The 57,671-nt window shown below is 40.4% G+C and carries 49 protein-coding genes and 1 tRNA gene (1 of these 50 cut by a window edge); 18 read left to right on the top strand and 32 right to left on the bottom strand.

Annotated elements, in window-relative coordinates; translation table 11 throughout:
• Positions 1–31: 31 nt before the first annotated feature.
• Positions 32–571, top strand: a complete 540-nt coding sequence (locus HPC41_RS20625; RefSeq protein WP_172395988.1) for a tetratricopeptide repeat protein — start codon at positions 32–34, stop codon at positions 569–571.
• Between the two features lie 86 nt (positions 572–657).
• Here HPC41_RS20625 and HPC41_RS20620 read toward each other — a convergent pair whose 3' ends face one another.
• Positions 658–1,125 carry a hypothetical protein gene (locus HPC41_RS20620; RefSeq protein WP_172395987.1) on the bottom strand — a complete coding sequence of 156 codons (468 nt, stop codon included), beginning with the start codon at positions 1,123–1,125 and terminating at the stop codon, positions 658–660.
• Between the two features lie 67 nt (positions 1,126–1,192).
• Positions 1,193–1,675 (bottom strand): DUF4293 domain-containing protein, encoded by a 483-nt coding sequence (locus tag HPC41_RS20615; protein ID WP_172395986.1) that lies wholly within the window; start codon positions 1,673–1,675, stop codon positions 1,193–1,195.
• A gap of 210 nt (positions 1,676–1,885) precedes the next feature.
• On the opposite strand from HPC41_RS20615, the gene HPC41_RS20610 reads away from it, so the two are divergent.
• On the top strand, positions 1,886–2,404 hold the full coding sequence (locus HPC41_RS20610; RefSeq protein WP_172395985.1) for a PglD-related sugar-binding protein: 519 nt from the start codon (positions 1,886–1,888) through the stop codon (positions 2,402–2,404).
• Between the two features lie 3 nt (positions 2,405–2,407).
• Here HPC41_RS20610 and HPC41_RS20605 read toward each other — a convergent pair whose 3' ends face one another.
• From HPC41_RS20605 to HPC41_RS20595, 3 genes are all read right to left on the bottom strand, one after another.
• Positions 2,408–4,171 carry an ABC transporter ATP-binding protein gene (locus tag HPC41_RS20605; protein WP_172395984.1) on the bottom strand — a complete coding sequence of 588 codons (1,764 nt, stop codon included), beginning with the start codon at positions 4,169–4,171 and terminating at the stop codon, positions 2,408–2,410.
• A 9-nt stretch (positions 4,172–4,180) separates the two neighbouring features.
• Positions 4,181–4,975, bottom strand: coding sequence for a tRNA pseudouridine(38-40) synthase TruA (gene truA / locus HPC41_RS20600; RefSeq protein ID WP_246250935.1), 795 nt, complete (start codon positions 4,973–4,975; stop codon positions 4,181–4,183).
• A gap of 250 nt (positions 4,976–5,225) precedes the next feature.
• Positions 5,226–6,527 (bottom strand): UDP-N-acetylmuramoyl-tripeptide--D-alanyl-D-alanine ligase, encoded by a 1,302-nt coding sequence (locus HPC41_RS20595; protein WP_172395983.1) that lies wholly within the window; start codon positions 6,525–6,527, stop codon positions 5,226–5,228.
• A 183-nt stretch (positions 6,528–6,710) separates the two neighbouring features.
• Here HPC41_RS20595 and HPC41_RS20590 point away from each other — a divergent pair, with 183 nt between their 5' ends.
• The 11 genes from HPC41_RS20590 (at position 6,711) to HPC41_RS20540 (ending at position 21,820) form a co-directional block, all read left to right on the top strand.
• Positions 6,711–7,676, top strand: coding sequence for a pectinesterase family protein (locus HPC41_RS20590; protein ID WP_172395982.1), 966 nt, complete (start codon positions 6,711–6,713; stop codon positions 7,674–7,676).
• A 102-nt stretch (positions 7,677–7,778) separates the two neighbouring features.
• A complete protein-coding gene (locus HPC41_RS20585) occupies positions 7,779–9,449 on the top strand; it encodes a glycoside hydrolase family 28 protein (protein ID WP_172395981.1) in 1,671 nt (556 codons plus the stop codon).
• Between the two features lie 7 nt (positions 9,450–9,456).
• Entirely contained in the window at positions 9,457–11,373 is a 1,917-nt protein-coding gene (locus HPC41_RS20580; RefSeq protein ID WP_172395980.1) for a glycoside hydrolase family 88 protein, read from the top strand.
• A gap of 5 nt (positions 11,374–11,378) precedes the next feature.
• The gene (gene pelA, locus HPC41_RS20575; RefSeq protein WP_172395979.1) at positions 11,379–12,416 is read left to right on the top strand and encodes a pectate lyase; all 1,038 of its coding nucleotides are present in this window, start codon (positions 11,379–11,381) and stop codon (positions 12,414–12,416) included.
• Complete coding sequence (locus HPC41_RS20570) at positions 12,389–13,939, top strand: tagaturonate reductase (RefSeq protein WP_246250933.1); 1,551 nt, start codon at positions 12,389–12,391, stop codon at positions 13,937–13,939. Before pelA ends, HPC41_RS20570 begins: the two co-directional genes overlap by 28 nt.
• Positions 13,929–15,575: a UxaA family hydrolase gene (locus HPC41_RS20565; protein ID WP_172395978.1), complete on the top strand. Its 1,647-nt coding sequence runs from the start codon at positions 13,929–13,931 to the stop codon at positions 15,573–15,575. The genes HPC41_RS20570 and HPC41_RS20565 overlap by 11 nt, the downstream gene beginning before the upstream one ends.
• A gap of 12 nt (positions 15,576–15,587) precedes the next feature.
• Positions 15,588–16,988 carry a glucuronate isomerase gene (gene uxaC, locus HPC41_RS20560; protein ID WP_172395977.1) on the top strand — a complete coding sequence of 467 codons (1,401 nt, stop codon included), beginning with the start codon at positions 15,588–15,590 and terminating at the stop codon, positions 16,986–16,988.
• Between the two features lie 5 nt (positions 16,989–16,993).
• Entirely contained in the window at positions 16,994–18,019 is a 1,026-nt protein-coding gene (locus HPC41_RS20555) for a sugar kinase (protein WP_172395976.1), read from the top strand.
• Positions 18,016–18,660 carry a beta/alpha barrel domain-containing protein gene (locus tag HPC41_RS20550; RefSeq protein WP_172395975.1) on the top strand — a complete coding sequence of 215 codons (645 nt, stop codon included), beginning with the start codon at positions 18,016–18,018 and terminating at the stop codon, positions 18,658–18,660. Before HPC41_RS20555 ends, HPC41_RS20550 begins: the two co-directional genes overlap by 4 nt.
• Before the next feature lie 29 nt (positions 18,661–18,689).
• Positions 18,690–20,129: an MFS transporter gene (locus tag HPC41_RS20545; protein ID WP_172396451.1), complete on the top strand. Its 1,440-nt coding sequence runs from the start codon at positions 18,690–18,692 to the stop codon at positions 20,127–20,129.
• Positions 20,130–20,200: 71 nt separating this feature from the next.
• The gene (locus HPC41_RS20540) at positions 20,201–21,820 is read left to right on the top strand and encodes an NADP-dependent glyceraldehyde-3-phosphate dehydrogenase (protein WP_172395974.1); all 1,620 of its coding nucleotides are present in this window, start codon (positions 20,201–20,203) and stop codon (positions 21,818–21,820) included.
• A gap of 105 nt (positions 21,821–21,925) precedes the next feature.
• Here HPC41_RS20540 and HPC41_RS20535 read toward each other — a convergent pair whose 3' ends face one another.
• On the bottom strand, positions 21,926–22,669 hold the full coding sequence (locus HPC41_RS20535) for a rhamnogalacturonan acetylesterase (RefSeq protein WP_172395973.1): 744 nt from the start codon (positions 22,667–22,669) through the stop codon (positions 21,926–21,928).
• Between the two features lie 385 nt (positions 22,670–23,054).
• Here HPC41_RS20535 and HPC41_RS20530 point away from each other — a divergent pair, with 385 nt between their 5' ends.
• A complete protein-coding gene (locus tag HPC41_RS20530; protein ID WP_172395972.1) occupies positions 23,055–24,065 on the top strand; it encodes a LacI family DNA-binding transcriptional regulator in 1,011 nt (336 codons plus the stop codon).
• A 65-nt stretch (positions 24,066–24,130) separates the two neighbouring features.
• On the opposite strand, the gene HPC41_RS20525 is transcribed toward HPC41_RS20530, so the two are convergent.
• The 3 genes from HPC41_RS20525 to HPC41_RS20515 form a co-directional block, all read right to left on the bottom strand.
• Positions 24,131–26,539: an outer membrane beta-barrel family protein gene (locus tag HPC41_RS20525; RefSeq protein WP_172395971.1), complete on the bottom strand. Its 2,409-nt coding sequence runs from the start codon at positions 26,537–26,539 to the stop codon at positions 24,131–24,133.
• A gap of 152 nt (positions 26,540–26,691) precedes the next feature.
• Complete coding sequence (locus HPC41_RS20520; RefSeq protein ID WP_172395970.1) at positions 26,692–28,347, bottom strand: PspC domain-containing protein; 1,656 nt, start codon at positions 28,345–28,347, stop codon at positions 26,692–26,694.
• A complete protein-coding gene (locus HPC41_RS20515) occupies positions 28,340–28,711 on the bottom strand; it encodes a PadR family transcriptional regulator (protein ID WP_172395969.1) in 372 nt (123 codons plus the stop codon). The genes HPC41_RS20520 and HPC41_RS20515 overlap by 8 nt, the downstream gene beginning before the upstream one ends.
• 155 nt (positions 28,712–28,866) lie before the next feature.
• On the opposite strand from HPC41_RS20515, the gene HPC41_RS20510 reads away from it, so the two are divergent.
• Positions 28,867–29,250, top strand: coding sequence for a VanZ family protein (locus tag HPC41_RS20510; protein ID WP_172395968.1), 384 nt, complete (start codon positions 28,867–28,869; stop codon positions 29,248–29,250).
• 47 nt (positions 29,251–29,297) lie between these two features.
• On the opposite strand, the gene HPC41_RS20505 is transcribed toward HPC41_RS20510, so the two are convergent.
• From HPC41_RS20505 to HPC41_RS20480, 6 genes are all read right to left on the bottom strand, one after another.
• Positions 29,298–29,999 carry a ComF family protein gene (locus tag HPC41_RS20505; protein ID WP_172395967.1) on the bottom strand — a complete coding sequence of 234 codons (702 nt, stop codon included), beginning with the start codon at positions 29,997–29,999 and terminating at the stop codon, positions 29,298–29,300.
• 42 nt (positions 30,000–30,041) lie between these two features.
• Positions 30,042–31,142, bottom strand: a complete 1,101-nt coding sequence (gene rlmN, locus HPC41_RS20500) for a dual-specificity RNA methyltransferase RlmN (protein ID WP_216660843.1) — start codon at positions 31,140–31,142, stop codon at positions 30,042–30,044.
• 75 nt (positions 31,143–31,217) lie between these two features.
• Complete coding sequence (locus HPC41_RS20495; RefSeq protein WP_172395966.1) at positions 31,218–31,799, bottom strand: MiaE family protein; 582 nt, start codon at positions 31,797–31,799, stop codon at positions 31,218–31,220.
• Positions 31,800–31,870: 71 nt separating this feature from the next.
• On the bottom strand, positions 31,871–32,911 hold the full coding sequence (locus HPC41_RS20490) for an Atu2307/SP_0267 family LLM class monooxygenase (RefSeq protein ID WP_172395965.1): 1,041 nt from the start codon (positions 32,909–32,911) through the stop codon (positions 31,871–31,873).
• Positions 32,912–32,982: 71 nt separating this feature from the next.
• Positions 32,983–33,651: an AcvB/VirJ family lysyl-phosphatidylglycerol hydrolase gene (locus HPC41_RS20485; RefSeq protein WP_172395964.1), complete on the bottom strand. Its 669-nt coding sequence runs from the start codon at positions 33,649–33,651 to the stop codon at positions 32,983–32,985.
• Positions 33,652–33,686: 35 nt separating this feature from the next.
• Positions 33,687–36,281, bottom strand: a complete 2,595-nt coding sequence (locus HPC41_RS20480) for a phosphatidylglycerol lysyltransferase domain-containing protein (RefSeq protein ID WP_172395963.1) — start codon at positions 36,279–36,281, stop codon at positions 33,687–33,689.
• A gap of 121 nt (positions 36,282–36,402) precedes the next feature.
• Between HPC41_RS20480 and HPC41_RS20475 the strand changes: the two genes are divergently transcribed.
• Positions 36,403–37,641 (top strand): glycosyltransferase, encoded by a 1,239-nt coding sequence (locus HPC41_RS20475; protein ID WP_172395962.1) that lies wholly within the window; start codon positions 36,403–36,405, stop codon positions 37,639–37,641.
• 1 nt (position 37,642) lies between these two features.
• Here the strand turns inward: HPC41_RS20475 and HPC41_RS20470 are convergent, their stop codons facing one another.
• Both HPC41_RS20470 and dcd read right to left on the bottom strand, forming a co-directional pair.
• Positions 37,643–38,752, bottom strand: coding sequence for an MBL fold metallo-hydrolase (locus HPC41_RS20470; protein ID WP_246250929.1), 1,110 nt, complete (start codon positions 38,750–38,752; stop codon positions 37,643–37,645).
• Positions 38,753–39,289, bottom strand: coding sequence for a dCTP deaminase (gene dcd / locus HPC41_RS20465; RefSeq protein WP_172395961.1), 537 nt, complete (start codon positions 39,287–39,289; stop codon positions 38,753–38,755). It lies immediately after the preceding gene.
• A gap of 219 nt (positions 39,290–39,508) precedes the next feature.
• Between dcd and HPC41_RS20460 the strand changes: the two genes are divergently transcribed.
• Both HPC41_RS20460 and HPC41_RS20455 read left to right on the top strand, forming a co-directional pair.
• Positions 39,509–40,150, top strand: coding sequence for a 4'-phosphopantetheinyl transferase family protein (locus HPC41_RS20460; RefSeq protein WP_172395960.1), 642 nt, complete (start codon positions 39,509–39,511; stop codon positions 40,148–40,150).
• Between the two features lie 110 nt (positions 40,151–40,260).
• A tRNA-Glu gene (locus tag HPC41_RS20455) sits at positions 40,261–40,335 on the top strand.
• A gap of 74 nt (positions 40,336–40,409) precedes the next feature.
• On the opposite strand, the gene HPC41_RS20450 is transcribed toward HPC41_RS20455, so the two are convergent.
• From HPC41_RS20450 to HPC41_RS20380, 15 genes are all read right to left on the bottom strand, one after another.
• Positions 40,410–41,753: an ankyrin repeat domain-containing protein gene (locus HPC41_RS20450; protein WP_172395959.1), complete on the bottom strand. Its 1,344-nt coding sequence runs from the start codon at positions 41,751–41,753 to the stop codon at positions 40,410–40,412.
• Between the two features lie 15 nt (positions 41,754–41,768).
• Complete coding sequence (locus HPC41_RS20445) at positions 41,769–42,965, bottom strand: ankyrin repeat domain-containing protein (protein WP_172395958.1); 1,197 nt, start codon at positions 42,963–42,965, stop codon at positions 41,769–41,771.
• 244 nt (positions 42,966–43,209) lie between these two features.
• Positions 43,210–43,992: an enoyl-CoA hydratase/isomerase family protein gene (locus HPC41_RS20440; protein ID WP_172395957.1), complete on the bottom strand. Its 783-nt coding sequence runs from the start codon at positions 43,990–43,992 to the stop codon at positions 43,210–43,212.
• Between the two features lie 4 nt (positions 43,993–43,996).
• Complete coding sequence (locus HPC41_RS20435; RefSeq protein WP_172395956.1) at positions 43,997–46,492, bottom strand: DUF5686 family protein; 2,496 nt, start codon at positions 46,490–46,492, stop codon at positions 43,997–43,999.
• Positions 46,493–46,666: 174 nt separating this feature from the next.
• On the bottom strand, positions 46,667–48,043 hold the full coding sequence (locus HPC41_RS20430) for an NADH-quinone oxidoreductase subunit N (RefSeq protein WP_172395955.1): 1,377 nt from the start codon (positions 48,041–48,043) through the stop codon (positions 46,667–46,669).
• 18 nt (positions 48,044–48,061) lie between these two features.
• The gene (locus HPC41_RS20425) at positions 48,062–49,504 is read right to left on the bottom strand and encodes a complex I subunit 4 family protein (protein ID WP_172395954.1); all 1,443 of its coding nucleotides are present in this window, start codon (positions 49,502–49,504) and stop codon (positions 48,062–48,064) included.
• 15 nt (positions 49,505–49,519) lie between these two features.
• Positions 49,520–51,442, bottom strand: a complete 1,923-nt coding sequence (nuoL, locus tag HPC41_RS20420) for an NADH-quinone oxidoreductase subunit L (protein ID WP_172395953.1) — start codon at positions 51,440–51,442, stop codon at positions 49,520–49,522.
• 19 nt (positions 51,443–51,461) lie between these two features.
• A complete protein-coding gene (gene nuoK, locus HPC41_RS20415) occupies positions 51,462–51,791 on the bottom strand; it encodes an NADH-quinone oxidoreductase subunit NuoK (protein ID WP_172395952.1) in 330 nt (109 codons plus the stop codon).
• On the bottom strand, positions 51,791–52,288 hold the full coding sequence (locus tag HPC41_RS20410) for an NADH-quinone oxidoreductase subunit J family protein (protein ID WP_172395951.1): 498 nt from the start codon (positions 52,286–52,288) through the stop codon (positions 51,791–51,793). The genes nuoK and HPC41_RS20410 overlap by 1 nt, the downstream gene beginning before the upstream one ends.
• Positions 52,289–52,299: 11 nt before the next feature.
• Positions 52,300–52,809: a NuoI/complex I 23 kDa subunit family protein gene (locus HPC41_RS20405; protein ID WP_172395950.1), complete on the bottom strand. Its 510-nt coding sequence runs from the start codon at positions 52,807–52,809 to the stop codon at positions 52,300–52,302.
• A gap of 11 nt (positions 52,810–52,820) precedes the next feature.
• Entirely contained in the window at positions 52,821–53,864 is a 1,044-nt protein-coding gene (nuoH, locus tag HPC41_RS20400) for an NADH-quinone oxidoreductase subunit NuoH (RefSeq protein WP_172395949.1), read from the bottom strand.
• 9 nt (positions 53,865–53,873) lie between these two features.
• Positions 53,874–54,893, bottom strand: coding sequence for an NADH-quinone oxidoreductase subunit G (locus HPC41_RS20395; RefSeq protein ID WP_172395948.1), 1,020 nt, complete (start codon positions 54,891–54,893; stop codon positions 53,874–53,876).
• Positions 54,894–54,923: 30 nt separating this feature from the next.
• Positions 54,924–56,279, bottom strand: a complete 1,356-nt coding sequence (gene nuoF, locus HPC41_RS20390; RefSeq protein ID WP_172395947.1) for an NADH-quinone oxidoreductase subunit NuoF — start codon at positions 56,277–56,279, stop codon at positions 54,924–54,926.
• A 1-nt stretch (position 56,280) separates the two neighbouring features.
• The gene (locus tag HPC41_RS20385; RefSeq protein WP_172395946.1) at positions 56,281–56,802 is read right to left on the bottom strand and encodes an NADH-quinone oxidoreductase subunit NuoE family protein; all 522 of its coding nucleotides are present in this window, start codon (positions 56,800–56,802) and stop codon (positions 56,281–56,283) included.
• Positions 56,795–57,671: the 3' portion of an NADH-quinone oxidoreductase subunit D gene (locus tag HPC41_RS20380; RefSeq protein WP_216660842.1), read on the bottom strand. It continues 359 nt past the right edge of the window; the window shows 877 of its 1,236 coding nt (coding positions 360–1,236); its start codon lies off the right edge, out of view — the gene reads right to left on this strand; it ends in the stop codon at positions 56,795–56,797. Before HPC41_RS20380 ends, HPC41_RS20385 begins: the two co-directional genes overlap by 8 nt.

The raw sequence follows: 57,671 nt of genomic DNA, 5'->3' as shown, positions 1-57,671 counted from the left end.
TTGAACACAAATATTTTTTAAACAAAGATTTATGTCAAATCTCGTTAGAATCATCATTTGCAGTGCATTGCTGATTGGGACAATTGCTTTATTTTGGACAGGAAATTGGGGATGGGGAATTCTAGGCATCTTGATCACAATCCTTGGCTTTGTCACTGTATTTTTCCATGAATACATGCTTATCGCGCAGTGGTATATGCGCAAACAAGATATGGCTACTGCCGAAAAATGGTTAAGAAAAATCACGAATTATGAAAAACAGTTAATTCCGCAACAACACGGTTATTACAATATGTTGATCGGATTGATTGAATCCCAACGTGCTCCAATGCAATCCGAAAAATATTTCAAAAAAGCATTGACACTCGGTCTTCATATGGATCACAACATCGCATTGGCAAAATTAAGCTTAGCCGGTGTAGCCATGGCAAAACGAAACAAACGTGAAGCGGAGAAACTACTTCAAGAAGCTAAAAAAGCAGATAAAAATAAGTTGCTGGCTGACCAGATAAAAATGATGAAAGATCAGATGGGCATGCTGGATAAACAACAAATCCGATATAATCGTTAGTTTCGGACTAAATATTATCGAGAGCTAAAAAAGAGCGCTGAACCCTAAAGGATTACAGCGCTCTTTTATTTCATATCATCTGTCCGCTATTTATCCAGTATGATAGGCACATCAAGGAATTTGCCTTCCTCTTCACTACTTTCAAAAACAAGCTTTACACTGATGGGTTTATCTGTTTTTTTCCAATCCTTCACAATAACTTGAATATCTATAGGCTTATCCTCCTCAAGCAAGTAATGCAAATAGTTCTGTTTATCCTCAAATCCAATCCGGACGTTGCCCATCTGAATCGACGAAAAGAAATGGGCTTGTTTCTTTTGATCAAAGATCTGTGTTGAGAACGTATTCATTTTGTATTCCCGGGGAGTTCTGCTATAAGATATTGCAAACAAATTAATAACAAGCTCGTTTGTTGCTTTATCTATATTATACCCTTTTACATCAAACTGAATATCATCAACCACCAGTAATGAATCCGCAGACTGAGCTTGAATGGCACCACCTGCCAAGCAAAGAAAAAGCAGAACAGTGGCATAACGGAAAAATTTAGTCATATATTATATCATCTAAAAAGCCACGTTAAGCGTGGCTTCTCTCTATTAAAAATCCTGTTAATAAAAATTATGCGCGCAAACGATCAGCTGAACGAATCAATTTCTCGTCCCGACGTACCCCTCCCAATGCTAGCGCACAAAAAATAATTGATATTGGTAGTAAAAAGAAGCCTACCCCAATATTTCCTGCGCCCAAGAACTGACCAACTGTAGCCAGATGTGTGCTTGCCGAAGAGTAAAGCCAAATTGCGAAAAAGATAACCGCCACAATCTCTACCCATATCAACAAAATCTGTATCTTACGTTGCTTGAATTTGAATATCGTAAAGATCGGGAGCAAGCCTAATAGCGCTGCCACGATAGTCTGAAGGATATAACCAAAACCACCTTCATGCACAGGCTGTCCGGCGGCAACACCATAGACCCCTGTCACCTTTACATTCTTTCCCAAACCTACTAAATCACTGTAATTTACATAAGGGAATAAAAATAAGCCGAATATAATTAATCCTGCCACGAGTAAATAAACAGTTTGGATACGTTGAATCATATTTTAATTTTTGTATATCAACAAATATAATAAGCTTTCTTTCTTTTTAGAAATCACAACAATCGAAAAGGCTATTTTGTTGCGACTTTTAAAAGATAATTATGTTCATCAATTCAGCATGGGCATGAATGTCTATCCTCGAGTATTGCTAAAAGCGACTGTATGGAGTTCTTTTCAGAAAGCATTATCTTTGCACAAATTTAAAAGATCATGTTATATATATATGGTGCAACTGCACATGCGAAAACAGCAGTGGATATTGCCGAAGATTTGGATATCGAGATAGGAGGGCTTATTGACAAGTCGTTGTTAATTGAGGATATATTTGACTATGAGGTCCAACTCCACCATCAGATTAAAGATGCAACAGAAAACTTCTTCATTGCCGTCAAAAACCCGGGACTACGTGAAAGGATAGTATCGGAAAATCCTGAATGGAATTTTCAATCCCTAATCCACCCTAAAGCCTATGTTTCCAAAAGAGCTGAAATTGGCGAGGGCTGTATTATTCTCCCTGGAGCAACAATAGCCCCAGATGTACAGATTGGCAATCATTGTATCATTTCAGGTTCGGCAGTCATTGAAAGCAACACAATCATTGAGGACTTTGTGAATGTTGGGCCAAATGTTTCCATTGGAGCCAATGTACTCGTAGGTAGAGGATCAGAAATCAAAGCGAATACACATATTCAAGACGAAGAAACCATCCCCAAAGAGAGTGTCATTTAGTGATTAAATTCCCGCAGAATGAAACTGTAGATCGTATAGCTTTTTATAGTAACCATCAAAAGACAAAAGTTCTTGGTGTGTTCCGATTTCCTTAATTTCACCTTTGTCCAAGACAATAATCTTGTCCGCCTTTTGAATGGTGGACAAGCGGTGGGCAATAACAATTGATGTCCTTCCCCGCATTAAATTATCGATCGCGCGCTGGATCATTTCCTCTGTTTCGGTATCAACGGAAGAAGTAGCCTCATCCAAGATCAGAATTCTCGGATCATGCACCAATGCCCGAATAAAAGAAATTAATTGTGCCTGGCCCGCTGACAGTGTTGCCCCTCTTTCTTTAACATCGTAGTCATATCCGCCTGGAAGTCGCATAATAAAATCATGCGCCCCTACTTCTTTGGCCGCTTCGATTACTTGCTCCCGAGAAATTGAAGGATCGCCCAAGGTGATATTATTGATGACAGTATCTGAAAAAAGAAATACGTCTTGCAACACCGTCGCTATGGTATTTCTCAAATAATCAAGATCGTAGTCACGAATATTTTCGTTATCCAACAAAATTTCACCTTTATTGATTTCATAAAACCGACTTAAAATATTAATCGTAGAGGATTTTCCCGCACCAGTAGCGCCGACCAAAGCCAATGTTTCGCCAGGCTGTACACTGAAATTCACATCTTTTAGTACCCAACTCTCATCGTTATAGGCAAACCACACGTGGTTGAATGTAATTTCCCCTTTAATATGTCCAGGTTTCAATGTACCTAAGTTTGGGGTCATCTCATCGGTATCTAGGACTTCAAAAATACGTTCAGCACTCACCATCCCCATTTGAAGGGTATTGAATTTATCGATCAGTTCACGGATAGGCCTAAAAATCATGTTGATATACATGATAAATGCAACGACTACACCTGGCGAGATCACGTCGCCCATAATCTGCTTGGCTCCAAACCACACTAACAAACCCAATGAAATCGCCATAATAATTTCTAAAACAGGAAAAAAGATAGAAAAGTACCAATTCGTACGGATATGAGCGTTTCGATGCTGCGCATTGATTTCTATAAATTTATCCATCTCCTGCTTTTCTCGTGCAAAATATTGGATAATACCGACCCCGGTGATATGCTCCTGCAAAAATGTATTCAAATTGGAGACCCATTTCCTGACATCTATAAAAGCAGCTTTCATCGCCTCTTTAAAAACATAGGTTGCAGCGATCATCAACGGCATAGGAATAAGTACGATTAAAGTCAATTTCCAATCGGAATAGAACATCACCCCCAATATCACGGCCAACTGCAGTAGATCACCAATAATCTGGATCAATCCTTCAGAAAAGATGTTGGAAAGTGTCTCTAGGTCGGATATCGTCCGTGTAATCAATTTCCCTAAGGCAGTACGATCAAAATATCTAAGACGTAACTGTACAATATGGTTAAATACCTGAATTCGAATATCCCGAATAACAGACTGTCCCAGCGTATTTGTCATCAGGGTATGATAATAACGAATCAAGGTCTGCACAATCACTAATGCCAACATTGCAATCAACATATACGATAACCCTGCCGTATCGAAATTTAAGATATAGCTATCTAAGGTATGCTGAATAAGCATCGGTAGCGCTGGGGCCACGGCTGCCAATAGTATTGTTAAAGCTACTGATATCCAAAATGCAGTATGATAAGGTCGCATATAGCGGCCCATTCTTCGTAACAAATTGACATCGTAGGTTTTACCTGTTATTTTATCTTGACTCACGTTAATATTTTATATATAAGGGTACGCTACTTCTGTTAAATATAATCCATGCGCAGGAACCGATACTCCTGCTTTGCTGCGGCTTTTGCTTTTGATAACTTCCCGCATAAAAGACGCTGGTTTCCCCTTCAGCCCGATCTCCAAAGATGTCCCTACTATAGCGCGCACCATATTGCGCAAAAAACGATCGGCGGTAACATGAAACACGAGCTTCTGCTCGTCGTACCATAACCATTCTGCTCTACGAATATCACAAATATTTGTAAATACTTGGGTATGGGACTTGCTAAAGCATTCAAAATCTTGCTTACCCAGCAAGAACTGAGCAGCCTCGTTCATTTTATCCACATCAGGGCGGTCGCGCATGAAACAAGAATAGGGATAGATGAACGGATCCTTATGGAAGTGAAGATGATACTCATAAGATCTATGGGTTGCATCGAATCGGGCATGCGCCGTATCTGCAACTTCGATCAAATTTTTAACCGCAACATCAAACGGAAGTAAGGCATTAAGTGAATGAATAAAACGGTCTGAATTTGCTAATATCCCTCTAGGGGCAGCATCAAAATGTACATACAACTGCTTCGCATGCACACCTGTATCCGTTCTTCCTGCTCCGGTGGTCTCGACAGGCTCCCGTAGCAAAGTTTCCAATGCTTTATTCAATACTTCCTGTACCGAAATAGCATTGTTTTGAATCTGCCAACCATGATAACCTTGTCCAAAATAGGCTATTTCCAAAAAAAAACGTCTTTTATCCATGATACGACACAAAGGTACATTTTTCCAAATGAGCTGCATTTTTTGGCAGGAGGTTTTTGCTCATTTTAGTCAATATTTAATCCTTACATGACAAAACTTTAGGTGCGTTTGGGTTTGATTCATACCTCAATAAGGAAATTAGCCTGTACGGACTTATCATCAATCGTTAAGTCGTATGATCAAATCTTGTTAAAGTCATATTTTTAAGTGCGCTCACTGTGAAAACATTGCACGAACATGCTGCGTAGAGACCAATTTAAAATCCAGTCCTTATAAAAAGGAAAAGTACCTATAATAGGTCTATCAGATTTTCAAAAGCCATGCCGCGTGATGCTTTTAACAATACAGTAGCCCCTACAATTGGATCTTCCAGTAGAGCGGCTTTCGCTTCTAAAGTATTTTCATAAAATTCAGCATCATCATTTCTATGTTCAAAGAATGCCTTGCCGACAAGAATCTTACGATCTACAAACATGCTTTTAACATTATCTACGATTTTTCTATGTTCTTCAAAGGATTCAGCGCCAAGCTCAAACATATCCCCAAGAATAACAGCCTTCTTCTCCGCTTCGATAATCCTAATATTATCCAGAGCAGCAGCCATACTCGTTGCATTCGCATTATAATAGTCACAGATCACTGTATTTTTTGCCGTATTCATGATTTGCGAGCGATTGTTTGTCGGCGTATAATTTTCAATACCCGAATTGATGGCTTGCGGAACAATGTTGAAATGTAATCCTACCGCGATGGCAGCCAAAAAGTTCTCCGTATTGTATGCCCCTGTTAGTTGCGTATCAATAATATAGGTATGCTGATCCTCCTTTCTCTTCCAGGAGATCTGTAATAATGGAGTCGCTTTCAACAATTTACCGATGATGTCATTATTCTCAGAAAACCCATATGTTACAATATCAGCTATTTGGCGGGTAGCAGCCATTTCCCTTAGATGCGCGTTATCCGCCTGCAAAAACAAGACTCCATGGTGATCTTGAAGCCAATCGTACAGTTCGCCTTTTGTTTTTTTAACGCCTTCAAAAGAACCAAAACCTTCCAGATGAGCTTTCCCAACATTGGAAATTAATCCGTGAGTTGGTTCAGCAATTGCGCACAAAAAGGCAATTTCTCGTAAATGGTTAGCACCCATTTCGATAATGGCAACTTCAATTGACGCATCGATAGCCAGTAATGTCAATGGAACACCAATATGGTTGTTGAGGTTCCCTCTTGTGGCATAGGTCTTATATTTCTGAGAGACAACTGAATATAATAATTCTTTTGTCGTTGTCTTTCCATTGGTCCCCGTCACACCGATTATCGGAATGTTTAATTGTTTCCGATGATAATTTGCTAGGTCCTGCAAAGCTTTAAGCACATCGTCAACTAAAATATATTGTTCGCTTTTTTTATAAATTTCCTCATCAATGACCACATACCTTGCACCGATCTCCAGCGCCTGTTCTGCAAATGTATTTCCATTGAAATTTGCCCCTTTCAAAGCAAAAAATATACTATCCTTCTCAATTTTACGTGTATCAGTTGTAATGCTTGGATACTTTTTATAAACCTGATATAAAGATTGGATGTCCATATTTAGAAATTTGATGAGCAAATATAACCATTCTGCCCGATTTCGAATAAATAGGCAGAAACATATCAAATAATTTAATTCACGCAAACGTCACCGATAACGTTTGCGCATTTATTTTAAAGGATTTTCTTTAACGAAGGTTTTAATATTGGTAATTTCATTGACCAATTTAACAGTTTGAAAATGCGGGCGATTATACTTTTTCTTTTTTCACTTCCTATTATGCTTTTTGCTTCAGCAGCGAAAAATTATGATTTTGTAGTAGCAAAAGATGGCTCTGGCGATTTTCAAACAATCCAAGAAGCGATCAATGCCGTCCCCGATTTCCGCAAAAACGAAACGACTATATATGTCAAAATCGGTCAGTATCAAGAGAAGATCATTATTCCGGCAAGTAAACAACATATTACATTGATTGGCGAGGATAAATTCAAAACGACGATTAGCTATAACGACTACGCACAAAAGAAAAATCGCTTTGGCGAAGAAATGGGCACTTCTGGTTCGGCAAGCTTCTATAGCTATGGCGAAGATTTCACAGCGATTAATCTTACGTTCGAGAACAGCTCAGGTCCTATAGGTCAAGCCGTATCCGCCTGGATTTGCGGAGATCGCAGCCTATTTATCCATTGTCGCTTTTTAGGGTTTCAAGATACCTTATATACCTATGGCAAGGGCGCAAGACAGCTCTATTATCAATGTTATATTGAAGGTACGGTAGATTATATATTCGGCTCTTCTACGGCTTGGTTTGAACGATGTGAATTACATTGCAAAAACAGTGGTTATATCACGGCAGCTTCTACTCCTGCTGATATTGACTATGGCTATATCTTTAATAATTGCAAGATCACCGGCAACCAAGATAGCAAAAGTTTTTATTTAGGACGTCCGTGGCGCCCTTATGCGAAAGTAATCTTTATGCACTGTCAACTCCCGGAATTTATTGAAGGCGCCGGTTGGCACAACTGGGGCAAGGAATCAAATGAAAAAACAGCCTTTTTCGCAGAATATAAAAACACAGGAGTAGGCTCCTTGTCACAAAATCGTGTCAAATGGTCCCATCAATTGACCGACACTACTGCTGATAACCTTGATTTACACCGTGTATTTAAGGATTGGACACCAAATCTATCACTTGATCGATAAATTATGGCCGGTAACGATTGCATAAGTTTTCCATCGAAATTAAGAACAAAGAATGTACAATTGCTTTTACAAATAACCGTTTTTAAACCAAAATGCAAAAAAATGAATTCGTTTAAAAAGCACTTTTCCCATACATTCAGGTTCGCTATTGGATTGTTTCTTGTACTACCACGGCTGTGTATGGCCCAAGAACCTACCCGTCCAACTATACAACAGGTAAGCTTTAAGAATGACACCTTAAATATCATCAGTTACGGAGCCAAAGGGGATGGTCAATTTCTCAATACAACTGCGATCAATAAAGCGCTCCGTACATGTAGTGAACAAGGGGGCGGCGTGGTATTGATCCCTGCGGGGCTTTGGCTTACTGGACCTATTGAAATGCAGAGCAATGTAAATCTGCATCTCAAACGCGACGCTGTTTTGCTCTTCACCAAAGATTTTAATCAATATAAATTAGTTGAATCAAACTGGGAAGGTGAGCCTGCCTGGCGCAATCAAAACCCGATATCAGGTAAAAATTTAAATAATATTGCTATTACAGGAAATGGTATCATTGACGGGAACGGTGATGCTTGGCGAATGGTCAAAAAAAGCAAATTAACAGCATCACAATGGAAAACCCTTGTTGCATCTGGCGGGGAGGTAGACAGCAACAATGATATCTGGTATCCATCCAAAAGTTCGCTGCAGGGGGCAAAAGAAAAAAAGGCGGGTGTAATCCGTCCAGGAACAACAATCGATGACTTTAAAGATGTTAAGGATTTTTTACGGCCCAATCTTTTAGTATTTACTAACTGCAAGAAAGTACTGCTCGAAGGCATAACCATACAAAATTCTCCAGCTTGGAATCTGCATCCGCTAATGTGTGAGGATCTGACCTTGCGCAAACTAACAGTTCGCAATCCATGGTATGGTCAGAATGGTGATGGCGTGGACGTGGAGTCCTGTAAGAATGTACTCATCGAAGACTGTACATTTGATGTAGGCGATGATGGGATATGTATCAAGTCAGGACGGGATAAAGCCGGACGGGAGCGTGCGATGCCAACTGAAAATGTCATTGTCCGTAATAATGTCGTTTATCATGCGCACGGAGGCTTTGTCATTGGAAGCGAAATGAGTGGCGGCGCACGTAATATTTGGGTAGAAAATTGTTCTTTTATAGGTACAGACATTGGCCTTCGATTTAAAACAACAAGAGGCCGCGGTGGAATTGTAGAGAACATCTACATCAACAATATCAATATGGTCAACATTCCAGGAGAAGCGATTCTCTTCGACATGTATTATGCAGCGGTAGATCCGGTCCCGATGGCCGGTGAGAAAAGAGCCGCCGTAAAAACCGTTACACTTCCAGTCACTGAAGAGACACCACAGTTTAGGAATTTTTATATTAAAAATATTATGGCAAAAGGAGCCTCAAAAGGCATCTTCTTCCGTGGCCTGCCTGAAATGCATATTCAGAATATTTGGATTGAAAATGCAACGCTGGAAGCCAACAAAGGGATCGAAATAATTGAAGCTTCTCATATAAATTTAAAAAACATCTCATTAAAGACGAAGGAAAGCAATCCTTTAATTTCAATAGAGAATGGTAGCAAAATAAATCTAGATAATATTCAAGCTTTGGATATACCCGATCTGTATATACAGATCGCCGGAGAAAAAAGCGCCGATATTCGTTTATCGAAATCCAATGCAAAAACGGCGAAAACAATCAGCCAATTTACGGCAGGAAGTACAAACAAATCCTTAACAATCAAAAATTAGGAACCTGATGAGAAAGCTATTTTTAATTCTTTTAAACCTTACAGCGCTTGTTCCATTTTCGGGATTTGGACAACAGAAACCCCTTTCCGAACAAATGGCCAATACTGTACTTGATCAACTCTATCCAGATTCTCTGTTTAATAGGACCGATAAGTTTCCAAAATGGTCTTATGACATGGGCGTTATTTTCGAAGGACTAACAGATGTGTGGCGCAATACCGCAGATGCAGATTATTTTAACTACATGCAATCGCGCATGGATGCCTATCTCAGTATTCCAGATTCTATCAAGAACTACAATGCTACTGATTTCAATATTGACAACATCAAAAATGGTACAGCACTCCTGACGCTTTATAAGGTAACAGGTAACGAAAAATATCTGAAAGCTTGCCATCAACTGTATGCTCAGCTTCAAAAACATCCACGAACAAATGAGGGTGGCTTCTGGCATAAGAAAATTTATCCTTACCAAATGTGGTTAGATGGCCTCTATATGGGGCAACCGTTTTATGCCGAATATGCTACTTTGATGAATATTCCAACAGCTTTTGATGATATTGCCAATCAGTTTAGCTACATGGAAAAAAATGCGCGCGACCCAAAAACGGGTCTTCTCTACCATGGTTGGGACGAATCAAGAAAAGAACGTTGGTCTGACCCAAAGACAGGGCTATCACCGCACTTTTGGGCAAGAGGTATGGGTTGGTATGCCATGGCACTTGTAGACGTACTGGATTATTTTCCCGAAGACCATCCACGTAGACAGGAATTAATTTCGATATTAAACAGAACGCTATCAGCAGTCATTAATTATCAGGATGCAAAAACTGGTGTCTGGTATGATATCGTGGATCTGGGAACAAGAAAAGGAAACTACCTAGAATCTTCCGCTTCAAGTATGTTTGTTTTTGCATTGGCCAAATCATTGCGTAAAGGCTATATCCCCGCCTCATTTCAAAAAAACCTGGATCGCGGATACAAAGGTCTTGTTAACGAGTTTATCTCTACTGCGGGCGAAAACCGTGTCAATCTTAATAAGACTGTACAAGTATCAGGCTTAGGAGGCAAAAAATACCGGGATGGAAGTTTTGACTATTATATGAGCGAACCCGTCATCACCAATGACCCCAAAGGAATTGGTGCCTTTATCTTAGCTGCCTCTGAGGTAGAATTTTTACAGGTACAAAAGGGTAAAAAAAGACGCACTGTTACCCTGGACAACTATTTCAATAATGAATACAAAAAGACCCCATCAGGTGCACTTCAACCTTATCATTACCTTTGGGATGGTTATGACAACAATGGATTCTCTTTATTAGGCCATATTTTTGAAAAAAATGGCGGTATATTAACAACCCTCCGTTCTGCCCCAACCAGTCAAAATCTGGCCAAGTCCAGTATCTACATCATCGTCGATCCGGATACAGAGAAAGAAACTGAACAACCCAATTTTATGAATGAAACCCATGCGCAACAAATTGCACAATGGGTCAAACAAGGCGGGGTTCTGGTTCTTTTCTTAAATGATAGTGGCAACTGCGAAATAGCCAAATTCAATACGCTTGCGAAAAAGTTCGGCATCACCTTCAATGAAGATAGCCGCAACCGAGTTAAAGGAAAAGAATTTCAAACGGGCGCAATCCAGATCCCAAAAGGCAATTCGATTTTTCCAAATACAGCTAAGATCTATGTAAAAGAAATCTCTACACTACAAGTAAATCCTCCCGCCCGATCGGTAATCAAGGACAAAGGAGACAACATCATCGCAACAGCCAGGTATGGAAAAGGAACGGTATTCGCAATAGGGGATCCTTGGTTATACAATGAGTATACAGATGGGCGAAAACTTCCAAAGGAGTATGAAAATTTTACTGCGGCAAATGATTTAGTGCAATGGTTATTCAAGCAAACTAATAAATAGGTCACATGAAAAAGATATATATTATAAACATCATTTTAGCCGGGCTGTATCACTCTTATTGTAATGCACAGCAATCGGTTTCAAAAGATACGTTGGCCGAAAAGATGTTAATATATCAATTATCCAATGGGGCATGGCCTAAACAGTTAACCGACCAAAGTGTTGTAAATTACCAACTCCCTTTGACCGAAGAGCTGAGGCAAAAAATTAGAAATACCGGCACAGACCACGCAACATTAGACAACAATGCGACAACACGAGAAATTAATAGCCTGATCCAAGCTTTTAATGCTACAAAAAATCGTGAGTATCTCATCGCAGCGGAGAAAGGAATTGACTATCTCTTAGCTGCACAGTATGATAACGGTGGTTTCCCTCAGTATTACCCGAACAAATCGCTTTATAGAGCTGAAATAACCTATAATGATAATGCGATGATCAACGCCTTGATTGTATTAGACAATATTGCCAAAGCCAGAAAGGGCTTTGAAGAGGTTGCTCCGCATTATAAAACGAAAGCGCAAAAAGCCGTATCCAAAGGTATATCTTGTATATTAAAAACACAGATTATCCAAAATGGGCAGCCTAGTATATGGGCGGCACAGTACAATGAGAAGAGTTTAACACCTGCCCAAGCGCGAAAGTTTGAACCGGCCTCTTTAAGTACAAGCGAATCCGTCGCGATCGTGCGTTTTCTCATGGCACAAGATGCTACTGCCGAAATCCAAAATGCTGTTATACATGCGATAGCCTGGTTTCAGCAAAATGATATCGAAGGTTATCGATTCGATCGGGCGCTAAATAATAAAACAGGAGCATACGAACGAAAACTTGTTACCGATAATCAATCGGTTATCTGGGCCCGTTTTTATGACCTCAAAGACAACAGACCATTATTCGGTGACCGTGATAATTCAATCAAGTATAATTTTGAAGAATTATCTGAGGAAAGAAAAAATGGATACGCCTGGTTTGGAAACTGGCCTGAAAAACTAATTCAAAAAGATTATCCAAAATGGAAGAAACAACATCAAATTCAATAATACAAAATAGCAATCAGATGCTGCTAACAAGAAATACATTACAAACGATTACCGCTGATCTTGTCAACAAACCGACAGCGGCCTCTTACCTATACCCTGAGAAAATACTTCAGTTCGGCACTGGAGTGTTACTTCGCGGGCTCCCGGATTATTTTGTTCATAAAGCAAATCAGCAAAACCTATTTCAGGGAAGAATTGTAGTTATCAAATCAACAAGTGCGGGTGCAACCGACGCATTTACCCAACAGGACAACCTGTACACCTTAGCTATTAAAGGATTAGAGGAGGGAAAGGAAATATCGAGTTACGAGATTAATAATAGTATATCACGTGTGCTGACAGCAAACCAGCAGTGGAAAGAGATCTTAAAAAGCGTAGAGAATCCTACGCTTGAGATTGTTTTCTCTAATACGACTGAAGTTGGTATCGTCATGAGCAATGACCTTATCGATGATAATCCTCCGGCTTCTTTCCCTGGAAAACTTTTAGCCCTATTATATCATCGGTTTGTTCATTTCAACGGCGATAAGGATAAGGGGTTGACAATTGTTCCGACCGAACTAATCTCCGATAATGGAAGTAAGCTCAAGAAAATTATATTCGATCTCGCCTTACATAATAAGCTGTCAACAGACTTTCAAGAATGGCTTGCTTCTGCTAATGATTTTTGCAATACTTTGGTTGATCGGATTGTTCCTGGAGCGCTTTCCCCAGCGGACTATACAAATACTACCGCATTGTTAGGTTATGAAGACCAATTGATGATTATGGCTGAGCCATTTCGCTTATGGGCCATTGAAACCACTTCTGAGCGCGTAAAACAACGGCTTTCATTTGCTGCTGCAGACTCAAACGTTCTATTGGTTCCTGCTATCGAAAAGTATAAAGAGATCAAACTTCGATTACTTAATGGAACACATACGTTAAGCTGCGCAATTGCGCTGTTGGCAGGATTTAAAACAGTAAAAGAGGCAATGCAAAATTCAGCATTCAATCAATTTGTTCGCCTTTTAATGAATGATGAGATTGGACCATCCATTCTAAGTCACACCATCTCTGCTACGGATATCAATAATTTCTCTTCAAAAGTGATCGATCGTTTCGCTAACCCCCATTTAGCGCATAAATGGGAAGCTATAGCCTTAAATTACAGTTCCAAAATGGCCATGCGAAATATCCCTCTTTTGGAGAAATGGTATTCCAAAACAACGGAAGCCCCAGCACTTTTTGCGCTAGGATTTGCCGCATATCTTTATTTTCTTAAATCAGATAAGACAAACGGACAGTATACCCGAACAATTAATGGGCACCCTATTGAGCTGCAAGATGATTCGGCTGCTTTCGTATTTGATGCTTGGCAAGCGCCTGAACATACCGTAGTAAAGGTCTTGTCAAACGCCGATCTATGGGGAAAAGATTTAACAAAATATCCTAATTTCAAAGAAGCTGTAGCCCAAAAATTAGAATTAATCATGCATGATGGAGCCATCAATGCCCTAAAAACGTTGGAGTATGAAAAGTAAAGTATTAAAGATTCACCCGAAAGATAATGTGTTGGTTGCCTTGCAAGACCTCAAAAAAGGCGATGCAATATCTTTTGAAGGCATACATTACATCTTACAGGAGGATATTCCAGCCAAGCACAAATTTTTTATGCAAGAAATGCACTTTGGCGACGAGATTTATATGTATGGCGTACTTGTGGGGAAAGCACAATTTGATATTCCACAGGGAAGTATCATGAATACTGACAACACGAAACATGCAGTTGAACCTTATCATTTTAGACCTTCGCATTATCATTGGGAAAAACCTGATATTTCACGATTTGAAGGCCGGACCTTTAATGGTTATGTGAGGGAAGATGGTCGAGTCGGTACAGCTAACTACTGGCTTTTCATCCCGACAGTATTCTGCGAGAACAGGAATTTAGATGTTATCAAAGAAGCACTTTATAATGAACTTGGCTACTCAGTTACCGGAAAATATAAGAGTTTCACGCATCAGTTATTGAAAGCGTACGAAAAGGGCGAAGCATTGGATATATCCTCATTGGAGAAATTAAATAATGTTTCTGATCAAGCGAATCGTACTTTTGAGCATGTTGATGGCATTAAGTTTTTAAATCATCAGGGAGGCTGCGGGGGCATCCGCCAGGACGCAGCGATATTAAGTAAATTATTGGCTGCGTATGCTGATCATCCCAATGTTGCGGGTGTTACTGTGCTAAGTCTAGGTTGCCAAAACCTACAGCTAAATGACCTAATTAACGATATCAAACTTCGTAACCCCAACTTTGATAAACCACTTTACCTCTTTGAACAACAGCAATCAAAGAGCGAGGAGCAATTGATTAAAGAGGCTATCTTGCAGACTTTCATTGGTTTGACCGAAATCAATAAATTTGCCAGACAACCCGTACCCTTAAGCAAATTGACTTTGGGCGTCAAATGTGGTGGCAGCGATGGATTTAGCGGAATATCTGCTAATCCTGCGGTTGGTTATACGGCAGACCTTTTGGTCGCATTGGGGGGCAAGGTTCTCCTAGCGGAATTTCCAGAACTATGTGGAGCGGAACAGAATTTAATAGACCGTACCCTGGATCCAAAGGCTGCCAACAAATTTATTGATCTAATGACAGCATATAGCAATGCCGCAGAAGCTGTGGGATCTGGATTTTATATGAATCCATCGCCTGGAAATATCCGCGACGGACTCATTACAGACGCAATCAAAAGCAATGGAGCCGCAAAAAAAGGAGGTACATCACCAGTTATAGATGTCTTGGATTATACCGAGGAAGCAACAAAAGCAGGTCTCAACCTCGTTTGTACACCAGGCAATGATGTCGAAGCCACCACAGGGAAAGCCGCGGCCGGCGCTACCTTAATTTTATTCACAACTGGACTGGGAACGCCTACCGGAAACCCAATATGCCCAGTTATAAAAGTTGCTACAAATAATGTTTTAGCAAACAAAATGGCCGACATTATCGATATCAACACAGGTCCCATTATCGACGGAGATAAATCTATCCAAGAAATGGGTGAAGATATATTAGAGTATTGTATCAAAGCAGCCAGTGGCGAAATAACCCCCAAGGCTGTTCAACTAAACCAAGATGACTTCATACCATGGAAAAGGGGTGTGAGTTTATAAATAGTATATAGTATGAAAGCTTTTTTAGACGACAATTTTTTATTGAACACAGAAACAGCAGTAGCGCTGTACCACAATTATTCCAAACATCTGCCCATTATTGATTATCATAATCACTTGATCCCTGAGCAGATCGCAAACAACGCCAAGTTTGAAAATATCAGTCAGGTCTGGCTTTATGGTGATCATTACAAATGGCGGGCAATGCGCACCAACGGCATCAATGAACGATATATCACAGGCAATGCTTCAGATGAAGAAAAATTCATTAAATGGGCTGAAACAGTTCCCTATACATTACGTAATCCATTACATCACTGGACTCATCTGGAATTGCAAAGATACTTCGGTATAACAGATTTGCTATCTCCAAAAACTGCATCGAAAATATATGCTGACGCAAGCGCTCAGCTGCAACAGGATACACATTCAGTACGCGGGTTGTTAAAAATGATGAATGTCGAGGTCGTTTGTACAACTGATGACCCTATTGATAGCTTAGAATTTCATCAGCAATTTGCAAAGGAAAATGAATCGTTCAAGATGCTTCCGGCATTTCGTCCGGATAAAGCCATGAACTCCGATGATATACCAGCACTGAATCAATATATTGACAAGCTAGAGGAGGTCAGCAATAGCCACATTGGTAATTTGGGAGACTACCTGACAGCATTGAAAGCTAGGCATGACTTTTTCGCTGCCAATGGCTGTAAGGTATCCGATCACGGTCTGGAGCAAATCTATGCGGAGGATTATACCGAACAGGAAATCACAGCTATATTTGACAAAATTCGAAGCAAGAAAGAAATATCTTCTGCTGAAAATATAAAGTTCAAATCAGCCATGTTAGTTTATTTCGCAGAATGGGATCACGAAAAAGGCTGGGTACAACAATATCATTTGGGCGCCCTACGCAATAATAATGCGCGTATGCATCGTTTGATCGGTCCGGATACAGGTTGGGATTCGATCGGAGATTTTAGCCAGGCGCGCGCATTGTCAAAATTTTTAAATAAATTAGACAATCAAGATAAGCTAACCAAGACAATCTTGTATAATCTCAATCCAGCAGATAATGAGCTTATTGCTACAATGATCGGGAATTTCAATGACGGTTCTATAAAGGGAAAAATTCAGTTTGGCTCCGCTTGGTGGTTTTTAGACCAAAAAGATGGAATGACAAAACAGATCAATACACTATCAAATATGGGTTTATTAAGCCGTCTTGTAGGTATGTTGACCGATTCGAGAAGTTTTCTTTCTTTTCCGAGACATGAATATTTTAGAAGGTTGCTATGTGACATTTTTGGACAAGACATTGAGAAAGGTGAAATACCAAACGATATCGAATGGGTGGGAAAAATCATACAGGATATCAGCTATAATAATGCAAAAGAATACTTTGAATTTTAATACATATGCAGGGTAAAGTTTTAAGCTTTGGAGAATTGTTGTTGCGGATCTGTCCCGACATCGAACAGGATTGGATTGAACAGCATCAATTACCCTTCTATATCGGTGGGGCAGAATTAAATGTGGCCACCGCCTTGGCGCTGTGGAATGTACCTTCATCTTATTTATCTGCCATTCCACAAAACGCCATTTGCGAGGGCATCGATCATTATCTACAGCGTAGGAATATTGATACGTCTGCTATGCGATGGACAGGCGATCGTTTGGGGATCTATTATCTTCCTAAAGGAAAAGACCTTAAAAATGCAGGCGTGATCTATGATCGTGCCAATTCCGCATTTGCAAGCCTTAAGGTAGGCAGTATAGACTGGGATGAGGCGTTTTTGGACGTCAAATGGTTTCATTTTTCTGCCATCTGCCCCGCAATTAGCCAGGATATAGCAAATATCTGCCTAGAAGCAGTAAAAAAGGCGCAGGAAAAGAGCATTTTCGTATCCTTGGATCTTAACTACCGCTCCAAGCTCTGGAAATATGGCAAGGCCCCAAAAGAGATCATGCCCGAAATTGCCAAACACTGCAATTTAATCATGGGTAATATCTGGGCAGCACATCAAATGCTGGGCACACAGTTGGATGAACGCTTTCTAACTCATTCTTCTGGATATAAAGAAGAAGATCTACAGGTGCAGGCAGATCAAACAAGTCGAGAAATCATCGCCACCAATCCGCTTTGCCAATATGTCGCCAATACATTCCGTTTTGACCATCAAGACAAAGGGATAAAGTATTACACCACCTTATTCGATAAAGATAGTTTGATCAAATCAACGGAATACGTTGCCGAAGAAATTTTGGATAAAGTAGGCAGTGGTGATTGCTTTATGGCGGGACTGATTTATGGCTTATACTCCAACCTACCGCCAAAGGAAACCTTAGAATTTGCAACACTCGCTGCTTTTGACAAACTATTTATTGCCAGCGATGCCACCACAAGCACAGTGGAAGATATAAAAAAAAGAATGATAGCATGAATTTGAAAGAGATAGTACTAGAGAAAATCATTGAACAGGGGACACTTCCTCTTTTCTTCCATCACGATAAGGAAGAAAGTATCGACATTTTGCGGACATTGTACCGTGCAGGTATACGTGTCTTTGAGTTTACCAATCGAGGGCCTGAAGCACTTGATGTATTTGAGCGTTTGGTAGCTGTTAAAAATCTTGAAATGCCAGACCTTTACCTGGGTATTGGCACAATTAAATCTGTCGAGGAGGCTCAACAATTTCTACAAGTAGGTGCAGACTTTATCGTCTCACCCTTGGTGAACCCGTTGGTCGGATCTTTAGTGCACGAACAGCACAAGCTATGGATTCCGGGTTGCATGACGCCTACAGAAATATATGCGGCACAACAACAGCAGGCTGCACTTATTAAATTGTTCCCGGCAAATATCCTTGGCCCAGCTTTTATGTCTTCTATACGCGAGCTTTTTAAAGGTCAGAAATTTATGCCTACCGGGGGTGTAGAAATCGAGATGGAAAATTTAAAAGCCTGGTTCAAATCTGGGGTATGTGCCGTGGGGATGGGCAGCAAACTTATTGACCCAAAAGATACAAGCAATTTATTTGAGAACACCAAAAAGGCACTTGAATTTGTCTCGAAAGCACGATAAATAATAAATAAACTATAAAACCCATTATGATGAATACGGAGAAAAAGGGTAATTACCGTTGGGTAATATGCTCCCTGCTATTTTTTGCTACTACGATAAACTATCTGGACCGCCAAGTGTTGTCATTGACCTGGAAAGATTTCATCAGTCCAGAATTTCATTGGACTAATACAGACTACGGCAATATCACGGCCTTGTTTTCCATTTTTTATGCCGTCAGCATGCTCTTTGCAGGACGCTTTGTGGATTGGATGGACACAAAAAAAGGATTTCTGTGGGCGATAGGAATTTGGTCCATTGGAGCCATATTACATGCATTTTGTGGTATAGCGACTTCAGGGATCGTGGCCGGCGAATGGTTTGTTGGATTTGAAGGAGCAAAAGAAGCTATTTCTCATGTCAACAACGTGGGTTTGGTAATCAGTGTCAGTGTCAACTTATTTATATTTGCGCGGTTTGTACTAGCTGTAGGTGAAGCGGGCAATTTTCCGGCAGCAATCAAAGCTACAGCAGAATATTTCCCAAAGAAAGACCGCGCATTGTCTACTAGTATTTTCAATTCGGGCGCGACAATAGGCGCTTTGGCTGCACCGTTGAGTATTCCCGTTATCGCTGCTCACTGGGGCTGGGAAATGTCGTTTATCATTATCGGAGCTTTGGGCTTTGTCTGGATGGGATTTTGGATCTTTCTCTATAAAAAGCCGCACGAAAACCCAAAAGTAAATGCTGCGGAATTGGCCTATATCAACCAAGATGACCACGAAGAGGAGCAGGCACATAGCGGAGATACAAAACTGCCAAGAACAACTATTTCAGAATGTTTGAAGTACAAACAAACCTGGGCATTTGTCTTTGGTAAATTTATGACAGATGGTGTTTGGTGGTTTTTCTTGTTCTGGATGCCCGCCTACCTTTCCGCAGTATATAATATAAAATCATCAGATACCGAAGGACAGTTGGCTATTTTTGTACTCTATGCGATCACTATGCTTTCCATATATGGCGGTTGGCTACCCACTTATTTTGTAGAAAAAAAAGGTATGAATGCCTATGAAGGACGCATGAAAGCCATGCTGCTATTTGCTTTTGTGCCCCTTGTGGTGCTGTTTGCCCAACCGTTGGGACACATCTCCTACTGGATTCCTGTTATCTTAATTGGTTTTGCCGGGGCAGCGCACCAATCTTGGTCAGCAAACATCTTCTCAACAATTGGTGATTCTTTTCCAAAACGTTCCATAGCAACTGTTACAGGAATCGGTGGGCTTGCCGGCGGTGTCGGCGCATTTATTATCAATAAAACTTCGGGTTTATTGTTTGATTATGCAAAAGAAACTCAGATGACTTTTATGGGATTTAAAGGGGAGGAAGCGGGATATTTTATTATCTTTTCTTTTTGCGCCATAGCCTACTTAATTGCATGGGTTGTAATGAAAAGCTTAGTACCTAAACTTATTTTAATAAAAAATTAACAAATATTGCGAAATTTATATTATATTAGCAATATCTTTATAAATATCAATCTAAACCATTTTTAAAAACAATGAGCTTAAACTTAGAAGGTATCTTCTACGAGGAGAAAGACATTCCCGCAGAATTTACACTGGACGAACAGGTCGATCAAAGAGAGTTCCTTTCCAATGGAGAAATGATTTCTTGGACGGGTCAAGTAAACGAAGTTTTTTCACCAATTTGTGTGAAGACCAAGGATGGCTTGAAACGTAAACGTATCGGTAGTTTCCCTGTTTGTACTGAAAAAGAGTCCATGGAAGCCCTAGAAGCAGCTGTAAAAGCATACGACAATGGGCGTGGAGAATGGCCAACAATGAGTGTTGCCGATCGTATTACTTGTGTTGAAAATTTCACACAAAAGATGATTGCAAAGAAGGACATTGTAGTCAAGCTTATTATGTGGGAAATTGGCAAATCCTATGCTGACTCTGTAAAAGAGTTTGATCGTACCGTAGAATACATCTATGCAACGATCGATGCATTGAAAGATATAGACCGTGATTCTTCTCGTTTTCAAATCGAACAAGGTATCATTGCCCAGATCAGAAGATCCCCATTGGGCGTGGTCCTTTGTATGGGACCTTTCAACTATCCTTTGAATGAAACATTTACAACCCTGATTCCAGCATTGATCATGGGAAATACAATGTTATTCAAACCACCTAAACACGGGACTTTATTACACTATCCGTTATTAGAAGCTTTTAAAACAAGTTTTCCTAAAGGTGTTGTCAATACCATTTACGGACGTGGAAATAAGATTGTCCCAAGTTTGATGCAATCAGGAAAGATTAACGTCTTGACGTTGATCGGTTCCAGCCGTGTTGCTGATGAGCTTAAAAAACTTCATCCAAAAGTCAATAGACTTCGTGCAATCCTTGGACTCGACGCCAAAAATGCAGCGATCATTACAAAGGACGCAGATTTAAATCTAGCTGTCTCCGAAACTGTATTGGGCTCCCTTTCATTCAATGGACAGCGTTGTACCGCATTAAAAATTGTTTATGTACACCGCAGTTTAGCACAAGAATTCTTAAAACGCCTTTCGGCAGAAGTTGCGAAATTGAAATATGGAATGCCTTGGGAAAAAGGAGTGTCTTTAACCCCTCTTCCAGAAGTTAATAAGCCGGCTTATTTGACAGAATGTATAGAGGACGCAAAAGCCTATGGCGCAAAAGTAATCAATGAAAATGGTGGCCAGGTAGCTGAATCGTTCTTCTATCCAGCGATAGTTTATCCGGTCAATTCTCAAATGAAACTTTACAGAGAAGAACAATTTGGGCCAGTTATCCCCGTAGTTCCTTTTGACGATCTCGAAGAGCCAATCGAATATTTAATTGGTTCATCACATGGGCAGCAGGTCAGTATTTTCAGTAATAATGCTGCTGTAGTCTCTTCTCTGATTGATCCTTTGGTGAATCAGGTGAGCCGTGTCAATATCAATTGTCAATGTCAACGCGGTCCGGATACATTCCCTTTCACAGGAAGAAAAGACAGTGCCGAAGGAACATTATCTGTTGTAGATGCATTGCGCTCGTTCTCCATCCGTTCTTTGGTTGCGGCCAAGTTCACAGAAGAAAACAAAAAATTGCTGAATGAGATCGTTAGCGAAAATGAATCCAACTTCTTAAGTACAAAATACATTTTCTAACTCGTATTATTCGTTAAAAAAAGCGACATCGGTAGCTGGGTTAATCCCAACAACCGATGTCGCTTTTTTATGGTATTTGCCGAATCACTCCGCTATTACATTTTTTCAAATAGGTAGCTTCAAATCGCGCATTCCCTCAACAACCATTTTAGCAACTTCCATTGCTCCAAAAGTATTCAGGTGTGTGTTATCTTGTTTGCCATTTGGATAATTCTTATCTCCTTTTTCCACATATAGAAACAAATGTTTACTCTTTTCATCACCATAGGACGTTAGAAGTTTTGTTGTTTTATTTTCCATATCAATGCAGGGGACCTGTTTATCCGTCGCTACTTTTTTTGTTATCATAGGATAGTTTCCATGCGTCGGGACCAGCTTTCCATGCTCGAATTTACGGCGAGCAATAGGCGTAAGTAAAATTGGGATTGCGCCCTTTTCTCTTGCTTGATCTATATAAAAAACTAAATTATGTTCAAATTCAGATAGAGAGGTTCCCACATTTGGCTTATCAATTTTTTCGTCATTATGGCCAAATTGTATTAACACATAATCGCCAGGCTTCAGGTTGTCAAAAATGGGCTGCCAGTGATTAACAGTATCCATATTTTTCCCGATATCCTGTTTAAAAGATTTAGAGCTCCTACCATTTAGGGCTTTATTTTCTACTCTTACTTCGCCACTCAATAATTGGGCAAAAGCCATTCCCCATCCGGTCTCGGGGAACGCTCTTTCTTGCTTATTAGCGGCAGTAGAGTCTCCGATAATATAGATTATCGTGGGATCCTTAGCTTTAAATGCGGATAGGATCGTCAGAATTACGATACATGATATCAAAATAGATCTTTTCATACTATAATTTTTGTTCTGTTAACGGGCTGCTAAATCTGGGATCACTATAAGAAGCTTAACAGCTATAAAATAAAGCCCCATAAATACCAAATCCGGCGCTATACCTCCAGGTATTCACTATTAATTCGTATTCAATTTAGAATGTCATTATGTCAAAAGGTTCTTTTCCTATTTTTTAACGGTCATTTATATTGACCAAACTTCCTCTGCAATACGCTTACCGCATTTAATTGGTTATCATATAATCAAGTTTACAAAGTATATTTCATTTTAGCTATCGACATGCTATAAAAAACTACGCAAACGTTACCGGCAACGTTACAACAATCAGAAAATTAGGTTTTGTAGTTTTTTTTAGCTAATATTATATTCTATTTTGCCAGTTATGAAATTCGAAAACTATACGATCAAAGACATTGCTAAAGCCCTCAACTTATCGACTTCAACGATTTCTAGAGCTCTTAGAGATAGTTATGAAATAAGCCCTGAGACGAAAAAGATTGTATTGGAATATGCGGAAAAAATAAACTATCGAGCGAACCCCATTGCGAGAAGTCTAAAAGAGCGTCGAAGTCATTCCATTGGTATTATTGTAAGTGAAATCGCCAATAATTTCTTTTCTCAGGTCATAAATGGAGTGGAATCCATTGCCTATGATAAAAATTTTCAAATCATTATTTCGCAGACGCATGAGTCTTCGGAAAGAGAGCGTTTAAATGTTGAATACCTCACTTCTAGATCTATTGACGGATTGCTGATTGCATTATCTTCGGAAACGGAAGATATTTCGTATCTCCATAAGTTGAAAGAGCGGGGATTTCCCATCGTCTTTTTTGATCGAATCCCACAACAATTTGATACACATAAAGTCATTGTAAACAATCAACAGGGTGCTTACGATGCTACGCAACATCTCATAAAGCTCGGAAAAAAGCGTGTAGCCCACTTAACCAATTCCAAATCACTTTCCATCACAAAGGATAGATTGGAAGGTTACAAAAAAGCTTTGATGGCCAATCATATTGATTTTGATCCTAATTTGATTAAATATTGTCAATACGGTGGTCTACACTTAGATGAGATTGAAAAATCGATCGAAGAACTTATTCTCGTAGGCTTTGATGCGATCTTTATCTCCGGAGACAAGCTGACGACAGGGTATTTACATGTAGTAAAAAAAAGAAACATAGAAGATCTGAAGCATGTTGCTATTGCTGGATTTACAAATTCGAATGTTGTAGAATTATTCTCGGCCAATATCACTGTGATCAGACAACCTGCTTTCGAAATGGGAAAAATTGCCACCGAATTATTAATCAAACTGATCGAATCAACCTATCCGATCACTGACTTTGAGACGCGGATACTCCCTACACAACTTATAAAAAGCAATTAAAACGTCACAGACTAACCCCTAGGGAAAATTTCCCTAGGGGTTAGTCTAATTCAACCGTAATTTTCTTATTGAGCCCGTTCCTTCTCTTCGTTACTTGTATCTTTCTTACGATAATTATTTTTCAAATTTCCAAATTTGTACGAATAAGTCAATCTTATCACCCTGCGATCCTGATACTGCCTAATGCTCGAATCAAAGGGACCAAAATTGGTGGTAAGATTTTGATTTCCCGTATTGAACACATCACTTACGGCCAACTTCAATGAGCTGCGCTGATCCTTAAATGTTTTGGTAGCACCTAGCTCCATATCCCATCTGCTTTCTAGGTCATATACATTATATTTAAAAGGAGAGAAATAGCGCAGATTGACATTTGCGGAAAGACTCTTGCTTAATTTGAGCGTATGCATGGACATCGCTTGCAAAAGAAATGATTTCCTTTTAACCGGAAGACCAGCAATCATGCCATCAAAATCAAAGTATATACCTGTGATATTGTTATTCATGCTCCAAACCTTAAACACCGTAACCGGAATATTGAGATTGACATAAGAAGTTAAGTTCTTGCCCAAATTCTCTCGGATTACCCAGGTTGTACCCTTTACCGAATCTTGCCCCATACTTTCTACAATTGCATCTCTGACATTGTTGACACCTAGTGTTACATTATAACGCTGCAAGAGCGTATAACTCAATGTAAATTCATTGGAAAATTGGGGATTCAGATAAGGGTTTCCGCGCTCAAACGTTAATTTGTCAATATAGTAGTCAAATGGATTCAATTGTCTATAATTTGGACGGGTTACTTTTCGTGTATAGCCTAACGACAAAATATGGTTCTCGTTTAATGAATACGTCAGATTAGCATTGGGAAAGAGTTCAAAATAACTACGCTTCACACGTTTATTCATCGTCAAGGAATTACCATCCGAAAAAGTATACTCCCCTCTTAACCCTGCCTTTAGTGACCATTTTCCAATGGAATTATTATAGTCCAGATAACCTGCCGCTATCTGTTCTTTATATACAAAATGATTCGTCCGTGTAACATCCTTTGTCCACTGGTTATTTTCGAATATCTCAAATAACAAATCGTTGTCAGATTTGACATTCGAATATTTTGCCCCCATTTCAAGCTTTGAATTTTTAGATAACGGATGCTCATAATCTAGTTTTGCTACGTAAATATCAATCCCGATTGGCATACCGCTATGCTCCGGCTCTACTGGTGCAATCGGTTTCATACCGGGATTAAAATATTGATTGCGATAGTCTACCCCTTTGCTACTCTTGAATTTGCTCCAATCCAAATCAACGGTGAGCTTCCGCCCATTGGAGTCTATCCTGAACTCATTATTTAGATTAGCAGAATAACGGTTGAATAATTCTTTGAAAGTAGATGACGAGATTAATATCGTGTCATAAATAGATACAGCTTTTCCAATATTGGTTGTACTGTTATTCTCATTATATTCGGTATTATTGGAACCGTTGAATTGCACAGTCAACGTATTTCTTGACGATGTTTTTTGTTCGACACCAAAACGGTAAGAATGATTGCGTTCTTCTTCATTCAATGTTGACTTTTGTTCGAAATATTTCTTTTTACCGTCATTCTGGATAATACGATCCAAATAAAGCTTTCGATCAAACTTTTCATCAGAATAGGCATAGGATCCGAATAACGTTGTATTGTTCTTTTTGTAATTTAATGATAAAGAGCTGTTTCCCCTAAACTTTTCCCCTCTTCCTGCCGTGAGATTAAAGCTCCCGTTAAATCCCTCCATTCGATTCTTTTTAAGGACAATATTGATCGTGCCGACAGCTCCTTCTGCATCATCTTTTGCCGATCTGCTCGTAATCACTTCTACGGATTTAATTTGATTGCCGTCTGTACTTTTTAAGAAGTTCAACAGCTGTTCACCGGACATATAGGTTTGCCGTCCATCAATCGTAACCGCTACACCTGATTGCCCCATCAACTGTAAATTATTATTGTTATCCAGACTAACACCCGGTGCCCGCTGTACGATATCCAAAGCATTGTTGCCCGCTGCTAGCGGCGAATTTTCTACGTTTAGAATCAGCTTACCCGGTTTACTTTCAACCATCGGGCGTCTACCTTCAACTGTAACTTCTTGCAATTTTCTGTTATCAGCATCCAAATGAATTACTGTAAGCGAATGGTCGGACTTATTAATATCAAAAGTCCCACTTCGGTTTGAGGTATACCCCACCATCTTCGCTTCAACAAGGTAGCTTCCTGGGCCCACATCCAAAAATTGGTATTCTCCAGCTTCATTGGTCACAACGGCTTTTAGGATAATAGCAGAGTTAGCTTTCATCAAGTATGCGGTTGCTAAGGGTAAGGGTATATTATGCGTTGTATGCACCTTTCCCGTAACCTTCACTTGAGCCTGGACAAAGGAAACAATTAAAAAATTTAAGAGTAGAAAGTAAAAACACTTTTTCATTAGGATAATCTTTTTAAAGGCTATAATGCTTCTATGTGGTATGTCCATGGTTTCACAGGGCCGCTTAACCACATGATGGTTTCATAATTGTATTGGCTTAAATCATTTGTCTTCCGCCCAAGATGGACGGAAGACAAGGTTAGTATTGCATGCTATTTTTTCTGAATGGTGATCCCATCCTTTTTTACATTGATGATCGTATCCCGACGAATGACAATCGAAGTATCAGTGACTACGATCCCGTTACTATCGGCATCTTCTTCTTCATCATCATTCGATGTTTTCGGAAGGAGTACGCATTTTAGTCCAAGTGAAGTCACGACAAACTCGACGTCCTTTACATCCTCGTTATAACGGTCACGGCATTCATAAAAGGAAATATCCCTTAATTTATCCTCTAGCCTATCGTTGATGACCAATTTTGTGCCCACCGGCAAAAACAAGGTAATATTTACTTCCTGATCCCGATAACGCTCACCTTCGGTCAATTGAAAAGCATTATCAAAAACCAGCGAACTCGAATCCTGTGTCAATGCATAGTTAATTTTTGCAGCTCTATCTGTAGCCATCTTATAGGTACTGCCTTTTGCAGAATATTCATAACGTACATAAGGCGCCTGCAAAGAGTCGATACGTTCTATGCGGATCCGGATATTTCGCTTCAGATGCGAGGAAAGATTTTCGCTTTTTAATCCCATACTGCTCTTAACACCATTTTTCAGACGGATTACCCGCACATCATTTTCCTTCAGATAATATACCGGCTGCTTTTGTAGCGGTTTTTCTTCCACGATCGTGCTCGATTCTCTAAATTCTTTCGCTACCGAAGTTGAATAATAAATAAGTGCTCCGACAGACAGTAACCACACAACAAACAGTGTCGTTGTCAGATAATTACTCATTGGCTTCTTCTCAAATAGCACTCGAAGAAGTAAGTAAAACAAACCGGCAAAAGGAATAAATACAGATAAAAAGCCAGCTATCAATGCAAAAGGGACTTCACTAGGATTCATCAGATAAAATGGTCCGGAATCATCCATCACATCGGGAATAACATTCACGATGGCAAGGGCAAAGAAAATCAGGCCAAGAATTAAGCCTATAAGCATTAACCCGACGACAATAACAAAAAATACTCCGATCACTTTGACAATGATTTGCAGCAATTTCGCTACACCATCGCCTGTGCGGTCCACGCCCCGCGAAAATGTTTCCTTCACACCACTCATTTCTTCATCAAAAGAACGCTTGAAATTTTGGATATTAGGCGCCTCACCACGCATTTCCATTTTATCTGCTCTACTGATAGCCAATGGCATTACTATCCAAAGAATCACATAGACCAACACACCGGATCCACCAATGATCACAAACAGTGCAAAAAGTAATCTGACCCATTTGGCTTCTATACCAAAAAAATGCCCTAGGCCACTACAAACACCACTAAAAACCCGATCATCAGGGTCACGCATAAGCTTTTTACCCACTTTAAAACTGTCAGCATTTGCCGCGTGACGGAAAGCGGTATATTCGTCCTGATCTTGTGATTCAAAGTCACTCACTCTTCCCATTTGATCAATCACCGCGTTCACATCCTCCATGTTGAGCACCTCTTTGCTTCCCACTTGAATCTTCTCCGTAAACATTTCTGAAATACGGTTCTCAATATCTTCCAAAATCTCTCGGCTGTCTTCGGATTGACCAAAATGCCTCTGTATATCAATCATGTACGACCGCAGTACTTCATAAGCATCTTCCTCAATATGAAAGACGATGCTATTTATGTTGATAATTATTGTCTTATTCATCGCTATTGTCTTTAACTGGTTTAGTTGAATCATCGTTTCTACCCACCAATGATGTGTTTACAGCAAACACCAATTCATTCCAGGTAACATCCAATCTTGCAAGGACATCAAGCCCTTCTTGAGTAATTTCATAATATTTTCTCGGCGGACCTGAAGTCGATTCTTTCCATATATAACTTAACAAGCCATTATTTTTTAGACGTGTTAAAAGCGGATATAAGGTTCCTTCCACAACCAACAATTGGGCTTTCTTCAGTTCGCTGATAATATCGGAGGCATAAATTTCTCCTCGAGAAATTATGGATAGGATACAATATTCAAGTATCCCCTTCCTCATTTGGATTTGTGTATTTTCAGCTATCATAACAATACAAAGATATATGTATTTTATGGTACCATGCAATACATAGTACCATACAAAACAAAATAAATACATTAATTATCTGATTATCAGTTAAATAATTTTTAAAAATTATTTGTATTTCATTTCTATCAGGAATTTTTTGGATATTTATCCCCATGATTAAAATCCTACTGGACTATAAATGGTGTTTTATTTGGGCCATCATAGTCATTGTTTTATGTACACTCCCCGGAAATAATTTTGATACAGTTCCCAGCTACCCTGGAATGGACAAACTCGTTCATGCAGGGATGTTCTTCGTATTTTGCACACTTATGTACAACGGTGTTATCCAACAATTTAGCGGAAAACCAACTCGTTGGTTACCTATCTTTATTGTCTCTTTTTTCGGTTTTCTATTTGCAGGATTAACAGAGTTACTTCAGCTCTATATTTTTACTTACCGTAGCGGTGACTGGTGGGATTTATTTGCTGATTCAGTAGGCATTGGCATGGCCGGATTTGCTTATTTATTGAATTACGTGGACCGGAGACATTAATGTCGGTTAAGCCTGGATTTTTTCGATGATCCGGGTATGGGATGGCGTTACTGTGCACGAGCCAAAGTCGCTACAGATACCTTACATCCCAGAGACTCCTGTAAGCCAAGCGCACCCGAGACAATAGTTGCACCGGTTGTAAGGACGTCATCAACAAGCAAAATATGTGCATCCTGCGCCAACGAAATCTGTTTACAGGTAAAGATGTCTTCAACATTTTCATAACGGGCTAGACGGTCCTTACCTGTTTGCGTCATGGTTGCCCGTTTACGCAGCAATAGATCCTCTTGCAACGGAATATGCATTGCTCGTGACAGTCCACGACCAAAATAGGTCGATTGGTTATAACCTCTTTTTCGAAGCTTACTCGCATGTAATGGTATTGGAACAATAGCCGATAATCCAACGTACAGTTCGGATTGAAGGAGCTTGAGGCCGTACTGATAACCAAAATATTCGGCCAAAAATGGTTGGTTATTATATTTAATCTGGTAGATTAGCCGCTCCACACGACTCCCCTTTTGTAGGAGGAGAAAAGAGCAGGCTTCCTCTATTGAAGCTTTCCCCCAAAGCTGTCTCGCAGTGTCATTATCGGAATACGTATGAAAATTGGTATAAGGCAAATGAAAATCACAGGCAATACAAATGTATTTCTCCTGATATTTAAGTGCACATCCACAACAGGCACATTCTTTTGGAAAGAATATGGTAACAAAATCACCGAGAATATTCCGTAGATCAAATGACATAAAGCTAACTTCCTCAGCTAAAGATAGCAACAATCTTGCAAACTAAGCCTCAGCAGTCTCTTTATCCTTATCTTTTATGGCCAATTGCCCACAAGCTGCATCAATGTCTTTTCCACGGCTCCGCCTAACATTCGTAATGATCCCCTGACTCTTGAGGTAGTTGGCGAATACATCTATCTTGTCAGCTTCGGCATTCAGGAAGTCAGCCAGTGCAATTGGGTTGTATTCAATGAGGTTTACTTTACATGGTACATGCTTACAGAATTTGGCAAGTTCTTTTGCATCTTCCAATTCATCATTGAAATTGTTGAACACAATATACTCAAATGTAATTGGGCTCTTTGTCTTCGCATAGAAGTATTTCAGCGCTTCCGCTAATGCATTTAAGGAATTTTGTTCATTGATCGGCATGATCTCATTGCGCTTTTTATCATTGGCAGCATGTAGTGAAAGCGCCAGATTAAAACGCACCTGATCGTCCCCTAATTTTTTGATCATTTTCGCAATACCTGCTGTGGATACTGTAATTCGCTTTGCAGCCATATTAAGGCCATCCGGAGCGGTGATCCGCTCAACAGATTTCATCATATTGGCGTAGTTTAACAAGGGCTCACCCATGCCCATATAAACAATATTCGTCAGGGGCTGACCGTAATTTTCTTCGGCTTGTTTGCTGATTAGCACGACCTGATCATAAATTTCATCCGCATTAAGATTACGTTTTCGATCCATATAACCAGTCGCACAGAATTTACAAGTTAAACTACAGCCGACCTGCGAACTGACACAGGCTGTCATACGCTCAGGTGCAGGAATCAATACCCCTTCTATGATATTACCATCATAGAGCCTAAAGCTACTTTTGATTGTTTTGTCGGAGCTGATTTGCGATTCCTTAATTTTGACAGCATTGATCGTAAAATTTTCCTTCAGCTTTTCGCGCAAGGCCTTGCTCAAATTACTCATTTGATCAAAATCTACACAAGACTTTTCCCATATCCACTCGTAAATCTGCTTTGCACGAAAGCCCTGTTCACCCAACGCGGTCAATTGATCTTTGATCTGACTCAAAGACAAACTCCTGATATCTATTATTTTACTTTTTTCGATCACGGTACAAAGATAAGAATAATTAAGTGACAAAAAATCCCGTTCTAAAGAAAATAGAACGGGACAACTGTTATGTATGTGTTTTAAAATAGGTAGATTCGCTATTATTTAGCCATGTATAGCCTCTTTATTTCCGTAGGACTGGATTAGTTTACCTTCAAAATCCAACCACTCTTTCCAGCGTTTTTCCACATCGACATCTACGGAATATTTCTTTGCAAAATTCAGGAAAGTTGTATAGTGATTCGCTTCGGAAACCATCAGATCGTAATAAAACTGAGCAAGCTCCTTATCTTGGATATTTTGGGACAAGACCCTAAACCGCTCACAACTACGCGCTTCAATCATCGCAGCGAACAATAATCTGTCGATAAAAGCCATATTCCGGCTACCATCTTTTTTGGAAAATTTCATCAGCTGACCTACATAATCATCCTTTCGTTCACGCCCCAACGTATAGCCCCGCTCCTTGATGATGTCAATTACCATCTTAAAATGTTCCATTTCTTCAATGGCTATTGCCGTCAATTCATGAACCAGATCTTCATGTTCTGAATTGTTTGTGATCAAGGAGATCGCATTTGAAGCAGCTTTTTGTTCACACCAGGCATGATCGGTTAAAATCTCTTCCAAATTTCCTTCAGCGATATTTGCCCATCGCGGATCTGTCAACAACTTAAGTCCAAGCATCTTACTATCTAACTAAAATTTACTGGCAAAGGTAGGCAATATCCCGGCTTAAAAAAAATGATACTGCGTTCTTAGCTGTCTTTGTTAAGTAATGTCCTAATTTTAGGAGCTATTTTTTCCCCATAAATCTCAATAGACCGCAACATCTCTTTATGTCCAGGTGCACCCACATCCATATGCGCTGAGAAACGTGTCAATCCAAATTTCTCATGGATTTCCAAAATTTTATCAACGGCATATTCTGCGTCCCCGACAATAAGGTGTCCTCTAGAAGACCTGCCGAAATCATATTGTGTCCGTTGATAGGATGGCCATCCACGGCTTGCTCCGATACGGTCCATCTGTGCCGAGTAGATAGGATAGTAATAATCTGCAATCTGTCCACTATTATCGCCAAAAAAAGCATGCATATGAACGCCAACTTGAAATTTCGACATATCATGCCCATTATCTTCATAGGCTTGGCGATACATTTCGAACAAATGATCGAAGTTCTCGTACATGCCGCCGATAATTGCAAACATGACCGGCAGACCAAGTTTTCCGGCGCGGATCACTGATGATGTGGTCCCACCAACCGCTACCCAGATTGGCAACGATCCATCCTTTGGTCTCGGAAAAATCTCTTGGTTGATCAAAGGTGCCCTAAAATTTCCGCGCCAGGTGACTGGATTCTGTTTATTCAACCGGAGTAATAATTCCAGTTTCTCTTCAAACAAATCCGAATAATCCTTCAAGTCATATCCAAATAATGGAAATGATTCGATAAATGAACCTCTTCCTGCCATAAGCTCTGCCCGACCATCGGACAGGAGATCGACTGTCGCAAAATCCTGAAATAATTTAACGGGATCGGCCGAACTTAGTACGGAAACAGCACTGCCCAACCTGATGTTTTTGGTCACTGTAGAAGCTGCTGCTAATATAATCTCTGGAGCCGCGACGGCATAATCTGCCCGATGGTGCTCACCAATACCAAAGAAATCCAATCCAACCTGATCCATCAGCTTGATTTCTTCAATAATTTCTTTCATTCTATCCTGTGCTGCCTGGATCTGACCTGTACTTGGATCTATCCGAGAGTCACCAAACATTCCTATTCCTAATTCCATGTCTCTATTTTAAAACTAATTCAAAAATAGCTGCTGCATTTCACAATTTATTTGATCTAGGATAAGAAATACTAAAAAAGAGATAACGTTGCTTTAACGACCTGCTCTGCATCGCCACTAAAATGGTGTCCTCCCGAAAGATATTTCTTACTGAAGTTTCTTAATGTAATTTTCTGCAGTGGGAATTCAGCCTCATCATCCCCTAATACCACACTTGTTTTGACACCTTCTATACGATTTATTTCTGCTATTACATCAAGGCTGCGCTTGGCATTGCTCCTGCCCAAAATATCAGCGATATGAATTTCCAGATCCGTCGAAACCGAGGGCTCCAATAACACAATGCTTTGCACATTTTTCTTGATCAGGGGATCAATACGGTTTATAATAAAAGGCACCGCATCCGCCCCAAAGGAATACCCCACAATAAAAAGCTGTAGATTCTGCCGCGAGCGCATTAGCTTTTTAAGCGTATTTGATATATCTGCCGCGATATCCTTGGGTGTTTTTTTCTTCCAAAAATAGTTCTTGGAATCAATAGCAGCCACAGCATATCCGGCATGAGCAATTAACTGACATATTTTATTCGAAAAAGAATTGAAACCTCCATCTCCGCTTAAGTAAAGTACCAGAGGCAATACCGTTTTATTGTTCCAATATTTCATATTGATCAACCGTTGTTGCGCAAAAGCATGAAATACCATGCAGCCAATTATAAATAAAATGATCAATTTCTTCATAGAAATCGTTTTTTGCTTACTGGATTGAACTGATATCAATCATTCGGTTTCATCACTTTAACTAATGCAACCGGAAGCGGTATCAGATCAAAATCGTTATCAAAGATAAGGTATTTGTTTTCCCAAAAAGTCGCATACTTCTCTTTAAAATCACGTAAACTGTGGTAGTGTTTAAAATTTCCGAGTCGCGTTGATGCAAATTTCATAATCTTTTCTGCAGGACTCGCTGTTGCTTCCAGCCCCGCCAACGGAACCATCCCCAAGTTCAGGTAGCTATATTTTTGCCCTTTTGCATATCGGATCAATTCAATGATTAGCGCATCCATACTTCCACCTGGCGCCGCTATCGACTTCCGAATCATATCATAAGTACACTCATCTTTGGCATAATCAGGAATAATATTCAAGAAAGCAACGATTTTGCCGCTTTCATTTTTAAGGACAATGATATCCTGTTCAATAAGCTCGTCGGCAATAAACATACCTTGTGAAAAGACCATTTCCTTCCTATCGAATTCCTTTAACCATTCGTCAGAAATGACCTTGAGTTCATCCAGGATTACCAGTGACTGTGGCGCCTTTAACACTGCAGTTGTAAATCCTTTTTTCTGGATTGCATTCAGTCCATTACGTAATGATTTACGCTCTTTTCCTTCCAAGCTAAATGTTTCCAATTCCAAAATCGCTTCCTGTCCAATCGCTATCTTCTGCTTCCGAAGGGATGAAAAATGAACTAGGCTATTTTCATCAACCCGATAATAAATAGCTTTTAACCCATTTGAATAACAATAACGATCGAATTCTTCAACTAGCTCCTCTTTATCTCCCTGTTCGCATACCGGCTCATCCAATACGATCGCAAACTCATTGGCAAGTCTATAAGCTGTAAAGCCCTCTGAAATCTCGGAGAAAAAAAGATATTTGTCTTTCCCGAGTTTGAAAAAATCCATGGGCGATTGCCCAAATTCATTCAACAATAGTTTCGCCCGTTCGAGTTTAGATTTACTAGAATCCTCATCCGGAATCAAACGTGGACGTGCGAGGGCGTAGATCAAGAGAAACCAGCAAAAAATCCCTAAGACTTGTGTGATACGCAAGAATTCCTGCCCAAAATTTGTTTGGGGCATCAGATCATTATCAGCGAACAACAAAAAACTTTTTGCAGTATGGTAAAGAGACTGCCGCCAAGTAAATTCAACGCCAAAATGCTGTTTATCAATCAAGTAAAAGCTTACTACATCAAATAAACAGACCCCGCCTAATGCTACGGCAAAGGTTATGAAGCCAATCCTTATCCAGCGGATATTACTTTTAATCCGATACTGCTTGTAACTGATTCCCAAGAAGATAAGGGTCAATAAGGCTACCGATGCTTCTTCATAGTCCAATGCTTTAAACACATGTCCAAACAAAGATAAAGCACTGAATACCACAGCTATCCAGAATGCGACACGAAAACCTTTAATGAGATAAGCCGAGGTAACCAACAAACCTATTCCCAGAACAAATACCATAAACTTAGATGCATGGATAGCTTCCAGTGGTAGGTAAAACCGGTCTAGCTTCATGCGATCTGCCAATGGTGGTGTCAGTACTGAAACAATGTTGACCAAACCCAAAAAGAAGATCAGCAAGGCTGGTCCTACACGCGCCAAAAGCTGTCTGCCACGCCAGGCAAAAGCGATCAATCCCAAGAATAAAGGTAACCAGAATTCAAATACACGATATAGGATGGTTATCCCTAATCCTGCTGCCTGCCCGTACCCATATGCCTTGAAAATATAAAGCATGGTTAATTCGACGGCACCCAATCCTCTCAAAAAGGGCGATACAATCATTAGAACTACCGAAACTGTATAAGCGATGGCTGCCGCCTCAAATGAATGATCCAAGCCCAGCGCATACATGCTAACGAAAGCATGTGCTATCCCGCAGCCCTCAACGACCATTGAAGCCATTACTGTCCCTAGGAGGTATTTCATTTTGACTTCCCCAGAAAATATTTCGTCGATATTGGAAGCAACTGCTGGAAATTTTAATTCCATCCAACGATAGATCCCCTTATGCGTACGAAAGGACCATACAAACCAGAATATAAGGGTTAAAAGCAATCCCAAAATCAATAGCGAAATCCAGGCGTTACCAAAATTTTTGTTGTCCCAAATTGTATATAATATCACAGGGACTCCAATCATAAAGACAGTCAACAACCCGACGTAACCATATAAAGCGCCAGCTTGATGAATCTGTGTCGTATTTAAATTCCTTTTTCGTAATTGGGTAGTTGTATAAGCCAGGGAGCTAATGCCCCCTGCAGGAAGGAATACACTCAGTAAATTTCTTTTTAAGAATAGGTCTATGGCAATTTTCAAGCTGATCGAAAGACCAATCGCTTTAAAACTCTGCACATACATCAGGCCTTGCAGTAACACATAGAGCAGAGTGATACCAATACCGACCGAAACCCAAGTTAGATCCGCCGTTCTCAGTTGAGGAATAATGGCCGCTAGCTCTTTTCTTTCGTTTCTGAAGAAGACGAAGGCAAGTAAAATAACCAAAACAGCTATTAGCTCCTTCCAATAAGTTTTGGGTGAGAAATGTCGAATGCGTTGAACAATAGTCTTGCCCATATTATCGTTTATTGTCTAATAACCATACCGTATATAAACACGAAATAAAGCTAATCGTTTCAAAATGACAAATTGTTAAGTTTTCGTCAATTCTTTTGACATTAATCAGTAATTTTCACCCATGAAAGAGAAAAGGGTATTGTTCATCGGACTAGTTTGGCCCGAGCCAACATCGTCAGCCGCCGGTTTTAGAATGATGCAATTGATCGAGACATTCCTGGATCGTTCTTATCAAATCACTTTTGCTTCTGCAGCAGCCAAATCTCCTTATAGCGCACCATTGAAATCACTGGGTATTGTCGAACAGCCTATTGTATTGAACAGTGAGAGTTTTGATGATTTTATCACCCAGCTACAACCCGATATTGTTGTATTCGACCGGTTTATGATCGAGGAGCAATATGGTTGGAGGGTAGCTCAGCAATGTCCTAGTGCACTTCGGGTACTCGACACCGAAGATCTCCATTTGCTAAGGCAAGCACGGCAGGCCTGTATCAAAAACAACGACAATTTTTCCTTTCAGGAGCTGTTTACGGAAACAGCAAAAAGAGAGATTGCCTCGATATTGCGTTGCGATCTGTCGTTAATCATTTCGGAATCCGAAATGAAAATTTTAACAGAAATATTTCGCATTTCACCAGATATTCTATATTATCTCCCTTTTCTCGAAAATGAGATTACGGTTGAGGATATGAATACATGGAAATCTTTTGAAGAGCGGAAAGATCTGCTATTTATTGGCAACTTTATCCATGAGCCCAACTGGCACACCGTGCAATACCTAAAGACAACGATCTGGCCGGTTCTTCGTAAAATGCTCCCGAAAGTAGAATTACACATCTATGGTGCGTATCCAACGCAGAAAGTCCTTCAACTGCATAATCCCAGAGAAAATTTTCATATCAAGGGAAGAGCAGATTCCGCGAAGAACACCATGTCCAACTACAGGTTATTGGTTGCGCCGATCCAATTTGGAGCCGGAGTAAAAGGTAAATTTATTGATGCCATGCATACAGGCACTCCTTCTGTCACCACTTCCATTGGTGCCGAAGCGATGAAAGGCAATTTATCTTGGAATGGTTTTATCGCAGATACCGCTGAAGTATTCTGCCAAAAAACCACTGAACTTTATAACGATAAAACCGCATGGAAAACAGCTCAAGCCAATGGTATTCGTATCATCAATGAACGCTATGAAAAACGAAAGTATCAAGCGGACTTTATGACCAATTTGTCCCTACTTAAAGTGCAATTGGACAAACATCGGCAACAGAATTTTATTAGCCAGATCCTGTTGCATCATACATTACAAAGCACAAAATATATGTCGCTGTGGATTGCTGAAAAGAATAAGCAATAATTTAATTTACATCCCGCCACCAAGGAGCATATACGCTGTCTAATTTGTCCAGATGCACCAGTTCACCTATTTTGGGGGTAATCAGTTTGTTCCGCTCTTTTTGGGCGATCTCATAAAACTTTTCCATGGGCTCCCTCCATCCGTGCATGGCCAAAGCAAATTTCGAAGAGTGGACGGGCAAGGTGGCTTTAGCTTGCAGATCTTTCGTTTCGACGCCCCATTCTTCGGGCAACGAATGGATATAATGCCAGGCATCATTATACTGTCCATTTTCTAATATCGCCAGATCAAACGGACCGAATCGCTCGCCTATGGCCTTGAAGTGTTTCCCATAACCACTATCACCGCCCAAAAACAAATTGTATTTTGGCGTTTTCAGTACAAAGGAAGTCCAGAGGGTATTATTCCTTGTAAATCTGCGCCCGGAGAAATGTCTTGCAGGGGTAAAAGTTATCTGAAAATTGGGATCAAGGTTCACTTGATCATACCAATCGCCCTCTATAATTTGCTCAGGTTTATACCCCCAGGATTCAAAATGTGCCCCTACACCTAAACCACAAATAACCTGAACGACTTTCTCACGCAGTTTGGCTACCGTCTCATAATCGAGATGGTCATAATGGTCGTGCGAAATAAAAAGGTAATCTATTTTAGGAAAGTCTGCTGCAGTATAATCCACTGCAATTTTAAAAGCTCTGTTACTCCCTGGTACAGGTGAAGCATTTTGACTGAACACAGGATCTACGAGCAGCAGTTTTCCGTCAATCTTCATCAGATAGGAAGAGTGACCAAACCAAATTAAAAGATCTCGCTCCGGCAGATTCTTCAAATCGCATTTCATCGCTGGCAGCACATGCAAAGGCTTCAGTCCAGGTTTTTTATTGAACAGGAAACCCCACATTAAGGAGACGATATTTACATCATTCTTTAGGGCGGGAGTCACTTCAAGATTATGAAACACCCCATTTCTGAAGTTGGGCGACTGTCTCATCCGCGCTAGCCGATCACCTTTCATGCTTCCGCCAAACATCGGGTGGACAAAATAATAGAGCAACCCACTGACGAAAACAATCAATAGCATCCCTAAAATAATCCATCCCACATTCCTCATTTAGAAACTATTTTTCCACATCATGGATTCGACCGGACGAACGGTCTTGCCATTATATTTTGCATTACCTTTTGTATTGTAGAAGGTTTCAATCTCTCCTTCCACAGCAAAATAAATCAACTGGCCAATTGGCATTCCGGCATATATTCTGACTGGCTGTGCGACAGATATCTCCAATGTCCACGTATTACAAAATCCCACATCGCCTTTACCAGCCGTAGCATGGATATCAATCCCCAAACGGCCAGTACTAGATTTCCCTTCCAAGAAAGGAACATGCTTGTGCGTTTCTGTATATTCCTGAGTGACGCCTAAATAAAGGGTATTAGGTTCTAATACAAACCCTTCCTCTGGAATTTCAAAATGATCAATTTCATTATGTTTTTTGGCATCCAGTACACGGTCTACATAGGTTGCCAAATATTTCCCCAAATGCACATCATAGGAATTTGTTCCTAAACACTTACGGTCAAACGGTTGAATGACAATACTGCCATTTTCAATCTCTTCAAGAATTCTTTTATCCGATAAAATCATGTGTATCAAAATAGCAAGAGCATCAGGCCATGCTATATAAATTCAAAAATACGGTTCTCACACAAATTTTTATGTTATTTTTTATTTAAAGTGCTGTTTTTTATTGTCAATTCGCTCTTTTAAAGTTGAGAGCAGCTCCATCCGTCCAAACACTACAATTTTTCAAAACGCCAATACTTGATTGTGCTGTAATATGCGATTTGTTTTTTAAATTTGGGTATGAGTCTAGTGTATTTACGTGAGATCGATAACCAAACCAAATTTGCTATTTGGAGGATTGAAGAATCGGATGATGATTTATTGTCCAAACTTCAGCTGGATGAACGTGAGAAAGCCAAATTAGGCTCTTTTAATAAAGGTAAACGACGGTTACATTGGCTTGCTACGCGTGTCTTACTGCGAACCCTTCTGAATACTTCGCGTTATATAGACTGTCCTTCCGATGCGAACGGTAAACCTTATTTAGCCAATTTTCCACAGAAGATATCACTTTCACACTCCTTTGACTATGCCGCCGCAATGATAAGTACAAAGGGAGAGGTTGGGATCGACATGGAAATTATCAAGACGAAGGTAGAGCGGATCCAGCATAAGTTTCTCAAGCCTGATGAACTCGCTTTTATCACAAAAGGTGCAACGCGATACGAACAACTATATGCCTGTTGGTGTGCCAAAGAAGCCATCTATAAACTTCAGGGGAATGCGGGCGTCTCTTTCTTAAACAACATGACGATACAACCATTCGAATATCAAAAACAAGGTGTGTTAAAACTCGAGCTTGACAGTAGCCAGCACAAGCAAATTTATGAGGTGCACTATGAAAAATTCAATGAATATATGCTTGCATATGCTGTTGGATAGTGTCGTCAAAAAAATAATTTTTCTCAATTTCAGCGAATTAGCAATAGAAGCGCACTTTTTTTTTGTGCTTATTGAAAAAGCTTCTATATTTGCAGCATCACAAAGAAAATGGCCCGTTCGTCTAGGGGTTAGGACGCAAGATTTTCATTCTTGAAACAGGGGTTCGATTCCCCTACGGGCTACCAAAAAACAAAAAATCCTGCAAATCAAAATTGCAGGATTTTTTGTTTCTATGTACACGCAATAATAGCGATGATGATCAGGCCTTCAATATTTTCGCTTTTTCCTGGTCAAATTCTTCTTGATTGATAATTCCGGCATCCAGCAGATCCTTTAAATCAAACAAAGCTTGCTTTTTAAGTCCCATATCCATCGGCGAAGCTGGTTCAGCTATTCTGGCTCCTGCACTGATGGGGCCACCATCCACTGCGTTTGTTTTCGCGCCGAAGTCTATCAATAATCTTGTTATCTCATTAAATCCCTGCATATTGGAATAATCTATTGGCTTTTGCTCAAGAACATTAGAAATTTCAGTCAGCGCACCGTTTGAAAGCAAATAACGCAATACATCTTTTTTCCCATATGCTGCAGCATAGTGCAAAGCTGTATTACCAGAGGCATCCTGTTTGTCTATAGTCGCACCACTATCCAACAGCTGTTTTACAAAAGATAGATAACCCATTTTCGTAGCAGTATGTAGTAATGTTTCTCCCGCGTAATGTGATTCATACCCCAAAATAAAAGTACGTCTTCCTGTTTTTGCAATAAGCTTCTCCAAATATTCTCCATCTTTCCCATCAAATGAATCTACAGGGCGAGCATAATCCACTGAGAGCCCCCGCTCCAGGAACAAGGTTAACAGTTCCTTTTGATTACTGTTACACACGTACCAAACTGGAGAAATCCCTTCGGCAGATTCGGCAGAAATATCACTGCCATGCTCTAGTAATCTCTGTGCAAGCACACGATTCCCCATTTTCACAGCTAATAGCAGGGGGCCTTCGCTTAGATCGTTCAACGTATTGACTGCAGCACCATTATCCAACAACATATTTACAATGGGCACCGACCCTAATGCTACTGCAATGTTGAGCGCCGTATTACCTGCTTTATCGGTGATGTCCAAATTGGCTCCTTGTGACACCAGCAATTGAACGACAGGGGGATATTTTGCCTGCACAGCCAACAACAAAGGCGACTCTGCATCATTGTTCAATGCATTTACATCCAATCCTGCAGCGATCAGTTTCTCAGCCATATCCTGCTGTCCGGTTCTAGCTACGATATGAAGCAAACTATTTCCTGCGAAATCATTGATATGGGCGTTTGCACCTTTATCCAATAAATACACCGCAGCCTGCTTTTGTTTTTGTAATAATGCAAAATACAAGGGTGTTTCTCCCCGGTGATCTTCATAATCTAGCGTAGCTCCCGCTTCAACTAATTTTTTAACCAGATCTTGGTACCCTCGATGGGCTGCATAATGTAATGCTGTTCGACCTAATTCATCCGTATACGAGACATCGACTTGGTTTTTTTCCAATAAGATTTCAGCAATCTTGCGTTTTCCCCCTTCGCATGCAACTATAAATGATTGAGACATGAATTTTCTTTTGATTTATTGTTTTAATAACCACTCCACGGTCTTTACCTTGAGATTGTCCTCCATGGCATAATCAACCGCTTTCTTATCGTTTCCATTTTCCACTTGTGGATCAATTCCCTCGGCCACTAAAAACTTCACTTTCTTGTATAGATCCCGTGCTTTGTTTTCATCATAATTGATTTGTTCTTGACAGACCTTATGTAGGAGTGTGTTCCCTTCATTATCAATATAGTTTACATCCAGATATCCTTTTGATATTACATCTTGCAACACGGTAGCGGACTTCTCTATCAACCAGTCGACTCCGGTCTTCTCTTTCTGATACCAGAGTGAAGGTTCGGTAAAATCTGCACCATGCTCCAACAGCATGGAAAGAATTTTTAAATTTTGGTCACTGTCCGTATGCATTGTGCGCAGGAAAGCATTAAGCAGATTCTCCCCTTGTTTAGTGGTACTATGGAAATCTGGTGCCCCATAATTCAGGAGTTGTTCCAATAAGTTGGCATTGGAATGCCTTACAGCAGCATAATAAAATGGAGTTTCGCCATGCCAATCTTTCTGATTGGGATCTCCGCCAGCACTCAATAAGCTTATTACAACCTCAGGCTTTACGCTGTCTACAGCCATGTGTAAAGCTGTTTTTTGTTCTACATTTGCTGTATTTGGATCAATCCCTTCCGATAATAACCACTCCACAATGTCTAAAATACGGTCGGTAGGTTGCATCCGCAGGGTACATATTTTAAACAATAATGTCTGCCCATACTGATCTATTTTATGAATATCAGCGCCTGCAGCGACTATAGTTTTTAGAAGGGAAATCGCTGTATTTTCTCTTAGTGCATATTCAAGCAAAGTTGTCCCTGCGACCTCTTCATTTACATCATCTACCTGCTCTAAATAACTTTCAAACCATTTTAAATAACTTTCGAGATGGTCCGGAGCCACAATTGGGGGCTTTATTAAGATATTGATAATTGTTGTATCGAAGCGATCATAGTCATATAGATCTGTTGAAATGAAACCATATTCAACAAATTTTGATAAAATGCTATAATGCTGCTGTCGAATCAATTGTCCAACTGCACTGTTTAGTGCATAATCCTGGAATTCAACTTTCCGTGTTACATGTTCAAGGATCTGCTCCATCCCCTTGATATCTCCCTTACCCGAGCACACGGCAAGCGATCGTAATTCATCATTTGTCATTATTCAACTCTATTACATCAAAGAAAATGGGCTAAATTTCTTTAAATCCTCTTTATTTCATTATTTTTTTGCAGAATGAGCTTTCATATATCTGAAATGACTATGTGCTCAATTATTGGCCCGTGAAGATACCTCTTATCTAACTATAAGAAACGATTGAACGCATAAAAATAGTATAAAATACGCGATGGAAACTATTTTAAAAAAAACAAAATATTACACTTTCATCCGGTATCCCACTTTGTTATTGGGGGAATTGGGGTGGTCTTTTTTCCAGAAAAGCCGAGACGCCCTCTTTAAAATCCTCCGTTCCGAATAAGTGACCAAAGGCATCCATCTCAACCTTATTACCGTCTCTTTTTTTATCTTCAGCGGCATTGATGGCATCAATGGCATTGGCAACCGCAACACGTGACCGCGTAAATATTTTTTGAAGGATTTCCTCTGCTCTAGCGATTAACTTTTCTTGTGGGACAACTTCGTTAACCATACCCATTTCGTAGGCTTTCTGTGCATCAATCATATCGCCGGTCAGAATCATCTGTATCGCTCGTCCCTTTCCTATTAATGCGGGCAGGCGCTGTGTACCTCCATAACCCGGTATTAATCCAAGTGAAACTTCAGGAAGTCCCATTTTTGCATTTTCAGAAGCGATACGTACATGACAGGCCAATGCCATCTCAAGTCCACCTCCTAGTGCATAACCATTAATAGCGGCTATAACAGGTTTCGGAGCAGCCTCGATAAGATCCGTAAATATGATATGCCCCCGTTCACTCAACCAACGTGCCTGAACGACAGACAGGTCAGTAAACTCTTTGATATCCGCACCGGCGACAAAAGCTTTGTGTCCAGCTCCTGTCAAAATAATACCGCGCACATGATGATCAGCATTAAAGTGCTTAAAAATCTCCTGCAATTCATCGAGCGTCTCCTGATTCAGGGCATTCATTTGAGGTTCGCGATTGATTATAATATAGCCAATGCTATCCTTAACCTCATATTTTAAGTTCGAATATTGAGTCATAAGCCTAAAAATTAAAATGTATGGATGCTGTGAAGGTATCCGAAGGAACCCCTTCTCCACCTTTGTAGCTCAATCTTTTTTTATACTCCAATCTAAGCAATTTAAAGATATTATCCACGCCCACCAAGCCCTCAACATATGGTTTATTGCGGGCGGCTTTTGTTTGGACAAGACCATTTTTATCGGCTTCAAATTGAATATTTTCAGGCGTAACAAAAGGGTTATTCACATCACTCAGTTTTCCATAAAAAGCTTTAAAACCTGTCAGTTCACGCCATTTCAATTTTTTGAACAAAGGGATCCTATTAAAGAAAAACCCGTTCCAGTTATGATGATAGGTCAATTTTAAAAACTGGTCGGATGCAAACTCTGAAGTGGCCATCAAATCAAAGTTGACCAGTGGCCCTGCTTTATCTCTGGAGACATCGGGGAGCTCCAATAGGGTATACGGCAAATGTTTCCCCCAGATCCTTCCTCCCGAAAATTCAAAATCGGCTTGTCCGACCGGAGATAAAAACAACCTTTTGAAGACACTGAACCGCAAAGCATCATAACTATAATCTGCTCCCCAAAAGCCTTTCAAACCCTTGTTGTATTGGAGCGTAAAAATTGGATATTTATTTTCTACTGTACCACGGTCCAAATTATGGTACGTAAAATCTTCATTTGGAGCCCAACGCAAGATGAGCTGTAGGTCATTTGTATTTACCGCACGGATCGTATCAGGGTTGGGTAAACTATTGATATAAAATAAATCACCCCGCGGCTGTCTACGTGTATGTGTAAAAGCCGTTCCAATACTAACATGATTACCAAATTCGATCAGATGGTCAAGGCGATAGATATCATTGAATTGCCATTTATTTGGCCTATTGTTTCCAAAAGAACGGAAAAAACCATCACCTTTCAGAAATCCTAAATTTCGTCCCGGCTCCATCACATCGTGCTGTACTGTAAAGCGCAGGTAGTTAGCGGGGAACTGGACAATGCGTTCTCCATTTAACGTGAACGCAGTACTCAGATAATACTTAAATGCCTTGTCTTTGTCGCCATAGGCGGTATACCCTTCAATAAATGCCTTTTCAGAAAACAAACGTGTGGTCCGCCCGCTCAACCGGAAACGATTACCTTCATAATTATTCCGGCTATAGAGATACTCCAACGGTCCAAACTCAAATTTCCCGGCATTATAATACCCCTTTGCCAATAAATAACCCAATGAAACCAATTGGTTGAAAGAACGCATATTCTGAACGGAATCAACTTTCTGATAAGCCCCCAATTCGGCCTTGCTCAATGCTATAGGCCTCACTTGAATCATCGGGATTTTTGCCGCGGATTGAAGCAGGTACCTTTTTTCAACAGGCACACCGACAAAATTCTCATCCGAGATCGAATCTGTCCGATGCCCCAGATATTGTGTTTCCCTACGTCCATATAAAACGTCCGATTTACTTCCCCCAAACAACATTTTTAAATCGGTATGCATCGGAATCATACTACCGTTTTTAAATTCGCTGTAACTCAGGTCAATCTGTACATCATTGATCCAGTTAACGTTGGCTGCCTTTCCAATATTCAATGTTGCCTGCTGAACAGCAAACCGTGTATCATCTGAGATAAGGAGAACACCGTAGAACAATAAATCAATCTTGGATTTCCCCTCAAAATGAAGTTGGATATAGTCCTTACCCGCTATTTGAATAGTATCCTGTATACGGTATTTATAAAAAGCTGTGGCACCGGTGGCTATTGGACTCAGTATCCCTTTATTCGTAATCTGTATCGTATTCTCATAAAGATCGACATTACGAAGTATTGTTTGGAAACGAGTCTGCCAGTTATCATTATTGAAAAAACGAGGATTTAATTCCGTTTGATTGTGACTGGTGACAATCTTTTTGCTTCGATTAGGATTATGCGAAGAAAAGACATTTGCATAATTTTCCTCCATATAGAATGGGGCGATCGTGACACCTCTAAATGCGGTAGAGTCTATATTTTCGAAAAGGAATCGAAATGGCTTTGGAAACTTCTTAGCCTTTTCTTCTGGATTTACAAAGCCAAATTGTGTCTTCTCATACTCGTCGAAACGAATCTCAGGAATACGGGTATAATGATTTTGCGGGCGATGGGCAATGACTTGTTCTATCAGCGCAATCGCTGGATCTTTCGGTTTCTTATTTTTTCGATTGATGACAACCATATCCAGGGTATTGTCTTTCGAAGTCAACCGAACAGTCATCACTGTATCAGGGGCCCGGTGTACATCTATCGTTCTTCGTTCATATCCCACTGCCCCAAATGTCAATTGCCGATGCTGCTTTTTGTCCTGAATCTTAAAATAACCGAGTGTATCACTGATACCACCTCCATCCTCTCCAACCCAATTGATTGAAACGCTACCAATCCCCTTCCCGGTCTGTGCATCAACAACCTTCCCACGAAGAAATTCTTGCGCCCCCACTTTTCCTCCCAATAGGATGAATAATAGTACCACACTCAAAAAGCTTATCGAAAAAGATTTAACACACACTTTAAACACCATCTGCAAACTGATAGGATTTCTTTTTTACAATATACAATTTGTATTCAAGAGTTATATCAATAAATATAAAAAAAGCATAGCGAAATCGCTATGCTTTAATAAACAACAAGTATTTTAACAGAAACTTTATATTAACATTAAAAAGCAGTCTGGATACACCCCAATAAGAATCGTCAATCCGACTGCAAGCAATAGGACAAATGAATAGTTCCACTGCACATTTACACAGGATTCTTCACTTTCTCTAAAATACATCGCAACCACTACTTTCAAATAATAGTAAACTGCGATAGCTGCATTGATCACCGCTAAAATTAACAATACGATATGGTAGCTCTCCATTACTGAAGAGAACATCATAAACTTACCAATAAACCCTGCGGTCAATGGAATACCTGCAAGTGAAAGCATAGCTACAGTGATTGCAAATGCCAACATTGGATTTCGTTTTCCTAATCCGTTAAATGCTTCAAAATGCTCTGAACCCGTAGTCTTCTTTACAAGAATCAATCCTGTAAATGCGACAACTGTAGCAAGTGAATATGCAAGCCCGTAAGTGAAGATACCATTTGCTGAAGTCGCTCCCACAGCTATGATGGCAAACAGCATATAACCTGCGTGAGAAATACTGGAGTAAGCTAGCATACGCTTGAAAGAAGATTGCATTACAGCGGAAATATTTCCGACAAACAAGGTGATAATTGCAATGATCAGGAATACTGGTGTCCAAAAATCTTGTAAAGGAAGTAAACTGTAACTAAACAATCGCAATAACCCCGCAAAGGAAGCTACTTTAACGACTGTACTCATATAACTTGTTATCAGAATAGGTGCTCCATCATATACATCAGGTGTCCAAAAGTGAAATGGTGCCGCACCAACTTTAAAGGTGAGACCAACAATAAGCAATAGGATACCACCATAAAATAAAGGTGAAATCGCATGTGGGTTGTTTACAACATATGCTTTTATCTCCGCTAGATCAAATGAACCTGTGGCTCCGTAGAGCAATGTAATCCCAAATAATAAAAACCCAGTAGAGAATGCACCCATCAAAAAATACTTTAATGCAGCCTCATTAGATGCCTGATCTCTTTTACGGATGCCCACTAGAATATAAAGCGCAACGGACATGATTTCAATCCCTAAAAAGAGCATGGAAAAATTATGATAGCTGTTTACCAAAACGGCCCCTGTCAGTGAAAATATCAATAACGAATAATATTCCGCCACTTGTCCACCTTCGTCAAAATATCCTTTTGAGATAATAAATATACACAACGTAACAGCAACACATAAGACCGAAAAAGCAATCGCATAATGATCAAAATGGACCATCCCGCTAAAAAGTGGTCCCTTGTCTATTTTCCAGTCGTTCAATAAGAAACCAATGGCAATCAAGAATCCAAGGATAGAAACAGGTAGAAGCAGTGTTTTTGCCTTGAACAAACCAAGATAAAGAACAACTAATGCTAATATTGAAAGTGTAATTATAGCTCCCATACAATTTGATATATCTATTTATCTGCCTAAAAATGTACTTAAAACTTCCACTGAACCCGCAGAAAGATTCAAAAGGAAATTTGGGAATATACCGATATAAAGAATCAAGAAAGAGATCAAACCCAATACAACGAGCTCTCTTCCATTTATATCCTCAAACTGTATCGTCCTGTCCGTTGTTTCCCCCAACATCGTCCGCTGATAAAGACGAAGCATATATACAGCGCCTAATATCAGCGTTAATCCGGCAAAAACTGCAAACCAGAATCCATATTGAAATACACCTTTCAACAGCAGAAATTCACCAATAAAGCCATTCGTTAACGGCAATCCTACAGCGCCCATACAGATAATCATAAAAAATATGGCCAGTTTTGGTGCTTTACTTGCTATTCCGCCAAGTTCGGACAGGCGCCGTGTCTGCGTACGTTGCTGCACGATATCTAGCACATAAAAAAGACCGACAACTGAAATACCGTGATTTAACATCTGTATCGTTGCCCCACTTAGGCCATTTGTATTCCAAGTGAAGACCCCCGCACTGATCAATCCAACGTGCGCAATCGATGAATATGCAATCAACCGCTTGGCATCGTCCTGTTTAATGGCAATGATAGAAGCATACACGATTCCGATAACGCATAGGATCATTGCGAACTGGCCATACAATGCTACTCCCGCCGGAACTACAGGCAATAGCCAACGCATCAAACCGTATACCCCCATTTTCAACATAATACCAGCTAACAACATCGTACCCGCAGCCGGCGCATTTGTGTAAGTATTGGGTTGCCAGGTATGAAAAGGAAAAATGGGAATCTTAATCGCAAACGCAATAAAAAATGCCCAGAATAACCAACGTTGCGTGCTATCCCCTAATTCCAAAGCAATAAAGGATGTCCACTCAAAATCATGGTTAGGCACTTGCTGATAGAGATAAAGAATTCCGATCAACATCAAAAGGCTTCCCAAAAAAGTATAAATGAAGAACTTTAGATTAACCCGAATACGGTCACCTTCGCCCCAAAGCGCGCAGATAAAATAAATCGGAATCAACGCAATCTCCCAGCCCACATAAAACGTAAAAGCATCCAATGCCATGAATACAAGCAGTAACCCCGCCTGCATAAACGCCATCAAAGCATAAAAATTACCTTTATAGTTTTTAGCAAAAGTAGTCGCGATAATAAAAGGCATCAATCCGTTGGTCAACAAGATCAACGGTAAACTAATCCCATCTATCCCGAGGTGAAAATGAATATGTAATGTCGAAATCCACGCCCAATTTTTTTCAAATTGCATTCCGCCATTTGGGTCAAATTGACACAGGAACGGAATAGTCAATGCAAGCGATACTAGTGATAAAATCAACGCGATTGACTTTGCGGCATTAGTCTTTAATAGCGCTAAAATCAATGCGCTTATTAACGGCAATAAAATAAGTAGAAAAAGGTTATCCATCGATTATACTAAATATTAAAGACTCAAAAATCCATAAATGAAAATAGCAATCACCCCAATTACCATCATCAATAAATAAAACCCAACATTTCCATTTTGAAGCAAACGGAGCACTTTTCCCGTATCAAATGTCGCCTTACCAGCTCCATTAACGATCCCGTCAATCCCACGTTGATCCACCACATTGCCAAAGAAACTCGACAGCCAATTGATCGGACGTACAACAACCGCATCATATAGTTCATCGACATAAAATTTATGGTAGGAAAGATTTGCCAGAAAGCCACGCGGAACTTCCTCTCCCTCCGGTATCTGCTGACGTTTGACGTAAATATTGTAAGCAAGGGCAACCATAATGAGTACACCTACGACGGAAACCGCCATCAGCATATATTCGGTACTATGCTCCAAATGATGTGCAGCAGGCACCAGTGCCTTTCCTTCGGCAAATACCGGTGCCAGAAAATCTTCCAGCCAGTGGTTTCCACCTAGCGCTGCCGGTAAGTTGATCGCTCCACCAACAACAGAAAGCACCGCTAATACCATTAAAGGGACAGTCATTGTCTTGGGTGATTCATGCAGGTGGTGTTTTTGATCGTCCGTGCCTCTGAACGTACCAGAGAACGTCATAAATAGCATTCTAAACATATAGAAAGCCGTCATTAACGCCCCCAAAAATCCGAGGCCCCATAAGAGCGGATTGGCTGCAAAAGCATGAGCTAATATCTCATCTTTGGAGAAAAATCCGGAAAACGGTGGAATACCCGCGATTGCAATCGTTCCGATAAGCATGGTAATATAAGTGATCGGCATTGCTTTCTTTAATCCTCCCATTTTTCGCATATCCTGTTCATCACTCATCCCATGAATCACTGATCCGGCACCGAGAAAGAGTAAAGCTTTAAAGAATGCATGGGTCAATACATGAAAGAATGCTCCTGTAAATGCGCCCACACCAAGCCCGAGAAACATATAGCCAAGCTGTGAAACCGTTGAATAAGCCAAGACTTTCTTAATATCATTCTGCGTTAACGCGATAGCTGCGGCCAGCAAGGCGGTACAAATTGCAATGATGGAAATCAGTTGTAGCGTAATCGGCGAGAGTACGAATAATACATTTGACCGTGCGATCATATAGATACCTGCTGTCACCATGGTCGCTGCGTGTATCAAGGCCGATACAGGCGTAGGACCAGCCATAGCATCCGGCAACCAAGTAAACAAGGGAATTTGTGCAGATTTGCCCGTTGCAGCAATAAAAAGCAATAAGGTTATGCTGACGACAGCGATGTCTCCCGCGGCAAAATTCTTCGCCCCAGCGAACACCGTAGAAAATTCGAGGGAACCAAAAGTTCCCAATATCAAAAATACAGCTAGCAAAAAACCTAAATCACCAATTCTATTCATCACAAATGCCTTTTTTGCAGCATTTGCATACGAAGTATTTGTATACCAGAATCCAATGAGTAGGTAAGAGCAGAGTCCAACACCTTCCCAGCCAATAAACATGACGAGATAGTTAGAGCCCAATACCAATAGCAGCATGAAAAAGATAAATAAATTTAAGTAGGCGAAAAACTTACCAAATCCCTTATCATGATGCATATATCCAATAGAATAAATATGGATCAAAAAGCCTATACCGGTGACAATCAACAACATGATTACGCTCAATGGGTCGACCAAAAAGGAAAGGCCTATTTTGAGGTGCCCCACCGAAATCCAGTCAAATACATGTTGTTCAATTATTCCCGCTTGTCCGGCCTGTCTTGATTGATAGACCTCAGAAAAAAGAATGCAACTGCAGATAAAAGAAATAAGAACCACGGCACTGCCCAAAGCACCGATCATACCTTTGGAAAATGCATTTCTGCCTAAACCATTCACTATAAACCCGATTAAGGGCAAAAGGGGAATCAACCAAATTAATTCACTCATCGTATTTATTTCTTAAGTTCTACCAACGAAGTTTATTTAAGGAATCGATATCCACAGACTTCGTATTCCGATATACCATAATGATAATAGCAAGGCCGACGGCTACTTCCGCAGCTGCAAGAGCCATAATAAAGAAGACAAACACCTGTCCTGATGAATCCCCATGCTGCACAGAAAATGCCGCTAGCAGCAGATTGACAGCATTAAGCATCAATTCGATGGACATCATAATAATAATTACGTTACGACGGATAAGCACCCCCATCACACCAATAGCAAAAATAATAGTGCAAAAAATCAAATAATGACTTATGGGTACGCCCTGCAACTGTTGAACAACTGTTTCCATTAGATTTGTTTAGGTTCTTTCTTAGCTAATAATATCGCTCCAATCATTGCCGTCAATAATAATAATGAGGACAGTTCAAAAGGAAGCAAAAATTCGTTAAACAATACCTTCCCTAGATTTTTTACCAATCCAATTTCAGGATTATTGACTGTCAGAGGATTGGAGATCTCAAACACACGGTATACGCCCAAAAAAGTCACTAATAGGCAGCAGCCTGCAATCACGCCCATAAATTTGACCAAATTGGATTTCATCGGTTCGGTATCCTTATTTAAATTGAGCAGCATGAGTACAAATAAAAAGAGTACCATAATAGCGCCCATATACACAATAAAATTGACCACCGCCAAAAACTGAGCATTCAATAGAATGTAATGCACTGTGAATGTGAAAAAGGTAATAACTAAATACAATACACTATGCACGGGATTCTTTGTAAAGATGGTCATCAGCGCAAAGAAAATAGACAAGAAGGCTACAAAATAAAATACTGTCATAATTTCTTGAATTAACTCTTTAATTTGGTAATATCAAAGGTCGGCTCGACCAGCTTGTCCTTTCCATAGATAAAATCTTTACGTAGGTAATCTGCTGTCACATGTGGCCCATCCAAATAAATAGCTTCTTTTGGACAGGCTTCTTCACAAAGACCGCAGAAAATGCAGCGCAACATATTAATTTCATAAACGGATGCATACTTCTCTTCACGATAGAGGTGTTCTTCCCCTTTTTTTCGTTCGGCAGCAGTCATTGTAATCGCTTCTGCAGGACAAGACAGCGCGCATAATCCACATGCAGTACAGCGTTCGCGCCCTTCTTCGTCTCGCTTCAACGAATGTTGCCCCCTAAAATTCTTTGAATAGGGTCTTATTTCCTCCGGATATTTAATGGTGGGGATCTTCTTGAAAAAATGTCTCAATGTAATCCGCAGGCCCCTGATAATTGCCGGAAAATAGATTCTTTCCGAAAAGGTCATTGGCTTTTGTTCGATTACTTTTTTACGATTGCTTAGTTGCATAAAATCCTTTCTTATGATGAGAAATAAGTATCTTTAATCAATGTAAATACACCCGTAAGTACAATATTGGCAATGGCCAATGGAATCAGCATCTTCCAGCCCAGATTCATCAATTGATCATAACGGAATCGCGGTAAAGTCCAACGTACCCACATAAAGAAAAAGATAAACCCAAATATTTTCAAGAAGAATACGATTACACCAATAATGGTGATCCAATTTGCTGATAGCCCCAGATCATTCATAAAAGGGAAGTTATATCCTCCGAAATAAAGTGATGCCATTAACGCTGAGGACACAAACATATTAATGTACTCGGAGAACATATAAAGTCCTAATTTCATGGACGAATACTCGGTATGATAACCGCCAACTAATTCAGTCTCACATTCTGGTAAATCAAAGGGAACACGGTTACACTCAGCAAACGCGCAGACCATGAAAATAATAAATCCGAGCGGCTGTGCCCAGATATTCCAATTGACAAAACCAGACTGTTGGGCTACAATTTCTTTAAGTGAAAGGCTTTGGGTTACCATCAGCAAGGCAATGATCGAAAGTCCCATAGCAATCTCATAACTGATGCTCTGCGAAGCAGCACGAATTGCGCCCATTAAAGAGAATTTATTATTGGAGGCCCACCCACCGAGCATAATACCATATACACCCAGGGCAATAACGCCAAACATATACAATATACCAACATTAACATCTGCTACCTGTAGAGACACTACCCGATCCCCAAGATGAAGCTCCTGCCCCCAAGGGATAACAGCCGAACTGATACAGGCAGTAATGATGGCGATAGTTGGCCCGACAATAAAAAGCACCTTGTGTGCACCAGCGGGAATAATTTCTTCTTTAAAGAAGAACTTTCCACCATCACATAAGGGTTGCAGGATCCCAAACATACCCGCCCGGTCCGGTCCATATCGGTCTTGCATAAAACCTGCTATTTTACGTTCCGCCAGTGTCGAATACATCGCTATTACTAAAGTAATAATGAAGATAACCGACACCAATATTAATTTTTCTATAACAAAAGACCACTCCATAATTCGTGCTTATTTCAATTTTTCTGTTCTAGCCAACTGTTCGCGATTTTGCTGTTGAAGTATTGGATTCTCCTTCACCACTTTTGGCGGGTTAAATAGTTCATAATGATTGGCAGAAATTACAGATTGCGGATCGATTTCTGTTGGTTCATCCAAAATCCAAACGCTTGTTTTTTTCTGATCAAAGCGGCAGGTATTACAGATAAATTCCTCCACCTCACCAAATTCATCCTTCCGCGCCGTCACACGCAGAACATCCTGCCCCCTATACCATAATGTCACTTTGCCGGAGCAGGTCGGACAATCGCGGTGTGCATCTACAGGCTTTGTAAACCAGACCCGATTTTTAAATCGGAAAGTTTTATCAGTCAGCGCTCCAACTGGACAAACATCAATCACATTGCCCGAAAAATCATTGTCAATTACATTTTCGATATAAGTCGATATTTCTGAATGATCCCCTCGGCCCAAAATACCATGTACACGTTCATCCGTAAGTTGATTCGCAACATAAACACAACGGTAACACAAAATACAGCGGTTCATATGCAATTGGATTTTGTCCCCCAGATCAATTCGTTCAAAGGTGCGTCGATCAAATTCATAGCGTGTTTCCGCACTGCCGTGCTCGTATCCTAGATCCTGTAGTTTACATTCTCCAGCTTGATCACAGATCGGACAATCCAAAGGGTGATTGATCAAAAGAATCTCAACAACGCCCTTTCTAGCCTCTACCACTTCCGGAGAAGTAATGTTCTGCACTTCCATCCCATCCATAACAGTGGTGCGACAGGATGCTACGAGTTTTGGCATTGGCCGAGGGTCCTTTTCGGAACCTTTCGATACCTTAACCAAACAAGTGCGGCATTTTCCACCACTCCCTTCCAGTTTAGAGTAATAGCACATTGCGGGCGGAACGATATCCCCGCCAATCTGCCGTGCAGCATTTAATATAGTTGTCCCCGGTGCCACCTCCACTGGTATACCGTCTATTGTGACCTTAAACTTTACATCTTCCGCTTCTGCCATGATAGTTATAATTTATCGTTACAGCTTTTATTATGATACAATTGGTTGTAATGGATCAGCATAATGCGCCAGCCCATAATTTCTTGTCTGAGACTCTTCGGGGTGTAATATATGCCATTCAAACTCATCCCTAAAGTGCCTGATTGCCGCAGCCACAGGCCAGGCGGCTGCATCGCCTAATGGACAGATGGTATTTCCTTCGATCTTGCGCTGTACATCCCAAAGCAAGTCTATATCGGACATGGATCCATGTCCACTTTCTATTTTATGCAACACCTTTTCCATCCAGCCTGTTCCTTCCCGACACGGCGAACATTGTCCACAGCTTTCATGATGATAGAAACGGGCAAAATTCCAGGTATTTCGGACCACACACTGATCCTCATCAAACACAATAAAACCACCCGAGCCAAGCATAGTCCCTGTTTGAAAACCACCATCGGACAAAGATTCATAAGTCATTAAACGACTGTTACCAGCAGCTGTTTTCAAGATAAGGTTTGCTGGCAGAATAGGTACCGACGAACCACCAGCCACAACTGCTTTCATCCGCTTTCCGTTGGCTATACCACCACAATATTCATCTGAATAAATAAACTCTTCTACCGGTAGACCTAGTTCGATTTCATAAACACCGGGTTTAACGATATTACCACTGGCCGAAATCAATTTAGTTCCCGTACTACGCTCCACACCGATCTTTGCATACTCTTCTCCACCCAAATTAAGAATAGGTACAGTTGCTGCAATAGACTCCACATTATTTACTACTGTAGGGCAATTATATAATCCCGCTATAGCCGGAAAAGGAGGTTTGATACGTGGATTACCACGCTTACCTTCCAGAGACTCCAATAATGCGGTTTCTTCACCACAGATATAAGCACCTCCACCAGGTTGTACATAGATCTCCAAATCATATCCTGAGCCCAAGATATTTTTACCTAAAAACCCCTTCTCTTTTGCTTCAGCAATCGCACGTTCCAGGATTCTGATCTGAGGCATCATCTCACCGCGCACATAGATATAAGATATATTTGCGCCAAGGGCAAAACTAGACACAATCATTCCCTCGATCAAGGCGTGTGGGATATGTGTCATCAAATAACGATCCTTGAATGTGCCTGGCTCAGACTCATCTGCATTACAGACCAAATAACGGGGCACTCCCTCAGGTTTTGCGAGAAAAGACCATTTCATTCCCGTCGGAAAGCCTGCGCCCCCCCTACCACGTAGTCCGGATTTTTTCACCTCCTCAACCACATCTTCGGGAGACATTGTCTTTATTACTTTTTCAACAGCAACATAGCCCCCTTTTTGACGATAAACCTCAAAGGTATTGATGCCGGGAACATCGATATGTGTCAACAAAAGTTTACGTGCCATATTATTCTGTTTTAGCTTTTAAATTATCAATCAATTGGTCCACTTTAGCTTCATCCAAATTCTCATAGAAGGTATATTCAGGTCCAATTTGTAGCACTGGGCCAAAGCCGCATGCAGCCAGACACTCGACACCACGCCAGGAAAAAAGACCATCAGCCGTCACAGCACCCTCTTTTACACCGAGTTTTTGTTCTAAATGTCTCATGATTCGCTCAGCGCCCACTAAACAACAAGGACCAGTACGACAGATTTCCAACACATATTTACCTTTAGGCTCAAGCAGAAACATCGTATAAAATGTCGCCACTTCGTAGACTTCAATCGGTAAAATATGGAGATAAACAGCTACTTGATCCATTGCATCTGCACTGACCCAGCCAAATTCCGCCTGAACCAAATGCAAAATCGGCAATAGGCCCGATTTCTGTTTCCCCTCGGGATAACGGCTTACTACTTCTCCAAACTTGGCTAGCAATTCGGGAGAAAACGTTACATTTTCATTATGTTGTTTTACACTAAGCATCTAATTCTCCTGCTATAACGTTAAGACTACTCATATTTAAAATCGCATCTGAAAGCAGCATCCCTGCACTCATAGGCGCAAACATTTGATAATTGACAAAGGATGGCCTTCTAAAATGAAGACGGTAGGGTGAGCGACCACCATCGTGGATTAAGTAAAATCCAAGTTCGCCATTAGCTCCTTCCACCGCATGATATACTTCGGCCTTAGGCGTGTCTACCTCGCCCATGACGATTTTAAAGTGATAGATCAGCGCCTCCATATTGGTATAAACCTGTTCCTTCGGTGGCAGGTAGAAATCAGGCACTTCGGCATGGAACACGCCTTTGGGTTCCTTTTCTATTTTTTCCAGCGCCTGCTCAATGATGCGAAGTGATTGCCACATCTCCTCATTTCTGACCATAAACCGGTCATATACATCACCTGTTGTACCCACAGGGACTTCAAAATCAAACTCTTCATAAGAGCAATATGAATTTTGTACCCGTACATCATAATCCACACCTGTTGCCCTTAAAATAGGCCCGGACCAACCATAATCCAATGCCTGCTCCGGCGTGACAGCAGCCACACCTGAAGTTCGTTCGATAAAAATCCGGTTACGCACAAACATTTCCTCAAACTCCTTCAATACCGGTGGGTAGCGTTTCAAAAATTCACTGATTTTCTCAAAAGCAACGGCATTAAAATCCCGTTCAAATCCTCCAATGCGGCCGATATTTGTTGTCAGGCGAGCGCCACAGATCTCCTCAAAGATCTCATAGATAAACTCGCGTTCCTGCATCACATACAAGAATCCCGAAAAAGCTCCGGTATCAACTCCCAGGATTCCGTTGCAGATGATATGGTCCGCTATTCGGGCAAGTTCC

Source organism: Sphingobacterium prati, assembly GCF_013167215.1.
Taxonomy (GTDB): Bacteria; Bacteroidota; Bacteroidia; order Sphingobacteriales; family Sphingobacteriaceae; genus Sphingobacterium; species Sphingobacterium prati.
The sequence above is the reverse complement of the archived record's forward strand: the minus strand, read 5'-3'. Positions and strand labels throughout refer to the sequence as shown.

Excerpts from the sequence above, each read along its gene's own strand:
- HPC41_RS20625 (WP_172395988.1), top strand. The coding sequence starts at position 32 with ATGTCAAATCTCGTTAGAATCATCATTTGCAGTGCATTGCTGATTGGG.
- HPC41_RS20620 (WP_172395987.1), bottom strand. The coding sequence starts at position 1,125 with ATGACTAAATTTTTCCGTTATGCCACTGTTCTGCTTTTTCTTTGCTTG.
- HPC41_RS20615 (WP_172395986.1), bottom strand. The coding sequence starts at position 1,675 with ATGATTCAACGTATCCAAACTGTTTATTTACTCGTGGCAGGATTAATT.
- HPC41_RS20610 (WP_172395985.1), top strand. The coding sequence starts at position 1,886 with ATGTTATATATATATGGTGCAACTGCACATGCGAAAACAGCAGTGGAT.
- truA (WP_246250935.1), bottom strand. The coding sequence starts at position 4,975 with ATGCAGCTCATTTGGAAAAATGTACCTTTGTGTCGTATCATGGATAAA.
- HPC41_RS20595 (WP_172395983.1), bottom strand. The coding sequence starts at position 6,527 with ATGGACATCCAATCTTTATATCAGGTTTATAAAAAGTATCCAAGCATT.
- HPC41_RS20590 (WP_172395982.1), top strand. The coding sequence starts at position 6,711 with ATGCGGGCGATTATACTTTTTCTTTTTTCACTTCCTATTATGCTTTTT.
- HPC41_RS20585 (WP_172395981.1), top strand. The coding sequence starts at position 7,779 with ATGAATTCGTTTAAAAAGCACTTTTCCCATACATTCAGGTTCGCTATT.
- HPC41_RS20580 (WP_172395980.1), top strand. The coding sequence starts at position 9,457 with ATGAGAAAGCTATTTTTAATTCTTTTAAACCTTACAGCGCTTGTTCCA.
- pelA (WP_172395979.1), top strand. The coding sequence starts at position 11,379 with ATGAAAAAGATATATATTATAAACATCATTTTAGCCGGGCTGTATCAC.
- HPC41_RS20570 (WP_246250933.1), top strand. The coding sequence starts at position 12,389 with ATGGAAGAAACAACATCAAATTCAATAATACAAAATAGCAATCAGATG.
- HPC41_RS20565 (WP_172395978.1), top strand. The coding sequence starts at position 13,929 with ATGAAAAGTAAAGTATTAAAGATTCACCCGAAAGATAATGTGTTGGTT.
- uxaC (WP_172395977.1), top strand. The coding sequence starts at position 15,588 with ATGAAAGCTTTTTTAGACGACAATTTTTTATTGAACACAGAAACAGCA.
- HPC41_RS20555 (WP_172395976.1), top strand. The coding sequence starts at position 16,994 with ATGCAGGGTAAAGTTTTAAGCTTTGGAGAATTGTTGTTGCGGATCTGT.
- HPC41_RS20550 (WP_172395975.1), top strand. The coding sequence starts at position 18,016 with ATGAATTTGAAAGAGATAGTACTAGAGAAAATCATTGAACAGGGGACA.
- HPC41_RS20545 (WP_172396451.1), top strand. The coding sequence starts at position 18,690 with ATGAATACGGAGAAAAAGGGTAATTACCGTTGGGTAATATGCTCCCTG.
- HPC41_RS20540 (WP_172395974.1), top strand. The coding sequence starts at position 20,201 with ATGAGCTTAAACTTAGAAGGTATCTTCTACGAGGAGAAAGACATTCCC.
- HPC41_RS20535 (WP_172395973.1), bottom strand. The coding sequence starts at position 22,669 with ATGAAAAGATCTATTTTGATATCATGTATCGTAATTCTGACGATCCTA.
- HPC41_RS20530 (WP_172395972.1), top strand. The coding sequence starts at position 23,055 with ATGAAATTCGAAAACTATACGATCAAAGACATTGCTAAAGCCCTCAAC.
- HPC41_RS20525 (WP_172395971.1), bottom strand. The coding sequence starts at position 26,539 with ATGAAAAAGTGTTTTTACTTTCTACTCTTAAATTTTTTAATTGTTTCC.
- HPC41_RS20520 (WP_172395970.1), bottom strand. The coding sequence starts at position 28,347 with ATGAATAAGACAATAATTATCAACATAAATAGCATCGTCTTTCATATT.
- HPC41_RS20515 (WP_172395969.1), bottom strand. The coding sequence starts at position 28,711 with ATGATAGCTGAAAATACACAAATCCAAATGAGGAAGGGGATACTTGAA.
- HPC41_RS20510 (WP_172395968.1), top strand. The coding sequence starts at position 28,867 with ATGATTAAAATCCTACTGGACTATAAATGGTGTTTTATTTGGGCCATC.
- HPC41_RS20505 (WP_172395967.1), bottom strand. The coding sequence starts at position 29,999 with ATGTCATTTGATCTACGGAATATTCTCGGTGATTTTGTTACCATATTC.
- HPC41_RS20495 (WP_172395966.1), bottom strand. The coding sequence starts at position 31,799 with ATGCTTGGACTTAAGTTGTTGACAGATCCGCGATGGGCAAATATCGCT.
- HPC41_RS20490 (WP_172395965.1), bottom strand. The coding sequence starts at position 32,911 with ATGGAATTAGGAATAGGAATGTTTGGTGACTCTCGGATAGATCCAAGT.
- HPC41_RS20485 (WP_172395964.1), bottom strand. The coding sequence starts at position 33,651 with ATGAAGAAATTGATCATTTTATTTATAATTGGCTGCATGGTATTTCAT.
- HPC41_RS20480 (WP_172395963.1), bottom strand. The coding sequence starts at position 36,281 with ATGGGCAAGACTATTGTTCAACGCATTCGACATTTCTCACCCAAAACT.
- HPC41_RS20475 (WP_172395962.1), top strand. The coding sequence starts at position 36,403 with ATGAAAGAGAAAAGGGTATTGTTCATCGGACTAGTTTGGCCCGAGCCA.
- HPC41_RS20470 (WP_246250929.1), bottom strand. The coding sequence starts at position 38,752 with ATGAGGAATGTGGGATGGATTATTTTAGGGATGCTATTGATTGTTTTC.
- dcd (WP_172395961.1), bottom strand. The coding sequence starts at position 39,289 with ATGATTTTATCGGATAAAAGAATTCTTGAAGAGATTGAAAATGGCAGT.
- HPC41_RS20460 (WP_172395960.1), top strand. The coding sequence starts at position 39,509 with ATGAGTCTAGTGTATTTACGTGAGATCGATAACCAAACCAAATTTGCT.
- HPC41_RS20450 (WP_172395959.1), bottom strand. The coding sequence starts at position 41,753 with ATGTCTCAATCATTTATAGTTGCATGCGAAGGGGGAAAACGCAAGATT.
- HPC41_RS20445 (WP_172395958.1), bottom strand. The coding sequence starts at position 42,965 with ATGACAAATGATGAATTACGATCGCTTGCCGTGTGCTCGGGTAAGGGA.
- HPC41_RS20440 (WP_172395957.1), bottom strand. The coding sequence starts at position 43,992 with ATGACTCAATATTCGAACTTAAAATATGAGGTTAAGGATAGCATTGGC.
- HPC41_RS20430 (WP_172395955.1), bottom strand. The coding sequence starts at position 48,043 with ATGGGAGCTATAATTACACTTTCAATATTAGCATTAGTTGTTCTTTAT.
- HPC41_RS20425 (WP_172395954.1), bottom strand. The coding sequence starts at position 49,504 with ATGGATAACCTTTTTCTACTTATTTTATTGCCGTTAATAAGCGCATTG.
- nuoL (WP_172395953.1), bottom strand. The coding sequence starts at position 51,442 with ATGAGTGAATTAATTTGGTTGATTCCCCTTTTGCCCTTAATCGGGTTT.
- nuoK (WP_172395952.1), bottom strand. The coding sequence starts at position 51,791 with ATGGAAACAGTTGTTCAACAGTTGCAGGGCGTACCCATAAGTCATTAT.
- HPC41_RS20410 (WP_172395951.1), bottom strand. The coding sequence starts at position 52,288 with ATGACAGTATTTTATTTTGTAGCCTTCTTGTCTATTTTCTTTGCGCTG.
- HPC41_RS20405 (WP_172395950.1), bottom strand. The coding sequence starts at position 52,809 with ATGCAACTAAGCAATCGTAAAAAAGTAATCGAACAAAAGCCAATGACC.
- nuoH (WP_172395949.1), bottom strand. The coding sequence starts at position 53,864 with ATGGAGTGGTCTTTTGTTATAGAAAAATTAATATTGGTGTCGGTTATC.
- HPC41_RS20395 (WP_172395948.1), bottom strand. The coding sequence starts at position 54,893 with ATGGCAGAAGCGGAAGATGTAAAGTTTAAGGTCACAATAGACGGTATA.
- nuoF (WP_172395947.1), bottom strand. The coding sequence starts at position 56,279 with ATGGCACGTAAACTTTTGTTGACACATATCGATGTTCCCGGCATCAAT.
- HPC41_RS20385 (WP_172395946.1), bottom strand. The coding sequence starts at position 56,802 with ATGCTTAGTGTAAAACAACATAATGAAAATGTAACGTTTTCTCCCGAA.